This window comes from Verminephrobacter aporrectodeae subsp. tuberculatae, assembly GCF_026127385.1.
Classification (GTDB): domain Bacteria; phylum Pseudomonadota; class Gammaproteobacteria; order Burkholderiales; family Burkholderiaceae_C; genus Acidovorax; species Acidovorax aporrectodeae.
This window is the reverse complement of the sequence record NZ_QZCX01000001.1, coordinates 169383-227053: the sequence shown is the minus strand read 5'-3', so window position 1 is coordinate 227053 and position 57671 is coordinate 169383. Positions and strand designations below refer to the sequence as shown.

Here is a 57671-nt window from a genome sequence, read left to right as displayed (position 1 = left end):
GGTCCAAGCCGGTGACGGGCTCGCTGAAGCGGAAGCTGACTGTCGTGGTCTTGCCCGCGGTGAGCGCGCTGTCGGCCAGCGTGATGGTCGCCGTGGGGCGCGTGGTATCGACGGAGTAGTTGTTGCTGGATGCCGTGTCGGTCCCGGCGTTGCCTGCGTCGTCGCTCACATGGGCGAGGTTTATGCGGATGGTATTGGTCAGGACGCTGACGTTGGCCGTGGGCGTGAAGGTCGCCGTCCAGAGCGTGCGGTCCGTGTTCGCCGTGGGCGTTGTCAGCGTGCCGTTGGCGTCCGTGAGCACGATGTCGCTGGGGTCCAAGCCGGTGACGGGCTCGCTGAAGCGGAAGCTGACGGTCGTGCTCTCGCCCGCGGTGAGCGTGCTGTCGGCCAGCGTGATGGTGGCAGTGGGTCGCACGGTATCGACGGAGTAGTTGGTGCTGCTGGCGCTGCCGGTCCCGGCGTTGCCCGCGTCGTCGGTCACGCCGCTGAGGTTTACGCGGATGGTATTCGTCAGGACGCTGACGTTGGCCGTGGGCGTGAAGGTCGCCGTCCAGACCGTGCGCTCGGTGTTCGCCGTGGGGGGGCTCAGCGTGCCGTTGGCTTCGGTGAGCACGATGTCGCTGGTGTCCAAGCCGGTAACGGGCTCGTTGAAGCGGAAGCTGACGGTCGTGCTCTCGCCCACGGTGAGCGTGCTGTCGGCCAGCGCAATGGTGGCAGTGGGCCGCACGGTATCGACGGAGTAGTTGGTGCTGCTGGCGCTGCCGGTCCCGGCGTTGCCCGCGTCGTCGGACACGCCGCTGAGGTTTACGCTGATGGTATTCGCCTCGGCGCTGATGTTGGCCGTGGGCGTGAAGGTGGCTGTCCAGACCGTGCGCTCGGCGTTGGCCGTGGGGGGGCTCAGCGTGCCGTTGGCGTCCGTGAGCACGATGTCGTTGGCGTCAAATCCGGTGACGGGCTCGCTGAAGCGGAAGCTGACGGCGGTGCTCTCGCCCACGGTGAGCGCGTTGTCGGCCAGCGCAATGGTGGCAGTGGGCCGCACGGTATCGACGGAGTAGTTGGTGCTGCTGGCGCTGCCGGTCCCGGCGTTGCCCGCGTCATTGGTCACGCCGGCAAGGTCCACGCGGATGGTATTTGTCGCAGCATTGGCGCCCGCGTTGGGCGTGAGGGTCGCCGTCCAGAGCGTGCGCTCGGCGTTCGCCGTGGGCGGGCTCAGCCTGCCGTTGGGGCACACGATGTCGCTGGTGTCCAAGCCGTTGACGGGCTCGTTGAAGATGAAGCGGACGGTCGTGCTCTCGCCCGCGGTGAGCGTGCTGTCGGCCAGCGCAATGGTGGCCGTGGGGCGCGTGGTGTACACGCTGTAGTTGGTGCTGCTGGCCCTGCCGGTCCCGGCGTTGCCCGCGTCGTCGGTCACGCCGGTGAGGTCCACGCGGATGGCGTTCGTCCGGGCGTTGGCGTGGGCGTTGGGCGTGAGGGTCGCTGTCCAGAGCGTGCGCTCGGCGTTCGCCACGGGCGTGCTCAGCCTGCCGTTGGGGCACACGATGTCGCTGGTGTCCAAGCCGTTGACGGGCTCGTTGAAGCGGAAGCTGACGGTGGTGGTTTCGCCCGCGGTGAGCGCGCTGTCGGCCAGCGTGATGCTCGTCGCGGTGGGGCGCGTGTTGTCCACGGAGTAGTTGGCGCTGATGGCGCTGCCGGTCCCGGTGTTGCCCGCGTCGTCGGTCACGCCGGCGAGGTTCACGCGGATGGTGTTCACCCGGGCGCTGATGTCCTCCGCAGGCGTATAGGTGGCCGTCCAGACCGTGCGCGCGGCGTTGGCCGTGGGCGTTGTCAGCGTGCCGTTGGTGTACACGATGTCGTCGGTGTCAAAGCCGTTCACGGGCTTGTTGAAGCGGAAGCTGACCGTCGTGGTTTCGTCCACGGTGAGCGCGCTGTCGGCCAGCGTGATGGTCGCCGTGGGGCGCACGGTGTCCACGGAGTAGTTGGCGCTGCTGGCGCTGCCGGTGCCGGCGTTGCCCGCGTCGTCGCGCACGCCGGCGAGGTTCACGCTGATCGTATTCACCGCGTCATTGGCGTTGGCGTTGGGCGTGAAGGTCGCCGTCCAGAGCGTGCGCTCGGCGTTCGGCGTGAGTGCGCCCAGCGTGCCGTTGGCGTCGGTGAGCACGATGTCGCTGGCGTCGAAGCCGGTGACGGGCTCGTTGAAGCGGAAGCTGACTGTCGTGGTCTGGCCCGCGATGAGCGCGGTGTTGGCCAGCGTGATGGTGGCCGTGGGGGCGCTGGTGTCGCGCGTGTCCACGCTGTAGTTGGCGCTGCTGGTCGTGCCCACCCCGGCGTTGCCCGCGGCGTCGGCGACGCCGGCGAGGTTCACGCTGATCGTATTCGTCGCATCGCCCACCTTGTCCGTGGGCGTGAAGGTCGCCGTCCAGAGCGTGCGCTCGGCGTTCGGCGTGAGGGGGCCCAGCGTGCCGTTGGCGTCGGTGAGCACGACGTCGCTGGCGTCGAAGCCGGTGACGGGTTCGTTGAAGCGGATGCTGACGGTCGTGGTCTGGCCCCTGGTGAGCACGCTGTCGGCCAGCGTGATGGTCGCCGTGGGGCGCACGGTATCGACGGAGTAGTTGGTGCTGATGGCGTTTCCGGTGCCGGCGTTGCCCGCGTCGTCGCGTACCCCGGCGAGGTTTACCCGGATGGTGTTCGCCCGGACGTTGGTGTCGGCCGTGGGCGTGAAGGTCGCCGTCCAGAGCGTGCGCTCGGCGTTCGGCGTGAGCGCGCCCAGCGTGCCGTTGGCGTCGGTGAGCACGACGTCGCTGGCGTCGAAGCCGGTGACGGGCTCGTTGAAGCGGATGCTGACGGTTGTGGTTTCGCCCGCGGTGAGTGCGGTGTCGGCCAGCGTGATGGTCGCCGTGGGGCGCACGGTATCGACGGAGTAGTTGGTGCTGCTGGCGCTGCCCACCCCGGCGTTGCCCGCGTCGTCGCGCACCCCGGCGAGGTTTACCCGGATGGTATTCACCAGGGCGCTGACCTTGTCCGTGGGCGTGAAGGTCGCCGTCCAGAGCGTGCGCTCGGCGTTCGGCGTGAGAGCGCCCAGCGTGCCGTTGGCGGCGGTGAGCACGACGTCGCTGGCGTCCAAGCCGGTGACGGGCTCGTTGAAGCGGATGCTGACGGTGGTGGTTTCGCCCGCGGTGAGCGCGTTGTCGGCCAGCGTGATGGTCGCAGTGGGGGCGCTGGTGTCGCGCGTGTCCACGCTGTAGTTGGCGCTGCTGGCCGTGCCCACCCCGGCGTTGCCTGCGTCGTCGCGCACCCCGGCGAGGTTTACGCTGATCGTATTCGTCGCATCGCCCACCTTGTCCGTGGGCGTGAAGGTGGCCGTCCAGAGCGTGCGCTCGGCGTTCGGCGTGAGCGCGCCCAGCGTGCCGTTGGCGTCGGTGAGCACGACGTCGCTGGCGTCAAAGCCGGTGACGGGTTCGTTGAAGCGGATGCTGACGGTGGTGGTTTCGCCCGCGGTGAGCGCGGTGTCGGCCAGCGTGATGGTCGCCGTGGGGGCGCTGGTGTCGCGCGTGTCCACGCTGTAGTTGGCGCTGCGGGAGTGGCCCACTCCGGCCCGGCCTGCGGCGTTGGTCACGCCGGCCAGGTTCACGCTGATGGTGTTGCTGCTGTCGTTGACGTTGGGCGCGGGCGTGAAGACGGCGCTCCAGGTTCTGCCGCCATCTGTGCTGTTCAACGCGCCCAGCGTGCCGTTGGCGTCGGTGAGCACGATGTCGTCGCTCGCGAAGCCGGTGACGGATTCGCTGAAGTGAAAGGTGACGGTGGTGGTTTCGCCCGCGGTGAGGACGCTGTCGGTCAGCGTGATGGTGGCGTAGGGGCGCGTGGGGTCGATGGTGTCTACCGCGTAGCTGGCGCTGGTGGCCTGGCCCTCGCCGGTGTTGCCTGCGATGTCGCGCACGCCGCCGAGGTTCACGCGGAGGGTGTTCGTCGCGTCGTTCACGTTGGCCGTGGGCGTGAAGAGGGCGGTCCAGGTTTTGCCGTCGGTGTCGGCGGTGAATGCGCTCAGCGTGCCGTTGGCGTCGCTGAGCACGATGTCATCCATCGTGAAGTCGGTGACGGGCTCGCTGAAGCGGAAGGTGACGCGGGTGCTCTCGCCCACGGTGAGGCTGGAGTCGGCCAGCGCAATGGTCGCGCTCGGGCGCACGAGGTCGATGCTGTAGAGGACTTCGCTGAAATTCCTCGAATCCCGCGGGCCCGTGTTGCCCGCGACGTCGGTGAATCTTTGGCGAAGGCTGATGAGGTTGTCCGCCGATGAGCTGCCGGAAGTCGGGGCCGTGAGGGTGATCTGCCAGCTGATGCCGTCGCTGGTGCGCAGGTTGGACAATGCGCCGCGGTTGTTCTCCGAGGACCACTGACCATAGAGGTTCGACAGGGAGAGGTCCGCCAGGGCGAGGCTGCTTTGATTCAGCGCTTCGGAGAAGGTGAGGGTGACGGTGGTCGATTCGCCGATGCCAAGCTGGGCGTCCGCGATGGCGAGGGAGCGCACCGTGGGCTGCCGGGTGTCTATCAGGTAGCCGAAGCTGGTGGACTGGCCCACGCCGGCCCGGCCTGCGGCGTTGGTCACGCCGGCCAGGTTCACGCCGATGGTATTGCTGCTGTTCTCGGTGTTGGCTGCGGGGGTGAACGTGGCGGTCCAGGTTTTGCCGTCCGGATCGGCCGTGAGGGGGCCCAGCGTGCCATTCGCGTCCGTGAGCACGACGTCGTCCGCCGTGAAGCCGTTGACGCGCTCACTGAAGCGGAAGGTGACGAGGGTGGTGTCGCCTATCGCGAGGCTGCTGTCGGCCAGCGTGATGCGGGCGGTGGGGCGCACGGTGGTGGTGTCGATGGCGTAGTCGGCGCTGGCGGCACGGCCGCTGCCGGCCAGGCCCGTTGCGGCGTCGATCACACCGGAGAGGTTCACGATGATGCGGTTGCGGACGTTTGCCAGGTTGGCCGTGGGCGTGAAGATCGCGGTCCAGGTCTTGCCGTCTGCGAAGGGCATGAGCTCGCCGAGCGTGCCGTTGGCCTCGATGAGGTCGATGTCGTCTGCCGTGAAGCCGATGGTGAGCGTGTTGAAGAGGAAGATGGCGGTGGTGGTTTGGCCCACCGTGAGGCTGGTGTCGGCGAGCGTGATGGTGGCGACGGGTCCCCGGGTGGCGATCGTGTAGTTGGGGCTGGAAACGCTGCCAATACCGGCGTTGCCTGTGGTGTCGGTGACCCCCCCGAGGTTCACGCGGATGGTGTTGCTCGCGTCCTCCACGTTGGCCGTGGGCGTGAAGGGGGCGCTCCAGGTTCTGCCGTCGGCGTCGGCGCTGAGCGGACCGAGCGTGCCGTTGGCGTCCGAGAGGTCTACGTCGCTCGCGTCAAAGCCGGTGACGGGCTCGTTGAAGACGAAGCGGACGGTCGTCGTTTCGCCCACCGTGAGGCGGCTGTCGGCCAAGTGGATGGTGGCGCTGGGGGGCAGGGTGTCCACGGTGTAGTTGGCGCTGCTGGCATAACCTACGCCGGCCTTGCCGGCAGTGCTGCGCACACCGGCAAGGTTCACGCCGATGCTGCCGGTCGTGGCGTTGGTGATGGCCTGGGGCGTAAAGATCGCCGTCCAGGTTTTGCCGTCGGAGCCCAGCGCAGTGAGTGCGCCCAGCGTGCCGGTGGCATGCGTGAGCACGACGTCGTCGCTCGTGAAGTCGGTGACGGCTTGGTTGAAGCGGAAGGTGACGGTGGTGGTTTCGCCGAATTTGAGCGTGTTCTGGGCCAGCGTGATGGTGGCGATGGGTCCCGTGGTGTCCAACTGAAAGTTGGAACTGGTGAAACGGTCTTCGCCGATATTGCCCGCCAGGTCGCGCAGGCCGCTCATGTTCACGCTGATGGTGTTGCTCGTGTCGTTGGTATTCGCCGGGACGGTGAGGGTGGCGGTCCAGAATCTTCCATCTGAGCCGCGCGTGAGCGCGCTCAGCGTGCCGTGGGTGTCGCTCAGGTCGACGTCGTCGGTGCCGAAGTCGGTGATCTCCTCGGCGAAGCTGAAGGTGACGGCGAGGGTGGCTCTTCCCTCTGCGTCAAAGCGGAGTCCGGCGACCGTGATGCTGTCGAGCCGGGGCCGCATGGTGTCGACGACAAAATTCCGGGACCATCCGACGCCGGAGCCCTGATGGCCATCCGCGTCGGTCACGTGGGCAAGGTCCAGAAGGATGCGGTTGACGAATTCCTCCACGGGGTCACTCGCCCCCAGCGTGGCGTAGAAATGCTTGGCATTGTTGGGGTCCCTGCTCAGGCTGCCAACCCAACTCGGACCCCGTGGCAGCACCACGTCGCTGAGGGTGAAACTCGACTCCAACGGCCATCCGTTGAACTCGAAATGCACCACGATGTTCACGCCGTTGCGCACAACATGGCCGTCGAGCCAAATGTTCACGGCAGTGACGGTCGTGGTCTGCATGCTGCTGGCGGATTCGGTGGTGCGCACCTGGAAGTTGGCGCTGGTGATACGGCCTTGGCCGGCGTTGCCTGCGAGGTCGCGCACGGTGCCCATGTCCACGCTGATGGTGTTGGTGGTGTCGCTGACGTTGGCCGTGGGCGTGAGGGTCGCGGTCCAGGTTTTGCCGTCTTGGCTGCGCGTGGGCGCGCTCAGCGTGCCATGGGCGTTGCTCAAGTCGATTTGGTCGACGGTGAAGTTGGCGAGGGCTTCGTCGAAGATGAACGTGACGGTGGCGGTTTCGCCCGCGCCCAGGTAGCTGTCGGAGACCGTGATGATTTCGAGATGGGGCCGCAAGCTGTCGAAAGCAAACTCTGCGGAGTGGAAGACCCCGGAGCCCTGATGGCCGCCCGCATCGGTCACCCTGGCAAGGTCCAGGCTGACGCGGGCGTTGAAATGGCCGCTCATGGTCGGCACCATCGTGGCGGAGAAGTGCTTGGCATCGCCCGGGTCCGGGCGCAGTTCGCCACTCCAGCCAATGCCCCGCGGCAGCACCACGTCGCTGAGGGTGAAACTCGACGCCAACGGCGCTTGGTTGAATTCGAAATGCACGACGACGCTCGCATCCCTGCGCAGCGTATGGCTTTCGAGCCGAATGTTGACGGACGTGATGGCGTTCAGCGCGGGGTTCCAGGTGTTGACGGTGTAGTTGCCGCTGTAGACGGGGTTGCTTCCTCCGGAGGAGTCCTGTCCCGCGTTGCCATGCAGGTCGCGCACCTGGCTGACGTTCAGGCCGATCTTGCAATCTGCGGTGTTTGCCGTGTGGGCTGTGGGGGTGAAGATGGCGATCCAGGTGTCGCCGCCGGTGATGCTGTAGAGGTCGCCCAGCGTGCCATGGGCATTGGAGAGGTCGATGGCTGCCCTGACGCTTGCGACGCTGACTATCTCGTTGAAAACGAACCTGACCCTGGTGGTTTTGCCGATTTGGAGGTTGGTGTCGTCGAGCGTGATGCGCTCAAGCCGGGGGTTGACGGTATCGACGGAAATCCAATCGGATTGGGAGACCCCTGAGCCCGCATCGCCGGTCTCATCTGCTATCAGATTGATATGTTCTATGGTGATGCGGCCGCCACAGTCTTCCCTGTTGTCATCCGCACTCAGTGTGGCCCAGTAGTGACGGCTATCGTCGGGGTCCCTGGTCAACCCGCTGGTCCAGCGGGTACCGGACGGCATGGTCGTACAGTCGTCGTCGAGGTTGAAAGCCACGTGCCGCGGCGTTTCGTTGAACCTGAAATGCACGGTGGTCGATTCACCCTTGCCCAGCTTGTATTTGTCGGCCCGAATGCTGACGGAAGTGATAGCCATGGTGTTTCCTTGAGCGGGTGGTGTGCGGTGGCGGACTCGGGGCGCAGCCCCTGCGACGGGCTGGAATCCCACCGAAACGGCAACGGGAACGTAACAAAAGTGATGCACATTTGAACATAGGCCGGCGTTTTATTCGGCAATTCCTCAGGCCGACCCGGCGTACCCTCGCGCGCCACCGTTCGACCCTTGTGCGGAACACATGGCGCAGGCGGTGATCTCGTCCACCCCTTTGGCGTGGCCAACGGCCTGCTGTTGCTGCGAATCGCCGGGCCCTGCGCGCGTTCAGGCGCCCGCGCGCTGCGGGCCGGACCCTTTGGCTTGTGCGAGTGAAATAAACGCGGATTTTTCAGTCCGTGCAAACCCTGGTTTGCGCGGAGGGTGTTCGGCGGGGCGTTGGCGCTGGCCGTGGGCGCGCTCAGCCAAGCGCCCTGTGCACGAAGGCATCATTTCGTGCTGCCATTAACGCCCCCCGTGACCCCTCTTGAGGGAGATGGGCCCGGGGGGCTGGCCTCAGAACCAGAACCCGTCATGCACCACTGACGCCTGCCCGGTGACGGACAGCGGCATCTTCGCTGCGGCACCGGAGGCGGTGACGGCACCGTCGGCCGTGCTATCGGCGTCGAACGGCCCGCCATCCTTGATCTGGAAGTCCAGCCGCAGCCGCCCGCCTTCGTTCACCATCTTGCCGCCGTAAGGGCTGCTCGCCAGGTTCACCCAGGTGCCGGTGGTGCCGTCCTGCACCCAGTAACCGTTGGCGCCGATCTTCGGGTCCACGTACAGGCTGAAGGTCTCGCTGCTGCCGGCGGCATCCAGCGTGGCCTTGAAACTCGTCAGCGCGATCGGTGTCTCCAGCGCCCGGGGCATCTGGGTCGGGGTCGCCTTTTGCACCAGGCTGGTAATGCGGGCGGTGCTGCTGGCGGTGACCTTGCCATCCTGGCTATCGACCACCAAGGTGACCGAGGTGCTGGAACTGCTGCTTGTCGTGGCGCTGTACGAGGCGACTGCGGCCTGTGTCCTGTCCTGGACGTTGTCTCCGTTGCCGTCGCCGACGGCGGCACCAGCGGGGCCGATGGCCAGGTTTTCCTGGGCGTCGGGCACCCCGTCGCTGTCCGTATCCGGCTCCTTGTGGGGGGTTGGGGCGGGCGCGGGGGATCCGCCACCGCCAGAGGATCCACCGGATGGAGGGGGTGCCCGCGGGCGGCGCAGGTGCGGCAGGTGGAGGCGCGACGGGCGCCGGCGTGTTGTTCGTCACCTCGGTGGCAGCAAAGCTGGGCGCGTCGTTGCCTGCGGCGTCCTGTATCACGTTGTCGCCCGTGGGCTTGGTGTAGCTCACGGTCACGGTGGTCTCCGCGTTGGTTACGACGCGGCTCAGCGTCAGCGTCACGGTCTTGCCCGATACCGCCACGCTGTTCACGCTGATGGCCGCATTGCCTGCGCTGCTGACCGCAAAGGCCGAGGCGGCTGCGGTGTTCGCGGCATCCAGGTTGCTCGCGTCGGTGTAGGTCAGCGTCAGTTGGTTGCCGGTGACCTTGGGGCGATGGTCGCCGGTGGTGATCAGCACCGGGGGCGTGGTGTCGGCTGCCGACGTGCCATGGGTCACGGCCTGGTTGCTGAAGCTCACTGCGTCGTTGCCGGCTGCGTCCTGCACCACGTTGTCGCCCGTGGGCTTGGTGTAGCTCACGGTCACGGTCTCCGCAGTGGCCACGGTGCGGCTCAGCGTCAGCGTCACGGTCTTGCCCGATACCGCCACGCTGTTCACGCTGATGGCCGCATTGCCTGCGCTGCTCACCGCAAAGGCCGAGGCGGCTGCGGTGTTCACGGCGTCCAGGTTGCTCGCGTCGGTGTAGGTCAGCGTCAGTTGGTTGCCGGTGACCTTGGGACCCGAGTCGCCGGTGGTGATCAGCACCGGGGGCGTGGTGTCGGCTGCCGTGGTGCCATGGGTCACGGCCTGGTTGCTGAAGCTCACTGCGTCGTTGCCGGCAGTGTCCTGCACCACGTTGTCGCCCGTGGGCTTGGTGTAGCTCACGGTCACGGTCTCCGCAGTGGCCACGGTGCGGCTCAGCGTCAGCGTCACGGTCTTGCCCGATACCGCCACGCTGTTCACGCTGATGGCCGCCGCGTTGCCCGCGCTGCTGACCGCAAAGGCCGAGGCGGCTGCGGTGTTCACGGCGTCCAGGTTGCTCTCGTCGGTGTAGGTCAGCGTCAGTTGGTTGCCGGTGACCTTGGGGCGATGGTCGCCGGTGGTGATCAGCACCGGGGGCGTGGTGTCGGCTGCCGACGTGCCATGGGTCACGGCCTGGTTGCTGAAGCTCACTGCGTCGTTGCCGGCTGCGTCCTGCACCACGTTGTCGCCCGTGGGCTTGGTGTAGCTCACGGTCACGGTCTCCGCAGTGGCCACGGTGCGGCTCAGCGTCAGCGTCACGGTCTTGCCCGATACCGCCACGCTGTTCACGCTGATGGCCGCATTGCCCGCGCTGCTGACCGCAAAGGCCGAGGCGGCTGCGGTGTTCACGGCGTCCAGGTTGCTCGCGTCGGTGTAGGTCAGCGTCAGTTGGTTGCCGGTGACCTTGGGGCGATGGTCGCCGGTGGTGATCAGCACCGGGGGCGTGGTGTCTGCTGCCGACGTGCCATGGGTCACGGCCTGGTTGCTGAAGCTCACTGCGTCGTTGCCGGAAGCGTCCTGTATCACGTTGTTGCCCGTGGGCTTGGTGTAGCTCACGGTCACGGTCTCCGCAGTGGTCACGGTGCGGCTCAGCGTCAGCGTCACGGTCTTGCCCGATACCGCCACGCTGTTCACGCTGATGGCCGCATTGCCTGCGCTGCTGACCGCAAAGGCCGAGGCGGCTGCGGTGTTGGCGGCATCCAGGTTGCTCTCGTCGGTGTAGGTCAGCGTCAGTTGGTTGCCAGTGACCTTGGGACCCAAGTCGCCGGTGGTGATCAGCGGGCCCGTGGGTCTGTGGTGTGTGCTGCCGGCGTGTTGTGGGTCACGGCCTGGTTGCTGAAGCTCACTGCGTCGTTGCCTGCTGCGTCCTGCACCACGTTGTCGCCCGTGGGCTTGGTGTAGCTCACGGTCACGGTGGTCTCCGCGCTGGTCACGGTGCGGCTCAGCGTCAGCGTCACGGTCTTGCCCGATACGGCCACGCTGTTCACGCTGATGGCCGCATTGCCTGCGCTGCTGACCGCAAAGGCCGAGGCGGCTGCGGTGTTGGTGGCATCCAGGTTGCCCTCGTCGGTGTAGGTCAGCACCAGTTGGTTGCCGGTGACCACGGCGGTGTTGATCACCGGGGCCGTGTTGTCTGCTCCGGGTGTGGTGGCCGGCGTGTTGTTCGTCACGGGCTTTGCGCTGAAGCTCACTGCGTCGTTGCTTGCCGCGTCCTGAATGACGTTGTTGCCGCTCGTGGGCTTGGTGTAGCTCACGGTCACGGTGGTCTCCGCGCTGGTCACGGTCGCGGCTCAGCGTCAGCGTCACGGTCTTGCCCGATACCGCCACGCTGTTCACGCTGATGGCCGCATTGCCTGCGCTGCTGACCGCAAAGGCCGAGGCGGCTGCGGTGTTGGCGGCATCCAGGTTGCCCTCGTCGATGTAGGTCAGCACCAGTTGGTTGCCGTTGACCACGGCGGTGTTGATCACCGGGGCCGTGTTGTCTGTTCCGGGTGTGGTGGCCGGCGTGTTGTTCGTCACGGGCTTTGCGCTGAAGCTCACTGCGTCGTTGCTTGCCGCGTCCTGAATGACGTTGTTGCCGCTCGTGGGCTTGGTGTAGCTCACGGTCACGGTGGTCTCCGCGCTGGTCACGGCGCGGCTCAGCGTCAGCGTCACGGTCTTGCCCGATACGGCCACGCTGTTCACGCTGATGGCCGCCGCATTGCCTGCGCTGCTGACCGCAAAGGCCGAGGCGGCTGCGGTGTTGGCGGCGTCCAGGTTGCCCTCGTCGGTGTAGGTCAGCACCAGTTGGTTGCCGGTGACCACGGCGGTGTTGATCACCGGGGGCGTGTGGTCAGTTCGGGGGCGTGGTGTCGGCGTGCCGTGGTGCCATGGGTCACGGCTTTGGTTGCTGAAGCTCACTGCGTCGTTGCCGGCCGCGTCCTGCATGACGTTGTCGCGCCGTGGGCTTGGTGTAGCTCACTCACGGTCACGGTCTCCGCAGTGGCCACGGTGCGGCTCAGCGTCAGCGTCACGGTCTTGCCCGATACCGCCACGCTGTTCACGCTGATGGCCGCATTGCCTGCGCTGCTGACCGCAAAGGCCGAGGCGGCTGCGGTGTTCACGGCGTCCAGGTTGCTCGCGTCGGTGTAGGTCAGCGTCAGTTGGTTGCCGGTGACCTTGGGACCCGAGTCGCCGGTGGTGATCAGCACCGGGGGCGTGGTGTCGGCTGCCGTGGTGCCATGGGTCACGGCCTGGTTGCTGAAGCTCACTGCGTCGTTGCCGGCAGTGTCCTGCACCACGTTGTCGCCCGTGGGCTTGGTGTAGCTCACGGTCACGGTCTCCGCGCTGGTCACGGCGCGGCTCAGCGTCAGCGTCACGGTCTTGCCCGATACCGCCACGCTGTTCACGCTGATGGCCGCATTGCCCGCGCTGCTGACCGCAAAGGCCGAGGCGGCTGCGGTGTTGGCGGCATCCAGGTTGCCCTCGTCGATGTAGGTCAGCACCAGTTGGTTGCCGGTGACCTTGGGACCCGAGTCGCCGGTGGTGATCAGCACCGGGGGCGTGGTGTCGGCTGCCGTGGTGCCATGGGTCACGGCCTGGTTGCTGAAGCTCACTGCGTCGTTGCCGGCAGTGTCCTGCACCACGTTGTCGCCCGTGGGCTTGGTGTAGCTCACGGTCACGGTCTCCGCGCTGGTCACGACGCGGCTCAGCGTCAGCGTCACGGTCTTGCCCGATACCGCCACGCTGTTCACGCTGATGGCCGCATTGCCTGCGCTGCTGACCGCAAAGGCCGAGGCGGCTGCGGTGTTCACGGCGTCCAGGTTGCTCGCGTCGGTGTAGGTCAGCGTCAGTTGGTTGCCGGTGACCTTGGGACCCGAGTCGCCGGTGGTGATCAGCACCGGGGGCGTGGTGTCGGCTGCCGTGGTGCCATGGGTCACGGCCTGGTTGCTGAAGCTCACTGCGTCGTTGCCGGCAGTGTCCTGCACCACGTTGTCGCCCGTGGGCTTGGTGTAGCTCACGGTCACGGTCTCCGCGCTGGTCACGGTGCGGCTCAGCGTCAGCGTCACGGTCTTGCCCGATACCGCCACGCTGTTCACGCTGATGGCCGCGTTGCCCGCGCTGCTGACCGCAAAGGCCGAGGCGGCTGCGGTGTTCACGGCGTCCAGGTTGCTCGCGTCGGTGTAGGTCAGCGTCAGTTGGTTGCCGGTGACCTTGGGACCCGAGTCGCCGGTGGTGATCAGCACCGGGGGCGTGGTGTCGGCTGCCGTGGTGCCATGGGTCACGGCCTGGTTGCTGAAGCTCACTGCGTCGTTGCCGGCAGTGTCCTGCACCACGTTGTCGCCCGTGGGCTTGGTGTAGCTCACGGTCACGGTCTCCGCAGTGGCCACGGTGCGGCTCAGCGTCAGCGTCACGGTCTTGCCCGATACCGCCACGCTGTTCACGCTGATGGCCGCGTTGCCCGCGCTGCTGACCGCAAAGGCCGAGGCGGCTGCGGTGTTCACGGCATCCAGGTTGCCCTCGTCGGTGTAGGTCAGCACCAGTTGGTTGCCGGTGACCACGGCGGTGTTGATCACCGGGGCCGTGGTGTCTGTTCCGGGTGCGTGGTGGCCGGCGTGTTGTTCGTCACGGGCTTTGCGCTGAAGCTCACTGCGTCGTTGCTTGCCGCGTCCTGAATGACGTTGTTGCCGCTCGTGGGCTTGGTGTAGCTCACGGTCACGGTGGTCTCCGCGCTGGTCACGGCGCGGCTCAGCGTCAGCGTCACGGTCTTGCCCGATACGGCCACGCTGTTCACGCTGATGGCCGCATTGCCTGCGCTGCTGACCGCAAAGGCCGAGGCGGCTGCGGTGTTGGTGGCATCCAGGTTGCCCTCGTCGGTGTAGGTCAGCACCAGTTGGTTGCCAGTGACCACGGCGGTGTGGATTACCGGGGGCGTGGTGTCGGCTGCCCGGGTGTCCACGGTGTAGTTGGCGCTGGCGATCGTGCCCGTCGCGCTATTGCCCGCCAGGTCCCGCACACCGCTCATGTTCACGCCGATGGTGTTGCTCGCGTCGTTTATGTTGGCGCTGGGCGTGAAGGTCGCGGTCCAGGTTTTTCCGTCTGCGCTGGCTATCAAAGGACCCAGTGTGCCGTTCGCGTTCGAGAGGTCTATCTTGCTCGCATCGAAACCGTTGACTGCCTCGTTGAAGCTGAAGCTGACGGTCGTGGTTTCGCCAACGGTCAGGCTGCTGTCGGCCAGCGTGATGGTCACGCTGGGGAGCACGGTGTCGATGTCGTAGCGGACCGTGGAGTCCGCCGTGCCCACCCCGGCGTTGCCCGCAAGGTCGGTGATTCCTGCCAGGTTCACGCTGATCTTGTTGCCCGTCGTACTGCTGACGGAGGGGGACTCCGGGGCCTTCAGCGTGACTTCCCAGGTGGTGCCGCCGTCGGTCCTGCGCAGGTTGGACAGGGTCGCGCCTCCCTCCACGGTCAGGTCGGCGATGCTGAAGCTGTCGGGGGCTATGTCTTCGGAGAAGCGGATCGTGACGGTGGTGCTTTCGCCCAGGTGCAGTTTGTCGTCACGGAGCGTGATCGGGTTGGTCGCCGCCAGCGTGGGGCGCTTGGTGTCGATGCTGTAGTTGGCGCTGTTGGTGATGCCTACCCCGGCCCTTTCGGCTGCGTTCCTGACCCCGGTCATGTTCACGCCGATGCTGTTGCTCGCGTCCTCCGTGGTGGCCGTGGGCGTGAACGTGGCGGTCCAGATTTTTCTGTCCGTGCCCACCGCGGTGAGCGGACCCAGCGTGCCGTTGGCGTCCGTCAGAACGATGTCCTCGGAACTGAACCCGGTGACGGTCTCGCTGAAGCGGAAGGTGACGGTCGTCGTTTCCCCCGCCTTGAGCGTGGTATCGGTCAGCGTGATCGTGGCGGTCGGCACGACGACGCCGCCGGCAGGCCGGGTGTCCACGGTGTAGTGGGCGCTGCTGACCGGGCTCAGCGTGCCATTGCCCGCCAAGTCCCGCACGCCGCTCATGTTCACGCGGATGGTGTTGTTCGTCACGTTGTTCACGTTCTCCGTGGGCGTGAAGGTCGCGGTCCAGGTCTTTCCTGCTTCGCTGGCCGTCAGCGGACCCAGTGTGCCGTTCGCGTTCGAGAGGTCTATCTTGCTTGCGTCAAAGCCGCGGACGACCTCCGTGAAGCTGAAGGTGACCAGCGCGGTTTCGCCACTCGTCAGGTGGTTGTCGGCCAGCGTGATGGTCACGCGGGGGGGGTCAACGTCGATGTCGTAGCTGACCGTGGAGACCGCTGTGCCCGCCCCGGCGTTGCCCGCGAGGTCGGTGATTTGGGCCAGGTTCACGCGAATCTTGTTGCCCGTCGAACTGTTGACGGAGGCAGGATTCAAGGCCTGCTCAATGGGCCCCGGGGCCGTCAGCGTGATCTCCCAGGTGGTGGTGCCGCCGCCGGTGCTGCGCAGGTTGGACAGCGTTGCGCCTCCGCCCACCGTCAGGTCGTCGATGCTGAAGCTGCTGGCGTCGATGTCTTCGGAGAAGCGGATGACGACGGTGGTGCTCTCGCCCAGGTGCAGTTTGTCGTCGGTGATCGTGATCGGGTTGGTCGCCGCCAGCGTGGGGCCCGTGGTGTCTGCTGGCGTGTCGTTGCGCACCGCGGTGGCCGCGAAGCTGGCCACGTCGTTGCCGGCAGCGTCCTGTATCGCGCGGACATCGTCGTTGGCCGTGGGGTCGCTGTAGGCAACGGTCACGCTCTGACCATGCGCCACGGGGGTGCTCAGCGTCAGCGTGACGGTCTTGGCCTGCGCGTCCACGGCGACCGCGGTGACGGCGTTCGCCACGCTGCCGACGCGCACCGTAAAGGTCTCGTTGGTCGGCTTGTGCTCCAGGGTCGCGTCCAGTGGGTTTGCGTCGTTGAAGCGCAGCACCAGTTGGTTGCCGCGGACCGTGGCCGTGTCGAGTACCGGGGCCGTCGTGTCCTGCGCTCCGGTGTTCACGGTGTAGTTGGCGCTGCTGGCGCTGCCCACACCGGCGTAGCCCCCCGTGTTGGTCACGCCCGTGAGGTTCACGCGGATGGTGTTCGTCGTGTCATTGACGTTGGCCGTGGGCGTGAAGGTCGCCGTCCAGGTTCTGCCGTCTGCCGCGGCCGTGAGCGGGCCCAGCGTGCCGTTGGCGTCGGTGAGCACGACGTCGTCGGCCGCAAAGCCGCTGATGGCCTCGCTGAAGCGGAAGGTGACGGTCGTCGTTTCTCCCGCAGTGAGCGCGGTGTCGGCCAGCGTGATCGTGGCCGTAGGGCCTGTGGCGTCGCCAGAACGCGTGTCCACGCTGTACTTGGCGCTGGTGAATATGCGCGCATCGCTATTGCCCGCCACGTCCGTCACGCCGCCCTTCACGCCGATGGTGTTGTCCGCTCCGCCGTTGGTGTTGGCCGTGGGCGTGAAGGTCGCGGTCCAGGTTTTGCCGTCTGCACCGGCCGTCAGCGTGCCCAGCGTGCCGTTCGCGTTCGAGAGCTCTATCTTGCTCGCATCAAAGTTGGTGACGACCTCGTTGAAGCGGAAGGTGACGGTGGTGGTTTCGCCAACGGTCAGGGTGCTGTCGGCCAGCGTGATGGTGGCGACGGGGGGCCGAAGGTCGATGTCGTAGCGGACCGTGGAGTCCGCTGTGCCCACCCCGGTGTTGCCCGCGAGGTCGGTGATTCCGGCCAGGTTCACGCGGATCTTGTTGTTCGTCGAGTTGGGGATGTCAGGGGATGCCTGTATGTAATCCTCGAGACTCGGGGCCGCCAGCGTGACCGTCCAGGTCGTGCCGCCGTCGGTGGTTTGCAGGTTGGACAGCCTCGCGCCGGCCCCCTCCGCGGTCAGGTCATCGAGGCTGAAACTGCTGGCAGCGATGGCTTCGGAGAAGCGGATGGTGACGGTGGTGCTTTCGTCAAGGGCCAGTTTGTTGTCGCCGATCGTGATCGGGTTGGTCGCCGCCAGCGTGGGGGGCTGGGTGTCCGGTGGCGCCGACGTGCTGTTGGTCACCGCCCGGTCGCTGAAGTTCGCTGCGTCGTTGCCCGCAGCGTCCTGCACCACGGCGCCGGATGCGGGCTTGGTGTAGCTGACGGTCACCGTCTCCGTTGCGGCCACGGCGCGGCTCAGTGTCAGCGTCACGGTCTTGGCTGTGGCGTTTACCAAGGCGCTGCTGACGGTGATGGCCGCCGTGCCTGCGGCGGTGTTCACCGTAAAGCCTGCGTTGCCCGCGAGGGCTGCCGCGTCCAGGGTGCCCGCTTCCGTGTACGTGAGCACCAGCTGGGCGCCGGTGACCGTGGCGCTGTGGAACTCCGGGGGCGTGGTGTCTGCTGGCGCTGGCGTGGTTGACGTGTTGTTGGTGACAGCCCGGTCGCTGAAGTTCGCTGCGTCATTGCCCGCAGCGTCCTGCACCACGGCGCCGGATGCGGGCTTGGTGTAGCTGACGGTCACGGTCTCCGTTGCGGCCACGGCGCGGCTCAGCGTCAGCGTCACGGTCTTGGCTGTGGCGTTTACCACGGCGCTGCTGACGGTGATGGCCGTCGCGCCTGCGGCGGTGTTCACCGTAAAGCCTGCGTTGCCCGTGAGCGCTGCCCCGTCCAGGGTGCCCGCTTCCGTGTACGTGAGCACCAGCTGGGCGCCGGTGACCGTGGCGCTGTGGAACTCCGGGGGCGTGGTGTCTGCTGGCGCTGGCGTGGTTGACGTGTTGTTGGTGACAGCCCGGTCGCTGAAGTTCGCTGCGTCGTTGCCCGCAGCGTCCTGCACCACGGCGCCGGATGCGGGCTTGGTGTAGCTGACGGTCACGGTCTCCGTTGCGGTCACGGCGCGGCTCAGTGTCAGCGTGACGGTCTTGGCCGTCGCGTTCACCACGGCGCTGCTCACGGTGATGGCCGTCGCGCCAGCGGCGGTGTTCACCGTAAAGCCTGCGTTGCCCGTGAGCGCTGCCGCGTCCAGGGTGCCCGCTTCCGTGTACGTGAGCACCAGCTGGGCGCCGGTGACCGCGGCGCTGTGGAACTCCGGGGGCGTGGTGTCTGCTGGCGCTGGCGTGGTTGACGTGTTGTTGGTGACAGCCCGGTCGCTGAAGTTCGCTGCGTCGTTGCCCGCAGCGTCCTGCACCACGGCGCCGGATGCGGGCTTGGTGTAGCTGATGGTCACGGTCTCCGTTGCGGCCACGGCGCGGCTCAGCGTGAGCGTCACGGTCTTGGCCGTGGCGCTTACCACGGCGCTGCTCACGATGATGGCCGCTGCGCCAGCGGCGGTGTTCACCGTAAAGCCGGCGTTGCCCGTAAGGGCTGCCGCGTCCAGGGTGCCCGCTTCGGTGTACGTGAGCACCAACTGGTTGCCGGTGACCGTGGCGCTGCTGAATACCGGGGCCACGGTATCTGCTGCGGGCCGGGTGGTGTCCACACTGTAGTTGGGGCTGGCGACGTCACCCTCGCCGGCGTTGCCAGCGGCGCCGGTTACCCCGGCGGTGTCTACCTCGATGACATTCGTCGGGGCGTTGACGTTGGCCGTGGCCGTGACCGTGAAGGTGGCCGTCCAGACCGTGCGCTCGGCGTTGGCCACGGGCGCGCTCAGCGTGCCGTTGGTGCACACGATGTCGCTGATGTCAAAGCCGTTGACGGGCTGGTTGAAGGTGAAGGTGACGGTGGTGGTCTCGCCCGTGGTGAGCGCGTTGTCGGCCAGCGTGATCTCCAGATTGAGAGCGGGTGGGGCTGGCGTGTTGTTCGTCACGGCCTGGTCGCTGAAGTTCGCTGCGTCGTTGCCCGCAGCGTCCTGGACCACGGCGCCGGATTCGGGTTTGGTGTAGCTGACGGTCACCGTCTCCGTGCTGGCCACGGCGCGGCTCAGTGTCAGCGTCACGGTCTTGGTCGTGGCGTTCACCAAGGCGCTGCTGACGGTGATGGCCGCCGCGCCAGCGGCGGTGTTCACCGTAAAGCCGGCGTTGCCCACGAGCGCTGCCGCGTCCAGGGTGCCCGCTTCCGTGTACGTGAGCACCAACTGGTTGCCGGTGACCGCGGCGCTGTGGAACTCCGGGGGCGTGGTGTCTGCTGGCGTGTTGTTCGTCACGGCCTGGTCGCTGAAGTTCGCTGCGTCGTTGCCCGCAGCGTCCTGCACCACGGCGCCGGTCGCGGGCTTGGTGTAGCTGACGCTCACCGTCTCCGCGTTGACCACGGCGCGGCTCAGTGTCAGCGTTACGGTCTTGGCCGTGGCGTCTACCACGGCGCTGTTTACGGTGATGGCCGTTGCGCCAGCGGCGGTGTTCACCGTAAAGCCGGCGTTGCCCGCGAGCGCTGCCGCGTCCAGGGTGCCCGCTTCCGTGTACGTGAGCACCAACTGGTTGCCGGTGACCGCGGCGCTGTGGAACTCCGGGGGCGTGGTGTCTGCTGGCGTGTTGTTCGTCACCGCCTGGCTGCTGAAGTTCGCTGCGGCGTTGCCCGCAGCGTCCTGCACCACGGCGCCGGTCGCGGGCTTGGTGTAGCTGACGCTCACCGTCTCCGCGTTGACCACGGCGCGGCTCAGTGTCAGCGTCACGGTCTTGGCCGTGGCGTTTACCACGGCGCTGCTCACGGTGATGGCCGCCGTGCCTGCGGCGGTGTTCACCGCATAGCCTGCATTGCCCGCGAGCGTCACCGCGTTCAGGCTGTTGGCGTCGGTGTAGCTGATCACCAGTTGGTTGCCGGTGACCGCGGCGCTGCTGAACACCGGGGGCGTGGTGTCTCCCGGCGTGGGCGTGATGTTGGTCACGGTCATGACATTGAAGTTGGCCGCGTGGTTGCCCGCCACGTCCTGCACCACATTGCCGGATCCGGGCTTGGAGTAGCTGACGCTCACCCACTGACCGTAGGACACGGGAACGTGTTCGAGTGTCAGCGTCACGGTATTGGCCGCCCCGTTCACCACGACGCTCTTGATGTGGAAGCTTTCTACCGGGAGGCCGCCGTTGTTGTTGTGGCGGTATACCGTAAAGCCTCCAGTGCCCGACAGCGCTACGTCGGCCAAGTTGTTCTGTTCGGTGTAACTGATCACCACCTTGTCGCCGTTGGCCGTGGCGCTGTGGAACTCCGGGGGCGTGGTGTCTGCTCCCGCGGGTGTGTTGTTGGTGACGGCCCGGTCGCTGAAGTTCGTTGCGTCGTTGCCCGCAGCGTCCTGCACCACGGCGCCGGATGCGGGTTTGGTGTAGTTGACGGTCACCGTCTCCGTGCTGGCCACGATGCGGCTCAGTGTCAGCGTCACGGTCTTGGCCGTCGCGTTCACCACGGCGCTGCTCACGGTGATGGCCGCCGTGCCTGCGGCGTTGTTCACCGTAAAGCCTGCATTGCCCGCGAGCGCTGCCCCGTCCAGGGTGCCCGCTTCCGTGTACGTGAGCACCAGTTTGCTGCCATTGACCGCGGCGCTGTGGAACTCCGGGGGCGTGGTATCTGCTGGCGTGTTGTTCGTCACGGCCTGGTCGCTGAAGTTTGCTGCGTCGTTGCGGGCAGCGTCCTGGACCACGGCGCCGGTCGCGGGCTTGGTGTAGCTGACGCTCACCGTCTCCGTGCTGGCCACGATGCGGCTCAGTGTCAGCGTCACGGTCTTGGCCGTGGCGTTTACCACGGCGCTGCTCACGGTGATGGCCGCCGTGCCTGCGGCGGTGTTCACCGCAAAGCCGGCGTTGCCCGCGAGCGCTACCACGTCCAGGCTGTTGGCGTCGGTGTAGCTGATCACCAACTGGTCGCCGGTGACCGCGGCGCTGCTGAACACCGGGGGCGTGGTGTCTCCCGGCGCGGGCGTGATGTTGGTCACGGTCGTGATATCGAAGTTGGCCGCGTGGTTGCCCGCCACGTCCTGCACCACATTGCCGGATGCGAGCCTGGAGTAGCTGACGGTCACCCGCGCACCGTGGTACACGGGACGTTCTGTGAGTGCCAGCGTCACGGTCTTGGCCGCCCCATTCACCACGACGCTCTGGACGGTGAACTCTCCTGCAACTCTCACTAGCCCGCCGTTGCCGTAGTACTCGCGGTATACCGTAAAGCCTCCCCCGCCCGACATCGTTACGTCGGCCAAGCTGTTCTGTTCGGTGTAACTGATCACCAGCTTGTCGCCGTTGACCGTGGCGCTGCTGAATACCGGGGGCGTGGTGTCTGCTCCCGCGGGCGTGTTGTTGGTCACCGCCCTTTCGCTGAAGTTTGCTGCGTCGTTGCCCGCAGCGTCCTGCACCACGGCGCCGGATTCGGGTTTGGTGTAGCTGACGCTGACCGTCTCCGCGCGGGCCACGACGCGGTCCAGTGTCAGCGTCACGGTCTTGGCCGTGGCGTTCACCACGGCGCTGCACACGCGGATGGCCGCCGTGCCTGCGGCGGTGTTCACCGTAAAGCCGGCGTTCTGCTCGAGTGCTGCCGCGTCCAAGGTGCCCGCTTCGGTGTATGTGAGCACCAGCTGGTTGCCGGTGACCACGGCGGTGTTGATCTCCGGGGGCGTGGTGTCTGCTCCGGGTGTGGTGGCTGGCGTGTTGTTGGTCACCGCGGTGGCCGCGAAGCTGGCCGCGTCGTTGCCGGCAGTGTCCTGGATGGCGTTGGTGTCGTTGCCGGTCGTGGGGTCGGTGTAGGCGACGGTGACCGTCTGGCCATGGGTGACCGCCGTGCTCAGCGTGAGCGTGACGGTCTTGGCTTGGGCCTGGACGGTGACGTTGGTGACGGCGTTTGCGACGCCGTTGACAAGCACCGTAAAGGCCCCGTTCGCCGGCTTGTGGACCGGGTCCGCTTCCAGGTTGCTCGTGTCGCTAAAGCTGAGTACCAACTGGTCGCCGGTGACCGCGGCGCTGCTGAACACCGGGGGCGTGGTGTCTGCTGTTGGCGCAGGCGTGTTGTTGGTCACCTCGGTAGCAGCAAAGCTGGCCACGTCGTTGCCGGCAATGTCCTGGATTGCGTTGGTGTCGTTGCCGGTCGTGGGGTCGGTGTAGGCGACGGTGACCGTCTGGCCATGGGTGACCGCCGTGCTCAGCGTGAGCGTGACGGTCTTGGCCCTGGCCTGGACGGTGACGGTGGTGACGGCGTTCGCGACGCCGTTGACCAGCACCGTAAAGGCCCCGCTCGCCGGCTTGTGGATCGGGTCCCCGTCCAGGATGCCCGTGTCGCTAAAGCTGAGTACCAACTGGTCGCCGGTGACCGCGGCGCTGCTGAACACCGGGGGCGTGGTGTCTGCTGTTGGCGCTGGCGTGTTGTTGGTCACCGCGGTGGCCGCAAAGCTGGCCGCGTCGTTGCCGGCAGTGTCCTGGATGGCGTTGGTGTCGTTGCCGGTCGTGGGGTCGGCGTAGGCGACGGTGACCGACTGGCCATGGGTGACCGCCGTGCTCAGCGTGAGCGTGACGGTCTTGGCTTGGGCCTGGACGGTGACGTTGGTGACGGCGTTTGCGACGCCGTTGACAAGCACCGTAAAGGCCCCGTTCGCCGGCTTGTGGACCGGGTCCGCTTCCAGGTTGCTCGTGTCGCTAAAGCTGAGTACCAACTGGTCGCCGGTGACCGCGGCGCTGCTGAACACCGGGGGCGTGGTGTCTGCTGTTGGCGCAGGCGTGTTGTTGGTCACCTCGGTAGCAGCAAAGCTGGCCACGTCGTTGCCGGCAATGTCCTGGATTGCGTTGGTGTCGTTGCCGGTCGTGGGGTCGGTGTAGGCGACGGTGACCGTCTGGCCATGGGTGACCGCCGTGCTCAGCGTGAGCGTGACGGTCTTGGCCCTGGCCTGGACGGTGACGGTGGTGACGGCGTTCGCGACGCCGTTGACCAGCACCGTAAAGGCCCCGCTCGCCGGCTTGTGGATCGGGTCCCCGTCCAGGATGCCCGTGTCGCTAAAGCTGAGTACCAGTTGGTCGCCGTTGACCTTGGGGCGCGTCGTGTCGCCGGTGGTGATCAGCTGCGGGGGCGTGGTGTCTTCTGGCGCGGGCGAGCGGAAACCATCAGAGCCCAGAATGTTGTTGATGACGGCCCGGTCGCTGAAGTTTGCTGCGTCGTTGCCCGCAGCGTCCTGCACCACGGCGCCGGATTCGGGCTTGGTGTAGCTGACGGTCACCATCTCCGCTGCGGCCACGGCGCGGCTCAGCGTCAGCGTGACGGTCTTGTCCGTTGCATTCACTACGGCGCTGCTCACGGTGATGGCCGCCGTGCCTGCGGCGGTGTTCACCGTAAAGCCTGCGTTGCCCGTCAGTGCTGCCGCGTCCAGGGTGCCCGCTTCCGTGTACGTGAGCACCAGCTTGTTGCCGGTGACCACGGCGGTGTTGATTACCGGGGCCGTGGTGTCTGTCGGCCGGGTGTTCACGGTGTAGTTGGAACTGGCGGCGGTGCCTGCGCCCGTGCGCTGTGCGTTATTGGTCACGCCGGCCAGGTTTACGCGGATGGTGTTGGTCGCGTCCTCGACGCCCGCCGTGGGCGTGAAGGGGGCCGTCCAGGTGATGTTGTCGGTGGTGCGCAGCGTGCCGAGCGTGCCGTTGGCATTCATGAGGTCTACGTCGGTGGCGTCAAAGTCGTGGACGCGCTCGCTGAAGGCGATGGTGACGGTGGTGGTCTCGCCGGTGGTGAGCGCGCTGTCGGCCAGCGTGATGGTCGCGGTGGGGCGCGTGCCGAAGGCGCTCGTGGTGTTGACGTGGTAATCGATGGCGGAGAGCATTCTTGAGTCTGGGCCTGGGCTTATGTTTGGGGTGCCTGGCAGGTTGCCCGCAGCGTCGGTTATTCCGCGCAGCAGCACAGCTATATGGACTACGTTGTTGTTGAGTGTGCTGGTCGTCGGGGCGGTGAGTGTGGCGGTCCAGGTGGTGCCGCCGTCGGTGGAGACCACGTTCGACACCGTGCCGCCGTCGGCGACCGTGTTGGCTGTATCGGTGTAGGGGATGATGGAATCGGCGTTGAACCCCGTCACCGCTTCGCTGAAGACAAAGGTGAGGGTGGCTGTTTCGCCGGCGCTGAGGGTGGTGCCCGTCTTTCCGGGTACGAAGGTGATGCTGGATGCCGTCAGCGTGGGCCCGAAGTAGTCCACGGTGTAGGTGGGGCCGTAGTGGTCCTCCGCCGGACCCCAGTTACCCGCGAGGTCCGTCAGGTGGCCCCTGTGCAAAATGATCTTGTTGCCGCCCTTTGGGCGCCCGTTGGAGTCGTTGACGTAGTTGTTCTGACTCAGTGTGGCGGTCCAGGTCTGACCTTCATCGTTGGTGCTCCAGGCGCTCAGAGTGCCCCGGACCGGCGAGCTGCTGTGCACCTCGACGTCGTCGTGGGTGAATTCGCGGACTTTTTCGGAAAAGCGGATGGTGACGATGGCGTCTCTGGAGTTCAGTCCCAGCGTCGTCTTGTCCATCGTGATCGTGGCGGTGGGCCGCTGGGTGTCGATGGCGTAGGTGTTGCTCGATTCCACCGTGCGTGTTCCGTTGGCCTGGAGGCCATCGCGATCGGTCACGCCGGTAAGGTCCACGCTGACTTTGTGGTCCTTCGAGGTATGGGTCCCCGGCGGGGCCGTCAGTGTGGCGGTCCAGGTGTTGCTATGGCCGTTGGCGTCGGGGTTGCTGGGGCGCGGAGCGGACAGCGTGCCCTTTCCTGCGGGCACCTGCAGGTTTCCGCTTCCCAAACCCTTGACCGGTTCGGAGAAGAGGAAGGTGACGGTGGTCGTGCTCTTGTCAATCGACAGCGTGCTGTCGCTGAACGTGATGGAACTGACGGGCAGCCGCGGGGGCGTGGTGTTGTCTGGTGGGGTCAACAGGCCTTGGGCATGGGTCACGGGTTGTGCGTTGAAGCTTGCTGCCTGGTTGCCGGCAGCGTCCCGCACCCCACCGGATGCGGGCTTGGTGTAGCTGACGGTCACGGTCCCCTCCGTTGCGGCCACGGGGCGGCTCAGCGACAGCATCACGGTATTGTCCATTGCGCTCACCGAGGTGGCGAGGACGTTGACGGAGCCAGCGGCGGTGGTGACCGTAAAGAGGCTGGAGCTGAGTATTGTCCGGTCCAGGGTGTCGGCTTCCGTGTACGCAAGCTCCAGCAGGTTGCCGAAGCCGATGAGCCTGGCGGTGTTGATCACCGGGGGCGTGGTGTCTGGTCCCGCAGGCGTGTTGTTGGTGACGGCCCATTCGCTGAAGTCCGGTGAGTCGTTGCCGGCAGCGTCCTGCACCACGGCGCCGGTTGCGGGCTTGGCGTAGCGGACGTGGAGCGTCTCCGTGCTGGTCACGGCGCGGTCGAGCGTGAGCGTGATGGTCTTGGCCGCCCCGTTCACCACGGCGCTGGTCACGGTGGTGGCGATGCTGCTCAGCACCCTGAAGCCTGCGTTGCCCGTGAGTGCTGTCTCGTCCAGGGTGTTGGATTCGAGGTACGTGAGCACCAGCTGGTTGCCGTTGACCGTGGCGTAGAAGATGCGCGGGGGCGTGGTGTCTGGCGCGAACGTCCGGGTGTTCACGGTGTAGTTGAGACTGGTGGCGTTGCCTGCGCCCGTGCGATGTGCGTTATTGGTCACGCCGGCCAGGTTCACGCTGATGGTGTTGGTCGCGTCCTCGACGCCCGCCGTGGGCGTGAAGGTGGCGACCCAGGTGATGTTGTCGTTGGTGCGCAGCGTGCCGAGCGTGCCGTTGGCATTCGTGAGGTCTATGTCGGTGGCGTCAAAGTCGTGGACGCGCTCGCTGAAGGCGATGATGACGGTGGTGGTCTCGCCCCTGGAGAGCGCGTCGTCGACCAGCGTGATGGCCGCGGTGGGGCGCGTGCCGGAGGTGCGCGTGGTGTCGACGTTGTACGTGATGGTGCTGGCGAGATTTCTTGTGCCTGGGCCACCTCCCGGGTTGCCCGCAACGTCGATCACTGGGGCCTGAAGCAGGGCGATCTTGACGTTGTTGAGTGTGACGGTGTTGGCCGTCGGGGCGGTGAGTGTGGCGGTCCAGGTGGTGCCGCCGTCGGTGGAGACCACGTTCGACACCGTGCCGCCTTTGGCGTCCTCCACGTCAGTGCGCGTGGCATCTGCTTCGGTGTAGGGGATGATGCAACTGGCGTTGAACCCCGTCACCGCTTCGTTGAAGACAAAGGTGAGGGTGGCTGTTTCGCCGGGGCTGAGGATGGTGTCCGTCTCTCCGGGTGCGAAGGTGATGCTGGATGCCAGCAGCCTGGGCCCGACGTAGTCCACGGTGTAGGTGGGGCCGTATTGGTCCTCCTCCGGACCCGAGTTGCCAAACGTGTCAATCACGCTGTGCTTGCGCAAAACGATCCTGTTGCCGCCCTGTGGGCGCCCGTTGTTGTTGCTGTCGTTGTTCGGAGTCAGTTTGGCGGTCCAGATTTGACCCGAGACGTAGGTGCGGCCATCCGAGCTCTGGTCGCCATGGACGGGGCGCAAGTCGCTCAGAACGCCCTGGACCGGTGAGTCGCTGTGCACCGCGATGTCGTCGGTGGTGAAGCTATTGACGGGTTCGGAGAAGGTGAAGGTGACGGTGGTTTCTCTGGCGTTCAGTCCCAGCATCGTGGCCATCGTGATCGTGGCGGTGGGCCGTTCGGTGTCGACTTTGTAGGAGTTACTCGATTCCACAATGCGTGTCGTGGCCTGGAGGCCATCGCGATCGGTCACGCCGGCGAGGTCCACGCTGATTTTGTGGCTCACCGAGCGGGCCCCCGATGGGGGGGCCGTCAATGTGGCGGTCCAGACGGTGCTATGGCCGTTGGCGTCGGGGTCGCTGGGGCGCGGAGCGGACAGCGTGCCCGGTCCCCCACGCGACTGCCAGTGGGGACTCGTGAACTGCAGGTTTCCGCTTCCCAAACCCTTGACCGGCTCGGAGAAGGTGAAGGTGACGGTGATCGTTCTCTCGTTAAGCGTCAATTTGTCGCCGCTGAACGTGATGTCACGCGCGGCCAGCGAGGGGCGCTCGGTGCCGACGGTGTAGCTGTCGCTGTAGACGGAGTTGCTTCCTCCGGAGGAGTCCTGCAGGGTGTTGACGGAGTAGTTGTCGCTGTAGACGGGGTTGCTTCCTCCTGAGGAGTCCTGTCCCGCGTTGCCATGCAGGTCGCGCACTTGGCTGACGTTCAGGCCGATCTTGCAAGCTTCGGCGTTTGCCGTGTTGGCTGTGGGCGTGAAGGTGGCGGTCCAGGTGATGCCGTCGTCGGTGCTGGAGGGGTCGCTCAGCGTGCCGTGGGCATTGGAGAGGTCGAAGGCTGCCTTGACGCTTGCGCCGGTGACTTTCTCGTTGAAAACGAACTGGACCCTGGCGGTTTCGCCGGCTGCAAGGCTGGTGTCGTCGAGCGTGATGCTTGTGACCCGGGGGTTGACGGTATCGACGGAGAACCAATCGGATTGGGAGGTCCCTGAGCCCCCACGGCCGGCCCGATCCAGCAGATTGGCAAGGTCCATGCTGATGCGGCCGCCGGCGCTTTCCGTGTCGTCATTCGCACTCAGTGTGGCCCAGTAGTGACTTCCATCGATGGGGTCCCTGCTCAACCTGCTGGTCCAGCGGGTACCGGACGGCATGCTCGTGCAGTCGTCGGCGAGGACGAAACTCGACTGCAGCGGCTCCTCGTTGAACCTGAAATGCACGGTGGTCGATTCACCCTTGCCCAGCTTGTATTTGTCGGCCTGAATGCTGACGGAAGTGATGGTCATGGCGTTCTCCTGAAAGGTTGGTGTGCGGTTGCGGACTGGGGTTGCAGTTCCGGCTACGGGTTGGGGTTCCGCCGCGGAACGGCAGTGGATACGTAACAGAGGTGACGCGCATTTAATCACAGTTTTTTTCAGCTGCCCAGGTCCAGCCGCTCAATCCCTGTGCAGAGCAGGGCGCAGGCGGTGATCTCGTCCACTCCCTTGGGTATGGGCCAAGGGCCTGTGGCGCTCCCTCGCCATGCCCTTTGCGCGCGCTCATCCATTGCGTGCAGGGCCCTTTTGTTACACCGTGCCCGCTGTTTTTTTGCGTGAAATAGACGCGAATTTCTCCTTCCGTGCAGACCCGGGCCCACGGCCCAGCCGATCACCCAAAGCAAGGTTGAACCGGGGCGGCTTCGAGCAAAGCTACAACGCGCAGGCCGGCGTGGACACCGAGACCATGATGGTGATCACCCGGCATGTGAGCCAGGCACCCAACGACAAGCGCGAAGTCGTGCCCACGCTGGCGCAGATCCTGGCGTTGTCCGCAGTGCTGGGTAAGGTGCAGTCGCTGATCACGGACAATGGCTTTTGCAGCCAGGCCAACGTGATCGCGTGCATTGAGGCGAAGATCGAGCCACTGCTGGCGCTCAAGAGGCTTTTCCGTTTTCTGAAGCGACCCAAGAAAGGAAATCGCATATGACCACCGCAACCACCCCCCTGGACCCCCGCGTCTCCGAGTTCGAGACGCAGCAGCAAGCTGACAGCTACGACCGCTGGTTCCGCGTCAAGGTGCAAGAAGCCATCGAGAGCGAGCGCCCGAGCCTGCCCCACGATGCCGCTATTGCGCGCGTGGACGCCCTGCTGGACGAGATGAGGGCCAAGCGTGCTGCCCATTGAGTGGTCGGACGAGGCCCAACTCGACTTGGCCGAAATCCAGTTCTACATCGAACAGTTCAACCCCGCAGCCGCCCAAGACCTGCGGCAGACCATCGAGCAGGGCGTGGAGCGGTTTCTCCCCCTCGTGCCGTTTGGCTTGCGTCCTGGCCGTGTGCGGGGGACGCGGGAATACGTGGTTCACCCGAACTACATCGTTGTCTATCGGGTAGAGCAGGCCCGCATCCATGTGCTGCGCGTGTTGCACGCCCGCCAAGAGTACCCATGAGCCTGGAACACGGCCGGTACGTTCAGGCGGCCATGTCCGCAGCATGCAGGGGGATGCGGTGCGGCCTGCCAGTTCTTTCGGGTTCAAGCCGCCCGCGGGGGGGCGGGCAGGCTTGGGCACAGCAAGGCCGCTTGTCCAGGCCCTGTGTGCTGCGGCGTCAGAACCAGAGGCCGCCTGCCGCATCTGGCGTTTGCCCCATGAGGGACAAGGGCATGCGCGCTGCGGCTCCCGGGGCGGTGATGACGCCGTTGGCCAGGCCGTCGGCGTCGAACGGCCCGCCATCGGCGATCTCGAAGTCCAGCCGCAGCCGCCCGCCCTCGTGCGCCACCTTGCCGCCGTAGGGCGCGCTGCTCAGGTTGACCCAGTGGCCGGCGCTGTCCCGGGCCCAGTAGCCGTTCACGCCCAGCGCCGGGTCTACGTACAGGCTGAAGGTCTGGCTGCTGCGGCCCGTGGCCAGCGTCGCCTCCAGGCTGAGCAGTCCGAGGGGCATTTCCATCCCCTGGGGCAACTCGGCGGGGGCGTCCTCTTGCTCCAGGCGGGTGATGCGGGCGCCGCTGCTGTCCGGGTCCTGGCTGCCGTCCTGGCTGCCGGCTACCAGGGTCACGGGGGTGCTGCTGGCTGTGTCTGCGGGCTGGCTTGCTCCGGGGGGGCTGCTGAGCACGACGCTGGTTGAACGCACTGCCGTTTGCGTGCTGTTCGGGGTGTCGTCGTCATCGTTGCCGGTCGCGGGGGCTGCGTCAGCGGGGCTGGGGGTGCCGGGGGGCTGGTCTTCGCTGCTGCCGGGAACGCCGTCGCTGTCCCTGTCGTCCTGGGTGTTTTGGTTCGGCGGGCCTTCCGGGGCCGGGGAGGGGACTGGCGAATTCGAGGGGGTCAGCGGAGCCGACCGGGCTGACGAGGCCGAATCCTGTTCCTGTTGCGCGGGTGTGTCGTTCCTCACCGGTCTGGCCGAGAAACTGGCCGCGTCGTTGCCGGCCACGTCCTGTATGGCGTTGGCATCGTTGCCGGTCGTGGGGTCGGTGTAGGCGACGGTGACCACCTGGCCATTGGCGACCGGGGTGGCCAGTTTCAAGTAGACGGACTTGTCCTGCGCGGACACCGTGACGGTGGTGATGGCGGTGAGCACGTCATCGACGCGCACCGCAAAGGCCGTTGCGGGCGGGATATGGGTTGCGTCCAAGTAGGTTTCTTCGGCGTAGCCGAGAGACAGCCAGTTGTCGCGCACCGTGGTCCAGTACACCACCGTGGTCCAGTACACCACCGGGGCCCGGGTATCGATCTGGTAGTTGGCGCTATTTGCAAGGCCGGTGCCGGCGTGGCCTGCGGCGTTGGTCACGCCGGCAAGGTTTACGCCAATGGTGTTGCGGTTGTTCTCGACGTTGGCCGTGGGCGTGAAGGTGGCGGTCCAGGTTCTGCCATGGTCATGGGTCGCGGGTTCGCCGAGTGTGCCATTGGCATGGGTGAGCACGACGTCATCGCGCGTGAAGCCGGTGACGGGCTCGCCAAAGGCAAAGGTGACGGGGGTGCTTTCCCCTCCGGCCAGGCTGGGGTTGGCCAGCGTGATCGTGGCGGTCGGGCCTGCGGCGTTGGCAGGCCGGGTGTCCATGGAGTAGTTGGCGCTGGTGGCGGTTCCGGTACCGGCGTTGTAGATGTCGTCTTTCACATCGGTGAGGTTCGCGCGGATGGCATTTGTCGGGGCGTAGACATTGGCCGTGGGCGTCAAGCTGGCTGTCCAGACCGTGCGGCCGGTGTTCTCCATGGGCGTGAGCGGGCTTAGCGTGCCATTGCTGCACACGATGTCGTTGGCATAAAACCAGGAGACGGGCTCGCTGAAACGGAAGGTGACGGTGGTGCTCTCGCCCGCGGTGAGCGCGCTGTCGGCCAGTGTGATGGTGGCCGTGGGGCGCACGGTGTCCACGGAGTAGTTGGCGCTGGAGGCGGTGTAGGTACCGGCGTGGCCCGCGTCGTTGGTAACCCCGGCGAGGTTTACGCGGATGGTATTCGCCGGGGCGCTGGTGTTGGCCGTGGGCGTCAAGGTGGCTGTCCAGACCGTGCGGTCGGCGTTGGCCATGGGCGTGCTCAGCGTGCCGTTGGTGTACACGATGTCACTGAGGTCAAAGCCGTTGATGGGCTCGCTGAATATGAAGATGACGGTGCTGTCGGGCCAGCTCGGGTTGGACATAGAAATGGTGACCGTGGGGCGGGTGGTGTCAACGGTGTAGTTGGCGCTGATGGCGCTGCCGGTACCGATGTTGCCCGCGGCGTCGCTCACACCGGCGAGGTTGACGCGGATGGTATTTGTCACTTCGCGGACGTTGTCCCTGGGCGTCAAGGTGGCCGTCCAGACCATGCGGTTGGCGTCGGGCGTGAGCGGGCCCAAGGTGTCGTTGTACGGGAGGTCGATGTCGCTGGCATCAAAGCCGGTGACGGGCTCGCTGAAGCGGAAGGTGACGGTGGTGGTTTTATCCGCGGTGAGCGCGGTGTCGGCCAGCGTGATGGTGGCCGTAGGGCGCTGCATGACGGGGACGTTCACGTAGTAGTAGCCGCTGGCGAAGTCGGTACCGGCGTTGCCCGCGTCGTCGGTCACGCCGGCGAGGAATACGTGGATGACATTTAGCCTGGAGTGGTCGTTGGCCGTGGTCGTCAAGGTGGCCGTCCAGGCCGTGCGGTTGGCGTTGGGCGTGAGCGGACCCAACGTGTCGTAGGCAGACAGGAGATCGATGTCGCTGGCATCAAAGCCGTTGACGGGCTCGTTGAAGGAGAAGGTGACGGTGGTGGTCTCGCCCGCAGTGAGCCAGTCGTTGGCCAGCGTGATCGTGACCGTGGGGCGCATGGTGTCCACGGAGTAGTTGGCGCTGATGGCGTTGCCGGTACCGGCGTTGCCCGCAGCGTTGCGCACACCGGCAAGGTTGACGCGGATGGTATTCGTCCCGGTGTTGACGTCGGCCGTGGGCGTGAAGGTGGCCGTCCAGGCCGTGCGGTTGGCGTTGGGCGTGAGGGGGCCCAAGCTGCCGTTGGCATTCGAGAGGTTGATGTTGCTGGCATCAAAGCCGGTGACGGGCTCGCTGAAGCGGAAGCTGACTGTTGTGGTTTCACCCACGGTGAGCAGGCTGTCGGCCAGCGTGATGGTGGTCGTGGGGTCGCTGGTGTCGCGGGTGTCCATGGTGTAGTTGGCGCTGGTGGCAGCACCGGTACCGGCGTTGCCCGCAACGTCGCGCACACCGGCGAGGTTGACGCGGATGGTATTTGCCCCGGCGCTGACGTTGGCCGTGGGCGTGAAGGTGGCCGTCCAGGCCGTGCGGTTGGCGTTGGGTGTGAGCGGGCCCAGCGTGCCATTGGCATCCGAGAGGTCGATGTCGCTGGCATCAAAGCCGGTGACGGGCTCGTTGAAGCGGAAGGTGACTGTTGTGGTTTCACCCGCAGCGAGCGCGGTGTTGGCCAGCGTGATGGTGGCCGTGGGGCGCACGGTGTCCACGGAGTAGTAGGTGATGTAGGTGCCGTAGGTACCGGCGTTGCCCGCGTCGTCGCGCACGCCGGTGAGGTTTGCGTAGATGGCACTCGCCCCGGCGCTGACGTTGGCCGTGGGCGTGAAGGTGGCCGTCCAGACCGTGCGGTTGGCGTTGGGCGTGAGCGGGCCCAGCGTGCCGTTGGCATACGAGAGGCCGATGTCACTGGCATCAAAGTCGGTGACGGGCTCGTTGAAGCGGAAGGTGACTGTTGTGGTCTCGCCCGCAGTGAGCGTGGTGTCGGCCCGCGTGATGGTGGCCATGGGGCGCATGGTGTCCACGGAGTAGTTGCCGCTGGAGGCGATGTCGGCACCGGCGTTGCCCGCGTCGTCGGTCACGCCGGCGAGGTTGACGCGGATGGTATTCGCCCCGGCGCTGGCGCCGGCCGTGGGCGCATAGGTGGCAGTCCAGACCGTGCGGTTGGCGTTGGGCGTGAGCGGGCCCAAGCTGCCGTTGGCATTCGAGAGGTCGATGTCACGGGCATCCAAGCCGTTGACGGGCTCGTTGAAGCGGAAGGTGACTGTTGTGGTTTCATCCACGGTGAGCAGGCTGTCGGCCAGCGTGATGGTGGCCGTGGGGCGCACGGTGTCCACGGAGTAGGTGGCGCTGGATGCTGTGTAGGTACCGGCGTTGCCCGCGTCGTCGCGCACGCCGGCGAGGTTGACGTAGATGGCACTCGCCCAGGAGTTGTCGTTGACCCTGGGCGTGAAGGTGGCCGTCCAGACCGTGCGGTTGGCGTTTGGTGTGAGCGGACCCAACGCGCCGTGGGCATCCGAGAGGTCGATGTCGCTGGTATCCAAGCCGTTGACGGGCTCGTTGAAACGGAAGGTGACTGTTGTGGTTTCCCCCGCGGTGAGCGCGGTGTCGGCCAGCGTGATGGTGGCCGTGGGGCGCACGGTGTCCACGGAGTAGTAGGCGCAGGAGACGATGCCGGTACCGGCGTTGCCCGCGTCGTTGCTCACGTCGGCGAGGTATATGTAGATGAAATTCGTCAGGGAGTTGGCGTTGTCCCTGGGCGTCAGGGTAGCCGTCCAGACTGTGCGGTTGGCGGTGGGCGTGAGCGGGCCCAATGTGCCGCAGGCAAACCCGAGCCAGATGTCGCTGGCATCAAAGCCGGTGACGGGCTCGTTGAAGCGGAAGGTGACGGTTGTGGTTTCACCCGCAGCGAGCGCGGTGTCGGCCAGCGTGATGGTGGCCGTGGGGCGCACGGTGTCTACGGAGTAGTAGGCGCTGATGGCGCTGCCGGTACCGGCGTTGCCCGCGTCGTCGCGCACACCGGCGAGGTTTACGCGGAGGGTATTCGTCGTGTCGTTGGCGTTGGCCGTGGGCGTATAGGTGGCCGTCCAGATCATGCGGTTGGCGTCGGGCGTGAGCGGACCCAAGCTGCCGTTGGCATCCGAGAGGTCGATGTCGCTGGTATCAAAGCCGGTGACGGGCTCGTTGAAGCGGAAGCTGACTGTTGTGGTTTCGCCCGCGGTGAGCGCGGTGTCGGCCAGCGTGATGGTGGCCCAGGGGCGCACGGTGTCCACGGAGTAGTAGGCGCTGGAGGCGATGTAGGTACCGGCGTTGCCCGCGTCGTCGCGCACGCCGGCGAGGTTTACGTAGATGGCACTCGCCCAGGAGTTGTCGTTGACCCTGGGCGTAAAGGTAGCAGTCCAGACCGTGCGGTTGGTGTTGGGCGTGAGCGGGCCCAAGGTACCGTTGGCACTCGAGAGGTTGATGTCGCTGGCATCAAAGCCGTTGACGGGCTCGTTGAAGCGGAAGGTGACGGGGGTGGTTTCCCCCGCGGTGAGCGCGCTGTCGGCCAGCGTGATGGTGGCCCAGGGGTGCACGGTGTCCACGGTGTAGTAGGCGCTGGAGGCGGTGTAGGTACCGGCGTTGCCCGCGTCGTTGCGCACGCCGGCGAGGTTTACGTAGATGGCACTCGCCCAGGAGTTGTCGTTGACCCTGGGCGTCAAGGTGGCCGTCCAGACCGTGCGGTTGGCGTTGGGCGTGAGCGGGCCCAAGGTACCGTTGGCACTCGAGAGGTTGATGTCGCTGGCATCAAAGCCGGTGACGGGCTCGCTGAAGCGGAAGGTGACGGTTGTGGTTTCACCCGCAGCGAGCGCGGTGTCGGCCAGCGTGATGGTGGCCGTGGGGCGCATGGTGTCCACGGAGTAGTAGGCGCTGATGGCGCTGCCGGTACCGGTGTTGCCCGCATCGTCGCGTACACCGGCGAGGTTTACGTAGATGGCACTCGCCAGGGAGTTGACGTAGGCCGTGGGCGTCAAGGTGGCCGTCCAGACCGTGCGGTTGGCGTCGGGCGTGAGCGGGCCCAGCGTGCCGTTGGCATTCGAGAGGTCGATGTCGTTGGCATCAAAGCCGCTGACGGGCTCGTTGAAGCGGAAGCTGACTGTTGTGGTTTCGCCCGCGGTGAGCGCGGTGTCGGCCAGCGTGATGGTGGCCGTGGGGCGCACGGTGTCCACGGAGTAGTTGGCGCTGGATGCCGTGTAGGTACCGACGTTGCCCGCGTCGTCGCGCACACCGGCGAGGTTTACGAGGATGGTATTCGCCCCGGCGCTGACGTCGGCCGTGGGCGTGAAGCTGGCCGTCCAGACCGTGCGGTTGGCGTCGGACGTGAGCGGGCCCAAGCTGCCGTTGGCATTCGAGAGGTTGATGTCGTTGGCATCAAAGCCGCTGACGGGCTCGCTGAAGCGGAAGGTGACTGTTGTGGTCTCGCCCGCGGTGAGCGCGGTGTCGGCCAGCGTGATGGTGGCCGTGGGGGCGGTGGTGTCGCGGGTGTCCACGGAGTAGTTGGCGCTGTTGGCAGCACCGGCACCGGCGTTGCCCGCAATGTCGCGCACACCGGCGAGGTTGACGCGGATGGTGTTCGCCTCGCCGCTGACGTTGGCCGTGGGCGTGAAGGTAGCAGTCCAGACTGTGCGGTTGGTGTCGGGTGTGAGCGGCCCCAGCGTGCCGTTGGCATTCGAGAGGTCGATGTCGTTGGCATCAAAGCCGTTGACGGGTTCGTTGAAAGTGAAGGTGACGGTGGTGCTTTCCCCTACGGTGAGCGCGGTGTCGGCCAGCGTGATGGTGGCCGTGGGGCGCACGGTGTTCACGGAGTAGTTGGCGCTGATGGCATCGATGTTGCCCACATAGCCGCTTACACCGGCGAGGTTTACGCGGATGGTATTCGTCGTGTCGTTGACGTTGGCCGTGGGCGTGAAGGTGGCCGTCCAGACCGTGTGGTTGGCGTTGGACGTGAGCGGGCCCAGTGTGCCGTTGGCATTCGAGAGGTTGATGTTGCTGGCATCAAAGCCGGTGACGGACGTGCTGAAACGGAAGGTGACGGTGGTGGTTTCCCCCGCGGTGAGCGCGGTGTCGGCCAGCGTGATGGTGGCCGTGGGCCGCATGGTGTCCACGAAGTAGTTGTCGCTGGAGGCGATGCCGGTGGCGGCGTTGCCCGCGTCGTCGGTCACGCCGGCGAGGTTGACGCGGATGGTATTCGTCACGTCGCTGGCGTTGGCCCTGGGCGTAAAGGTCGCCGTCCAGGTCATGCGGTTGGCGTCGGGCGTGAGCGGGCCCAAGCTGCCGTTGGCATCCGAGAGGTCGATGTCGCTGGCATCAAAGCCGGTGACGGGCTCGCTGAAGCGGAAGGTGACTGTTGTGGTTTCCCCTGCGGTGAGCAGGCTGTCGGCCAGCGTGATGGTGGCCGTGGGGGCGGTGGTGTCGCGCGTATCCACGGTGTAGTTGGCGCTGGTGATGGTGCGTGTTCCGGCGTTGCCCGCGAGGCCCGACACACCCGACAGGTTCACGCGGATGGTATTCGTCGTGTCGGAGGCGTTGGCCGTGGGCGTGAAGGTGGCCGTCCAGACCGTGCGGTTGGCGTTGGACGTGAGCGGGCCCAAGGTGCCGTTGGCATTCGAGAGGTCGATGTCGCTGGCATCAAAGCCGCTGACGGGTTCGCTGAAAGTGAAGGTGACGGGGGTGGTCTCACCCGCGGTGAGCGCGCTGTCGGCCAGCGTGATGGTGGCCGTGGGGCCGGTGGTGTCGCGCGTGTCCACGGTGTAGTTGGCGCTGGTGGTGGTGCGCGTTCCGATGTTGCCCGCGAGGTCCGATACGCCGCGCAGGTTCACGCTGATGGTATTCGTCGTGTCGGCGACGTTGGCCGTGGGCGTGAAGGTGGCCGTCCAGGTTCTGCCGTCTGCTGCGGCCGTGAGCGGGCCCAGCGTGCCGTTGGCATTCGAGAGGTTGACGTCGCTGGCATCAAAGCCGGTGACGGGCTCGTTGAAAGTGAAGGTGACGGTGGTGGTTTCCCCCGCGGTGAGCGCGCTGTCGGCCAGCGTGATGGTGGCCGAGGGGCGCCGGGCGTCGATGTCGTAGGTGACCGTGGAGACGGCCTCGCCCACGCCCGCCTTGCCGGCGAGGTTGGTCACGCCGGCGAGGTTGACACGGATCTGATTGCCCGTCGAACTGCGCACTGTGCCGGGGTTGGTGATGGCGGGATTGGCGGGATCCGGATTCCCCGGGGCTGTCAGCGTGACCTCCCAGGTGCTGTCGCCGTCGGTGCTGCGCAGGTTGGACAGTCGCACGCCACCGCCCACGGTCAGGTCGGCGGTGGTGAAACTGCTGGCATCGATGGCTTCGGAGAAGCGGATGGTGGCGGTGGCCGTTTTGCCAATGCCCAGTTTGTTGCTGCTGATCGTGATCGCGGCAGTGAGGTTTGTGGTGTGTGTCATCGAATTCCTTTTTCAGCAGCAACGAGAACGTAACAAAAGTGGCGCATATTTAAACACAATCGAGTGTTCTATTACGAAATTTTTCTTGGATGCCTTGGCGTGCCCTGCGCGCTACCGTTCGACGCCCATGCAGAACATGGCGCAGACGCTGGTCTCGTCCACCCCCTTGGGCGTGGCCAATCGCCGTGCCCTGCGCGCTCAGCCCAGGTCACCCGCTGCGTGCCGGATGCCCGCGCCCGCGGCCCTTTTCGCGGGAAATAAACGCGAATTTTTCAGGCCGTGCACCCCCACGTTTGTGCGTGCGCGCCAGGCTGGTTGAGCGGGACCGTGCGCGGGGGCGCAGAGGGATTGGCGCTGCCCGAAGCGCTGCGCGTTGCGTATTGCGCCGGCTCCGGGCAACTGCTGCTGTGGCTTGTCGCCTGCGCGATCGGGATCGTTCGGCGCGCGCAGGCGCGCCCTGTCCGCACCATGCAGGCGAATGCGGCGCCAGCCCCGTCAACTCCTCGGGTTCAAGCCGTCCCCGTCGGGGCGCGGGGACAGGCTTGGGCAGCCGCTGTGCCAGGCCCTGCGTGCTGTAGCGTCAGAACCAGAGGTCGCCCGCCGCATCCGGCGTCTGCCCCACGAGGGACAAGGGCATGCGCGCTGCGGCGCCGGGCGCGGTGATGACGCCGTTGGCCTGGCCGTCGGCGTCGAACGGCCCGCCGTCGGCGATCTCGAAGTCCAGCCGCAGCCGCCCGCCCTCGTGCGCCACCTTGCCGCCGTAGGGCGCGCTGCTCAGGTTGACCCAGTGGCCGGCGCTGTCCCGGGCCCAGTAGCCGTTCACGCCCAGCGCCGGGTCTACGTACAGGCTGAACGCCTCGCTGCTGTGGCTCGGGGCCAGCGTTGCCTCGAAGCGGAGCAGCCCGAGGGGCGTCTCCATCCCCTGGGGCAATTCGGCGGGGGCGTCTTCTTGCTCCAGGCGGGTGATGCGGGCGCCGCTGCTGTCCGGGTCCAGCTTGCCGTCCAGGCTGCCGGCCACCAGGGTCACGGGGGTGCGGACCGCGTCTGCGGGCTGGCTTGCTCCGGTGGGGCTGCTGAGCACGAGGCGGGTCGAATGCACCGCGGCCTGCGTGCTGTCCGGGATGCCGTCTCCGTTGCCGTCGCCGGCCACGGGGGCTGCGCCAGCGGGGCCGGGAATGCCGTCGTTGTCCGCGTTCTTGTGCGTCGGGTCCGAGGGGGTCAACGGAGCCGACCGGGCCGAGCCCTGTGGCGCGGAGGTGCGGTTGTCCACCGGCCTGGCGGAGAAACTGGCCGCGTCGTTGCCGGCCATGTCCTGCATGGCGTGGGCGTCGTTGCCGGTCGTGGGGTCGGTGTAGGCGACGGTCACCGCCTGGCCGCTGGTGACAGGGGTGGCCAGCATCAAGCTGACGGTGTTGTGCGCGTTCACCCGGACGGTGACGACAGCGGTGCGCACGGTATCGACGTGCACCGCAAAAGCCGTGGTGGGCGGGATATGGGTCATGTCCAGGCCGACTCCTTCGCCGTAGAGGAGCATCAACCGGGCGCTGTTCACCAAGGCCCTGTAGCACACCGGGGCCCGGGTGTCGACCTGGTAGTTGGGGCTATCCGCGCGGCCGGTGCCGGCGCGGCCTGCGGTGTTGGCCACGCCGGCATGGTTTACGCGGATGGTGTTGGTCCAGCTCTCGGCATTCGCCTTGGGCGTGAAGGTGGCCGTCCAGGTTCTGCCGTCGTCATGCGTCGTGAGGTCGCCCAATGTGCCGTTGGCCTCGTAGAGCTCGACGTCGTCGCGCGTGAAGCCGGTGACGACTTCGTTAAAGGCAAAGGTGACGGTGGTGCTTTCCCCCACGGCCAAGCGGACGTCGGCCAGCGTGATGGTGACGGTTGGACCGGTGGTGTCTGCCGGCCAGGTGTCCACGGAGTAGTTGGCGCTGGTGGCGCTGCCGATCCCGGGGGTGCCTGCGGCGTTGCGCACGCCAGTCAGGTCCACGCGGATGGTGCTGCTCGCGTTCTCGGTGTTGGCTGCGGGCGTGAAGGGGGCGGTCCAGGTTTTACCGTTTGCGCCGGCGGTGAGGACGCCCAGCGTGCCGTTGGCGTGGGTGAGCACGATGTCGTCGGCGTCAAAACCGGTGACGACCTGGTTGAAGTCGAAGGTGACGAGGGTGGTCTCGCCCACGGTGAGCAAGGTGTCGGCCAGCGTGATGCGCAGGGTGGGGCGCTCGCCGAAGGTGTCGATGTCGTAGCGGACGCCGGCGAGAACCACTCCCTCGCCCGCGTTGCCCGCAAGATCGTGCACGTCGGACAGGTTCACGCGCATGGCGTTGTTCGACGATGTGACGCCGGGAGCCGGGGCGCTCAAGGTCGCGATCCAGACGCTGCCGTCGCCGGTGGATACCGGCTGCGACAGCGTGCCACTGCGCGGGCCCTTGGTCATGCGCAGATCGTCGAGGTCAAAGTTCGTCACCGCTTCGGAGAAGGTGAAGATGACCAGGGCGGTTTCGCCGAGTTTGAGAATGTTGTCGGTCTCGCCTGCGCCGTAGCTGATGCGGGTGCTGAGCAGCGTGGGCCGGGTGAGGTCTACGCCGTAGCGCAGGCCCGTGGCCACGGTGCCCTGGCCCGCGTTGCCCGCGCGGGTGCTGACGCCCGCGAGGTTCACGCTGATCGGGTTGTTCGTCGATGCAGCGCCGTCGGCGCCGGGGGCATCGAGCACCACCTCCCAGGTGTCGCTGCTGCCGTCGGCCGCGGGTTGCGAGGCGAGCACTTGGCGCACGCTGCCGCTGCCCGGGGCGAGGATCACGTCGGAGGCGTCAAAGCCCTTCACCGCCACGCTGAATTTGATTCTGACGTGGGCGGTCTGGCCCATGCCGAGCTGGTTGTCGTCGATGGTGTGGCCGGCAGTGGCCAAGCTGGGCCGCGTGGTGTTGACGGCGTAGCCGTTGCTGTTGACGGGGGTATTCCCTCCATCGAGGTCCGTCCCCGGGTTGCCGTACAGGTCCCGTACCTCGTTCATCCGCACGGAGATCACGCATTTTTCGGCGTCCGTGTTGGCCGTGGGTGTGAAGGGGGCGGTCCAGGTGATGCCGCCGTCCACGGTGGTCAGACTGCCCAGCGTGCCATGGGCTTTGGAGAGGTCGATGGCGGACTGGAAGTTGGCGACTTTCTCGCTAAAAACAAAGGTGACGGTGGCGGTTTCGTCGACTTGGAGGTGTTCGTCGTCGATCGTGATGCTGCGAGGCTTGGGCCTGACGGTGTCGGTGGGCAACATATCGAAAAACATGTCCCCCATGTTTCTCCAGCCCCCATCGGGGGCGATCATCCTGCCAAGGTCCACGGAGTCGCTGTGCCATTGCGTCGCGCCGTCCCCCACACTCAGTGAGAGCCAGAGGTGCTCGTTGTGGGGGGCCCGCTCGAGCTGCGCGTAACCCCGGAGCTTATCGGAACTGTCATAAAGCCAGCAGATGGGTTCCAGGGGCGTGTTGTAGCCGAAGCTGTGGTCGTCGGGGAGCATGTAGATCGACCACTCCGGCCAGTCGTCGAGCTGGAGATGCAAGACGGTCCTTTCCTCCCCGTCGGACTCGAAGGTGTAGGTGTCGGCCCAAACTCTGACTTTGATGGGGGCGATGGTCATGGTTTTTCTTCAGCGGTTGATGGTTGATGGTTGATGCGCAGTTGCGGATTCGGAGCAGCCCCGGTGACCTCACATTGCCGGGGCGGACAGGCTTGGGCAGCTGCTGTGCCAGACCCTGCTGCGCGGCACCGTCAGAACCAGAGGCCGCCCGCCGCATCCGGCGTCTGCCCCATGAGGGACAAGGGCATGCGCGCTGCGGCGCCGGGCGCGGTGATGGCGCCGTTGGCCTGGCCGTCGGCGTCGAACGGCCCGCCGTCGGCGATCTCGAAGTCCAGCCGCAGCTGCCCGCCCTCGTGCACCACCTGGCCGCCGTAGGGTGCGCTGCTCAGGTTGACCCAGGTGCCGGTGCCGTCCCGGGCCCAGTAGCCGCCCACGCCCAGCGCCGGGTCTACGTACAGGCTGAACGCCTCGCTGCTGTGGCCCGGGGCCAGCGTTGCCTCGAAGCGGAGCAGCCCGAGGGGCGTCTCCATCCCCTGGGGCAATTCGGCGGGGGCGTCTTCTTGCTCCAGGCGGGTGATGCGTGCGCCGCTGCTGTCCGGGTCCAGCTTGCCGTCCAGGCTGCCGGCCACCAGGGTCACGGGGGTGCTGTTGGCCGCGTCTGCGGGCTGGCTTGCTCCGGTGGGGCTGCTGAGCACGAGGCGGGTCGATGCCACCGCGGCCTGCGTGCCGTCCGGGGTGCCGTCTCCGTTGCCGTCGCCGGCCACGGGGGCTGCGCCAGCGCTGCCGGGAAGGCCATCGCTGTCCGCGTTCTTGTGCGTCGGGTCCGAGGGGGTCAACGGAGCCGACCGGGCCGACGAGGCCGGACCCTGTGGCGCGGGGGTGCGGTTGTACGCCGGCATGGCGGAGAAACTGGCCGCGTCGTTGCCGGCCGTGTCCTGTATGGCGTTGGCATCGTCGTCGGTCGTGGGGGCGGTGTAGGCGACGGTCACCGCCTGGCCGTTGGTGACAGCGGTGGCCAGCGTCAAGCTGACGATATTGTCCTGCGCTTGCACCCGGACGGCGGTGACGGCGGTGGGCACGCCATCGACGTGCACCGCAAAAGCCGTGGCGGGCGGGATATGGGTCGCGTCCAGACCGATTCCTTCGGCGCAGCCGAGCGTCAACCGGGCGCTGTTCACCATGGCCCGGTAGAACACCGGGGCCCGGGTGTCGACCCGGTAGTTGGGGCTATCCGCGTGGACGGTGCTGGCGCGGCCTGCGGGGTTGGTCACGCCGGCCAGGTTGACGCTGATGGTGTTGGTTTCGTTCTCGACATTGGCCGTGGGCGTGAAGGTGGCCGTCCAGGTTCTGCCGTTGTCGTTCGTCGTGGGGTCGCCCAATGTGCCGTTGGCGTCGTAGAGATCGACGTCGTTGCGCGTGAATTCGGGGACGGCTTTGCTAAAGGCAAAGGTGACGGTCGTGGTCTCGCCAATGGCCAGGCTGGTATCGGCCAGCGTGATGGTCGCGGTGGGCCGTTCGATGGTACTGATGGCGTAGTTGGGACTGGCGGCGGTGCCTGCGCCCGTGCGGCCCGTGTCATTCGTCACGCCGGTCAGGTTCAGGCGGATGGTGTTGGTCACGCCCTCGAAGCCAGCCGTGGGCGTGAAGGGGGCGGTCCAGGTGATGTCGTCGGTGGTGCTCAGCGTGCCGAGCGTGCCGTTGGCATTCGTGAGGTCCACGTCGGTGGCGTCAAAGCCGTTGACGCGCTCGCTGAAGGCGATGGTGACGGTGGTGGTCTCGCCGGCGGTGAGCGCGCTGTCGGCGAGCGCAATGGTGGCGCTGGGGCGTGTGCCGGAGACGGTGGTGTCGACGGTGTAGCGGAAGTCGCTGGATGCCGTTCCCTCGCCCTTGTTCTCCGAGGCGTCGGTGACGCAGCCCATGTCCACGTCCAGCCCGACGTCGGTGATCGTGGTGCTGGCCGTCGGGGCCGTGAGTGTGGCGGTCCAGGTGATGCCGCCGTCGGTGGAGACCGGGTTCGACAGCATGCCGCCGGCAGCGTCCGGGTGGATCATCGTGGCGCTGCCCGCGTCGTCGGTGTAGGCCGTCACGCAGTGGGTGTCGAAGCCCGTCACCGCTTCGGAGAAGACGAAGGTGACGGTGGCGGTTTCGCCGGCGTCGAGGGTGCTGTCGGTTTCTTCGGACGCGTAGGCGATGCGCGACGAAGCCAGGACAGGCCGGGAGTGGTCAACGGTGTAGTCGGGAATGTATTCGTCGTCCACCGGACCCGAGTTGCCCGCCGCGTCCGCCACGCTGCCCCGGGGCAGGAAGATCGAGCGGGAGATGTTCACCGGGCTCCCGCGGTCGCTGAGGTCCGCCGGGGTCAGTTTGAAGGTCCAGGTCTGGCCGCCATCGCTGCTGACCAAGTCGCTCAGAGTGGGGGGGACCTGGTCGTACTGGCCGTTCGCGAAGTCGTCGAGGGTGAGGCCGGTGACTTTTTCGGAGAAGCGCAGGGTGATCGTAGCGACTTCCCCGATGCCCAGATTCGTGTCGCTCATCGTGGTCACGATGGTGGGCCATTTGACGTCGATGGCGTAGATGTTGCTCGATTCCACCGTGCCTGCGGCCTGGTAGCCATCGCGATCGGTCACGCCGTCGAGGCTCACGGTGATTTTGTTGTTCTCCGAGTTATTCGCGTTCTTGTCCCGCGGGGCCGTCAATATGGCGGTCCAGACGGCGCTGTAGCCGTCGGCGTCGGGGGTGCTGGCGACCAGGGGGGACAGCGTGCCCTTTTCCCCGATGTTCCCCCCCACGGGCTCCCGCAGGCTTGTGATTCCCAAGCCCGTGACGGGATCGGAGAAGGTGACGGTGACGGTCATGGACATCGTGTCACGCGTCAATATGCTCTCGCTGTACGTGATGGCATCCGCGGCCAGCAAGGGGTGCAGAGTGTTCACGGCGTAGCTGTTGCTGTAGACGGGACCGCCGCCGCTTGCGTCGGTCTGTCCCGTGTTGCCCTGCAGGTCTTGCACCTGGGAGATGTCCAGGCCGATCTTGCAATCTTTGGTGTTTTCCGTGTCCGCTGTGGGGGTGAAGAAGGCGACCCAGACGCCGTTGCCGTAGAGGCTGCGGGGGTCGCTCAGCGTGCCATGGGCTTGGGAGAGGTCGAGGGCTGCCTTGACGCTTGCTTCGGTGACGTTTTCGCTGAAATAGAACCAGACCTGGGTGCCTTCCCCGACTCTGATGCAGGGGCTGTCGATCGTGATGCGCGCAAGTTTGGGGGGGACGGTGTCGACGGTGAAAAATTCGTCGGAAATGAAGTAACTCTCCGAGTTCGATTCCACCGCATTGCCGTCGTGATCCGTGACGTCGGCAAGGTCCAGGGTGAGGCGACCGCCGCCATACTCCACACCTTCCAGCGCCTCCAGCTCGACCCAGTAGTGCCTGGCATCGTTGGGGTCTCTGGTCAATTCGGTGGTCCAGCGGGTGTCGTTCGGGATCGTGCAGTCGGAGAGGCTGAAACTCGACTCCAGCGGCCCTTCGTTGAAATAGAAATGCACCTTGGTCGATGGGGACCCCGTGAACAGTGTGTATGAGCCGTCCTGGGAACGGAGTGCCTCGGCCCAAATTCTGACGGAGGTAACGGCGGAAGTAGTCATGGTGTTTTCTTTCAAGTGGTTGTTGTGTGGTTGTGGACCCGGTGCGGCCTCTGTGCTCGGGGCTCGATCGGGAGCGTTCGGCGGTCGGGGGGCTGTGGGTTTGGGCAGCCGCTGTGCCAAGTCCTGTGGCGCTGCCTCGTCAGAACCAGAGGCCGCCCGCCGCGTCCGGCGTCTGCCCCATGAGGGACAAGGGCATGCGCGCTGCGGCGCCGGGCGCGGTGATGGCGCCGTTGGCCTGGCCGTCGGCGTCGAATGGCCCGCCGTCGGCGATCTTGTAGTTGTCGGCCCAAACTCTGACTTTGATGGGGGCGATGCTCATGGTTTCCCTTAAGTGGTTGATGGTTGATGCGCAGTTGCGGATTCGGAGCAGCCGCTGTGACGGGTCCGGCGCCAACCGGAGTGGCAACGGGTATGTAACAAAACGGAAGCATATTTAAACATGTTTAAACACATGCTGACGATTTATCCGTTCATTTTTTTGTCTGTCCCGTCGCGCTTCCCGTGCGCTACTGTTCGATGCCTGCGCAGAACAGGGCGCAAACGGTGCTCTTGCCCACCCCCTTTGGCGCGGCCAGCAGCCTGCTGCGGCCAATCGCCGGGCCCTTCGCGGTGGCCGCGCCTACGTGTCGGGTAGCTTGCTTGCCTCGTGCCGGCCGCCCTTTTCACGTGAAATAAACGCGAATTTTTCAGACCGTGCAAACCCTGGTTTGTGCGGGCGCGTCAGGCTGACTGAGCGTGAGCGGGGGGCGCGCAGGGATTGGCGTTGCCCGAAGCCATTCCCCGTATCGCGCGGGTTCTCTGAGCAACTGCTGTTGGCTTGTCGCCGGCTCGAGCGGGATCGTTTGGCGCCGGGGGGCTGGTCTGCATGCCGGAACGCGGCCGGCTTGGCAAGCCGCTGCCCAAGCCCTGCTGCGCTGCCCCGTCAGAACCAGAGGCCGCCCGCCGCGTCCGGCGCCTGCCCCACGAGGGACAAGGGCATCTGCGCTGCGGCGCCGGGCGCGGTGAGGGCGCCGTTGGCCCGGCCGTCGGCGTCGAACGGCCCGCCATCGCTGATCTCGAAGTCCAGCCGCAACCGCCCGCCTTCGTTCGCCATCTTGCCGCCGTAGGGCGCGCTGCTCAGATTGACCCAGTTGCCGGCGCTGTCCCTGGTCCAGTAGCCGTTCACGCCCAGCGCCGGGTCCAGATACAGGCTGAAGGTCTGGCTGCTGCGGCCCGTGGCCAGCGTTGCCTCGAAGCTGAGGAGTCCAAGGGGTGTCTCCATTCCCTGGGGCAACTCGGCGGGTGCGTCCTCTTGCGCCAGGCGGGTGATGCGTGCGCCGCTGCTGTCCGGGTCCAGCTTGCCGTCCTGGCTGCCGGCTACCAGGGTCACGGGGGTGCTGGTCGTGTCTGCGGGCTGGCTTGCTCCGGTGGGGTTGCTGAGCACGAGGCGGGTCGAATGCACTGCTGCTTGCGTGTTGTCCTGGATGCCGTCTCCGTTGCCGTCGCCGGCCACGGGGGCTGTGCCAGCGGGGCTGGAGATGCCGGGGGTCTGGTCCTTGGCGCTGCCGGGAATGCCGTTGCTGTCCTGGGTGCTCCTGTCCGTCGGGCCTGCCGGGGCCGAGAGGGTTGAGAGGGTCGAGGGGGCTGACGAGGCCGACGGAGTTTGACCCTGTGGCGCGGGTGTGCGGTTGTCCACCGCCATGGCTGCGAAAGTGGCCGCGTCGTTGCCTGCGGTGTCCTGTATGGCGTTGGTGTCGTCGTCGGTCGTGGGGTCGGCGTAGGCGACGGTGACCGACTGGCCATGGCTGACCGCCGTGCTCAGCGTGAGCGTGACGGTCTTGGCCCGGGCATCGACGGTGACGTTGGTGACGGCGTTTGCGACGCCGTTGACAAGCACCGCAAAGGCTTCGCTCTCCGGCTGGTAGATCGGGTCCGCGTCCAGGTTGTCCGTGTTGCCAAAGCTGAGTACCAGTTGGTCGCCGTTGACCCTGGGGCGTGTCGTGTCGCCGCTGGTGATCAGCTGCGGGGCCGTGGTGTCTGCTGGCGCGGGCGTGTCGTTGACCACCTCGGTAGCAGCAAAGTTGGCCGCGTCATTGCCGGCAGCGTCCTGTATGGCGTTGGCGTCGTCGTCGGTCGTGGGGTCGGCGTAGGCGACGGTGACCGACTGGCCATGGCTGACCGCCGTGCTCAGCGTGAGCGTGACGGTCTTGGCCCGGGCCCCGACGGTGACGTTGATGACGGCGTTTGCGACGCCGTTGACAAGCACCGCAAAGGCTTCGCTCTCCGGCTGGTAGATCGGGTCCGCGTCCAGGTTGTCCGTGTTGCCAAAGCTGAGTACCAGTTGGTCGCCGTTGACCCTGGGGCGTGTCGTGTCGCCGCTGGTGATCAGCTGCGGGGCCGTGGTGTCTGCTGGCGCTGGCGTGTCGTTGTGCACCGCGGTGGCCGCAAAGCTGGTCGCGTCGTTGCCTGCGGTGTCTTGTATGGCGTTGGCGTCGTCGTCGGTCGTGGGGTCGGCGTAGGCAACGGTGACCGACTGGCCGTGGGTGAGCGCCGTGCTCAGCGTGAGCGTGACGGTTTTGGTCTGACCATCGACGGTGACGTTGGTGACGGCGTTCTCGGCGCCATCGACAAGCACCGCAAAGGCCTCGTTGGCCGGCTTGTGGTCCGGGTCCGCGTCCACGTCGCTGCTGTCGTCGAAGCTGAGTACCAGTTGGTCGCCGTTGACCCTGGGGCGCGTCGTGTCGCCGCTGGTGATCAGCTGCGGGGGCGTGGTGTCTGCTGGCGCGGGCGTGTCGTTGACCACCTCGGTAGCAGCAAAGTTGGCCGCGTCATTGCCGGCAGCGTCCTGTATGGCGTTGGCGTCGTCGTCGGTCGTGGGGTCGGCGTAGGCGACGGTGACCGACTGGCCATGGCTGACCGCCGTGCTCAGCGTGAGCGTGACGGTCTTGGCCCGGGCCCCGACGGTGACGTTGATGACGGCGTTTGCGACGCCGTTGACAAGCACCGCAAAGGCTTCGCTCTCCGGCTGGTAGATCGGGTCCGCGTCCAGGTTGTCCGTGTTGCCAAAGCTGAGTACCAGTTGGTCGCCGTTGACCCTGGGGCGTGTCGTGTCGCCGCTGGTGATCAGCTGCGGGGCCGTGGTGTCTGCTGGCGCTGGCGTGTCGTTGTGCACCGCGGTGGCCGCAAAGCTGGTCGCGTCGTTGCCTGCGGTGTCTTGTATGGCGTTGGCGTCGTCGTCGGTCGTGGGGTCGGCGTAGGCGACGGTGACCGACTGGCCATGGCTGACCGCCGTGCTCAGCGTGAGCGTGACGGTCTTGGTGTGGCCATCGACGGTGACGTTGGTGACGGCGTTTGCGACGCCATTGACGAGCACCGCAAAGGCCCTGGTGTCCGGCTTGTGGTCCGCGTCCGCGTCCAGGTCGCTGCTGTCGTCGAAGCTGAGTACCAGTTGGTCGCCGTTGACCCTGGGGCGCGTCGTGTCGCTGCTGGTGATCAGCTGCGGGGCCGTGGTGTCTGCCGGCGCTGGCGTGTTGTTGACCACCTCGGTAGCAGCAAAGCTGGTCGCGTCGTTGCCGGCGGCGTCCTGTATGGCGTTGGCGTCGTCGTCGGTCGTGGGGTCGGCGTAGGCAACGGTGACCGACTGGCCGTGGGTGAGCGCCGTGCTCAGCGTGAGCGTGACGGTTTTGGTCTGACCATCGACGGTGACGTTGGTGACGGCGTTCTCGGCGCCATCGACAAGCACCGCAAAGGCCTCGTTGGCCGGCTTGTGGTCCGGGTCCGCGTCCACGTCGCTGCTGTCGTCGAAGCTGAGTACCAGTTGGTCGCCGTTGACCCTGGGGCGCGTCGTGTCGCCGCTGGTGATCAGCTGCGGGGGCGTGGTGTCTGCTGGCGCGGGCGTGTCGTTGACCACCTCGGTAGCAGCAAAGTTGGCCGCGTCATTGCCGGCAGCGTCCTGTATGGCGTTGGCGTCGTCGTCGGTCGTGGGGTCGGCGTAGGCGACGGTGACCGACTGGCCATGGCTGACCGCCGTGCTCAGCGTGAGCGTGACGGTCTTGGCCCGGGCCCCGACGGTGACGTTGGTGACGGCGTTTGCGACGCCGTTGACAAGCACCGCAAAGGCTTCGCTCTCCGGCTGGTAGATCGGGTCCGCGTCCAGGTTGTCCGTGTTGCCAAAGCTGAGTACCAGTTGGTCGCCGTTGACCCTGGGGCGTGTCGTGTCGCCGCTGGTGATCAGCTGCGGGGCCGTGGTGTCTGCTGGCGCTGGCGTGTCGTTGTGCACCGCGGTGGCCGCAAAGCTGGTCGCGTCGTTGCCTGCGGTGTCTTGTATGGCGTTGGCGTCGTCGTCGGTCGTGGGGTCGGCGTAGGCAACGGTGACCGACTGGCCGTGGGTGAGCGCCGTGCTCAGCGTGAGCGTGACGGTTTTGGTCTGACCATCGACGGTGACGTTGGTGACGGCGTTCTCGGCGCCATCGACAAGCACCGCAAAGGCCTCGTTGGCCGGCTTGTGGTCCGGGTCCGCGTCCACGTCGCTGCTGTCGTCGAAGCTGAGTACCAGTTGGTCGCCGTTGACCCTGGGGCGCGTCGTGTCGCCGCTGGTGATCAGCTGCGGGGGCGTGGTGTCTGCTGGCGCGGGCGTGTCGTTGACCACCTCGGTAGCAGCAAAGTTGGCCGCGTCATTGCCGGCAGCGTCCTGTATGGCGTTGGCGTCGTCGTCGGTCGTGGGGTCGGCGTAGGCGACGGTGACCGACTGGCCATGGCTGACCGCCGTGCTCAGCGTGAGCGTGACGGTCTTGGCCCGGGCCCCGACGGTGACGTTGGTGACGGCGTTTGCGACGCCGTTGACAAGCACCGCAAAGGCTTCGCTCTCCGGCTGGTAGATCGGGTCCGCGTCCAGGTTGTCCGTGTTGCCAAAGCTGAGTACCAGTTGGTCGCCGTTGACCCTGGGGCGTGTCGTGTCGCCGCTGGTGATCAGCTGCGGGGCCGTGGTGTCTGCTGGCGCTGGCGTGTCGTTGTGCACCGCGGTGGCCGCAAAGCTGGTCGCGTCGTTGCCTGCGGTGTCTTGTATGGCGTTGGCGTCGTCGTCGGTCGTGGGGTCGGCGTAGGCGACGGTGACCGACTGGCCATGGCTGACCGCCGTGCTCAGCGTGAGCGTGACGGTCTTGGTGTGGCCATCGACGGTGACGTTGGTGACGGCGTTTGCGACGCCATTGACGAGCACCGCAAAGGCCCTGGTGTCCGGCTTGTGGTCCGCGTCCGCGTCCAGGTCGCTGCTGTCGTCGAAGCTGAGTACCAGTTGGTCGCCGTTGACCCTGGGGCGCGTCGTGTCGCCGCTGGTGATCAGCTGAGGGGCCGTGGTGTCTGCTGGCGCTGGCGTGTTGTTGACCACCTCGGTGGCCGCAAAGTGGGTCGCGTCGTTGCCTGCGGCGTCCTGTATGGCGTGGGTGTCGTCGTTGGTCGTGGGGTCGTCGTAGGCGACGGTGACCGACTGGCCCTGGGTGACCGCAGTGGCCAGTGTCAGCGTCACGGTCTTGGCCTCGGCATTTACGGCGACGTCGTGGACGACCTGGGCGGTGCCATCGACGAGCACCGCAAAAGCCTCCTTGGCCGGCTTGTTGGTCGCGTCCAGGTTGCTGGTGTCCTGGAAGCTGAGCACCAGCTGGTCGCCGCTGACCCTGGGGCGCTGCGCCTCGTCGGTGGTGATCAGCACCGGGGCCGCGATGTCCGTGCGCACCGCCGTGGTCGGAAAGCTGAGCAGGTGGTTGTCGGCCATGTCCCGTATGGCGCTCTCGTCGCTGGGCGTGCTGTCCTGGTAGGCGATGCTCACGGTCTGACCCAGCTGCACGGAGGTGTTCAGTTCCAGAGCAAGGGTTTTTCCGGATGCATACCGTGTGGCCGTGGCGGTGACGGCTTGGCCATCGACGAGCACCGTGAAGTCGCTGCCGTTCGGTCGGGCCGTATCGTCCTGGTTCAGGTCGCTCGTGTCGTGGAAGTCGAGGAACACCGTGCTGGCGTTGACCCGGGGCCCCTTGGCACCGGTGGTGATCAACTCCGGGGCCGTGGCGTCCAGCGTGATGTTGCTCACCTGCGTGGTCGGGATGCTGGTCAGGCAGTTGCCGGCCGTGTCCTGTATGCCCTGGTTGTCGGCGGGCGTGCCGTCGTCGTAGGCAACGGTCACGCCGCGCTGACCATGCGCTATGGGGGTGCTCAGCGTCAGGATCATGTTCCTGGAGATTTCATTGATGCGGACGTTCGTGACGGTATTCGCCACGCCATCGACGCGCACGGTGAAATCCCCGTTGGCCGGCAGGCGGTCCAAGGCTGCGACCATGTTGCTCTGGTCGCTGAAGTTGAGCGCCAACAAATTGCCCGAGGCCCTGGGACGATCGATGCCGGTGCCGATCAGCTGCGGGGCCGTGGTGTCTGCGGACCGGGTGTCCACGGTGTAGTTGTCGCTGCTGGCGCTGCCGGTGGCGGCGTTGCCTGCGGCGTCGGTCACGCCCGTGAGGTTGACGCGGATGGTGTTGCTGCTGTCTTCGACGTTGGCCGTTGGCGTGAACGTGGCGGTCCAGGTTCTGCCGTCTGCATTTGCCGTGAGGGGGCCCAGCGTGCCGTTGGCTTCCGTGAGGTCCACGTCGGTGGCGTCAAAGCCGTTGACGCGCTCGCTGAAGGCGATGGTGACGGTGGTGCTCTCGCCGGCGGTGAGCGCGCTGTCGGCCAGCGCAATGGTGGCGCTGGGGCGCGTGCCGGAGACGGTGGTGTTGATGGTGTAGCGGAAGTCGCTGGCTGCCGTTCCCTCGCCGCTGTTGCCCGAGGCGTCGGTGACGCGGCCCATGTCCACGCGCAGCCCGACGTCGGTGAGCGTGGTGCTGGCCGTCGGGGCCGTGAGTGTGGCGGTCCAGGTGATGCCGCCGTCGGTGGAGACCGGGTTCGACAGCGTGCCGCCGGCAGCGTCCGGGTGGATCATCGCGGTGCTGCCAGCGTCGTTGGTGTGGGCCATCACGCAGCTGCTGTCGAAGCCCGTCACCGCTTCGGAGAAGACGAAGGTGACGGTGGCGGTTTCGCCGGCGTCGAGGGTGCTGTCGGTCTCTGCGGACGCGTAGGCGATGCGCGACGAAGCCAGGACAGGCCGGGAGTGGTCAGCGGTGTAGTGGGGGCTGTATGTGTCGTCCTTCGGACCCGGGTTACCCGCCGCGTCCGTCACGCTGCCCTGGCGCAGGAAGATCGAGCGCGGGTCCGCCTGGCTCCTGCTGTGGCTGAGGTCCGCCGGGGTCAGTTTGAAGGTCCAGGTCTGGCCGCCATCGCTGCTGAGCAAGTCGCTCAGAGTGGGGCCGACCAGGGAGTGCCGCTGGTCGTGCGCGATGTCGTCGAGGGTGAGGCCGGTGACTTTTTCGGAGAAGCGCAGGGTGACCGTAGCGACTTCCCCGATTCCCGGATTCGTGTCGCTCATCGTGATCACGGCGGTGGGCCGTTTGACGTCGATGGCGTAGGTGTTGCTCGATTCCACACTGCCTGTGGCCTGGTTGCCACCGCGATCGGTCACGCCGGCGAGGTTCACGGTGATTTTGTTGTTCTCCGAGTTATTCGTGGACTCGTTCCACGGGGCCGTCAATATGACGGTCCAGACGGTGCCATAGCCGTTGGCGTCGGGGTCGCTGGCGACCGGGCCGGACAGCGTGCTCCTTTCCCCGATCTCCCGCCCCTCGGACTCGCGCAGGCTTGCGAGTCCCAAACCCTTGACGGGTTCGGAGAAGCGGAGGGTGACGGTCATATTCATCTTGCTACGCGTCAAGATGCTCTCGCTGAACGTGATGGCATCCGCGGTCAGCGAGGGGCCCCGGGTGTCCACGGAGTAGCTGTGGCTGTAGACGGCTGCGCCGGCCTGTCCCGTGTTGCCCAGCAGGTCTTTCACCCGGGAGACGTTCAGGCCGATCTTGCAGGCTTCGGCGGTTTCCGTGTTCGCTGCGGGTGTGAAGATGGCCGTCCAGGTGTCGCCGCCGTCGGTGCTGTAGGGGTCGCTCAGCGTGCCATAGGCTTGGGCTTGGGAGAGGTCGATGGCTGCCTTGACGCTTGCGCCGGTGACTTTCTCGCTGAAAAAGAATTGGACCCTGGCGGTCTCCCCGACTTTGATGCGGGTTTTGTCGAGCGTGATGCGCTCCAGTTTTGGGCGGGTGGTGTCGACGGTAAAAACCCCCTCGGAAGAGTAGGTCCTTGAGGTGTTTGAGATGTCATTGCCGCGTACGTCCCGGCCGTCATTGCCGTTTTGATCCAAGACGTTGACAAGGTTCAGGGTGATGCGGCCGCAGCCATTCTCCACACCTTCCAGCGCCTCCAGCCGGGCCCAGTAGTGCTTGGGATCGTTGGGGTCCCTGGTCAATTTCTCGTAGCGACCGGTGGACCAGCGGGTACCGCTCGGGATCGTGCAGTCGGAGAGCTGGAAACTCGGCTCCCATATCCTTTCGTTGAAACGGAAATGCACCTTGGTCGATGAGGATGCCGTGAACAGTTCGTATGGCTTGTCCTGGGGCCTGTATGCCTCGGCCCAAATTCTGACGGAGCTAACAGCGGAAGGACCGAACATGGTGTTTCCTTTCAAGTGGTCGATGTGCGATTGCGGACTCGGCGCAGCCCCTGCTCGGGATTTGTTTCGGCAACAACGAGAACGTAACAATATGGCTAATATTTAAACACAATATGGTGTTTTATTACGATATTTTTCTTGGGTGCCTCGGCGTGCCCCGTGCGCTACCGTTCGACGCCCATGCAGAACATGGCGCAGACGGTGCTCTCGTCCACCTCCTTGGGCGCGGCCAACCGCCGTGCCCTGCGCGCTCAGCCCAGGTCACCCGCTGCGTGCCGGATGCCTGCGCCCGTGGCCCTTTTCGCGGGAAATAAACGCGAATTTTTCAGGCCGTGCAAACCCTTGTTTGTGCGTGTGTGCCAAGCTTGGCCGAGCGTGGACCGTGCGCGCAGAGGGATTGGCGCTGCCCGAAGCGCTGCGCCGGCTCCGAGCAATTGCTGCTGCTTGCCGCCTGCGCGATCGGGATCGTTCGGCGCCGGGGGTCTGGTCTGTATGTCGGCGCGCGCAGGCGGCCCTGTCCGCACCATGCAGGCGAATGCAGCGCCAACCCCTTCGGGTTCAGGCCGTCCCCGTCGGGGCGCGGGGACAGGCTTGGGCACAGCAAGCCGCTGTTGCCAGACCCTGCTGCGCAGCCCCGTCAGAACCAGATGCCGCCTGCCGCATCCGGCGTTTGCCCCATGAGGGACAAGGGCATGCGCGCTGCGGCGCCGGGCGCGGTGATGGCGCCGTTGGCCTGGCCGTCGGCGTCGAACGGTCCGCCATCGGCGATCTCGAAGTCCAGCCGCAGTTGCCCGCCCTCGTGCGCCACCTGGCCGCCGTAGGGTGCGCTGCTCAGGTTGACCCAGGTGCCGGTGCGGTCCTGGGCCCAGTAGCCGCTCACGCCCAGCGCCGGGTCTGCATACAGGCTGAACGCCTCGCTGCTGTGGCTCGGGGCCAGCGTTGCCTCGAAGCGGAGCAGCCCGAGGGGCGTCTCCATCCCCTGGGGCAATTCGGCGGGGGCGTCTTCTTGCTCCAGGCGGGTGATGCGTGCGCCGCTGCTGTCCGGGTCCAGCTTGCCGTCCAGGCTGCCGGCCACCAGGGTCACGGGGGTGCTGTTGGCCGCGTCTGCGGGCTGGCTTGCTCCGGTGGGGCTGCTGAGCACGAGGCGGGTCGATGCCACCGCGGCCTGCGTGCCGTCCGGGATGCCGTCTCCGTTGCCGTCGCCGGCCATGGGGGCTGCGCCAGCGGGGCCGGCGACGCCGGGGGTCTGGTCCTTGGCGCTGCCGGGAATGCCCTCGTTGTCCGCGTTCTTGTGCGTCGGGTCCGAGGGGATCAACGGAGCCGACCGGGCCGACGAGGCCGGACCCTGTGGCGCGGGGGTGCGGTTGTGCGCCGGCATGGTGAAGAAATTGGCCGCGACGTTGCCGGCCGTGTCCTGTATGGCGCCGGCATCGTTGCCGGGCGGGGGGGCGGCGTAGGCGACGGTCACCGTCTGCTGGTCGCTGGTGACAGGGGTGGCCAGCATCAAGCTGACGATATCGTGCGCGTGCACCCGGACGGCGACGACGGCGGTGTGCACGTCATCGACGTGCACCGCAAAAGCTATGGCGGGCGGGATATGGGCCATGTTCAGGCCGATTCCTTCGGCGTAGCTGAGCATCAACTGGGCGCCGTTCACCTCGGCCCTGGAGAACATCGGGGCCCAGGTGTCGACCAGGTAGTTGGTGCTATCCGCGCGGCCGGTGCCGGCGCGGCCTGCGGTGTTGGTCACGCCGGCATGGTTTACGCGGATGGTGTTGGTCCCGCTCTCGGTATGCGTCGTGGGCGTGAAGGTGGCCGTCCAGGTTCTGCCGTCGTCATGCGTCGTGGGGTTGCCCAATGTGCCGTTGGCGTCGGTGAGATCGACGTCGTCGCGCGTGAAGCCGGTGACGGCTTCGTTAAAGGCAAAGGTGACGGTGGTGCTTTCCCCCACGGTCAAGCTGACGTCGGCCAGTGTGATGGTGGCGGTCGGACCGGTGGTGCCGGCAGGCCAGGTGTCCACGGAGTAGTTGGCGCTGGAGGCGCTGCCGGCACCGGCGTTGCCCGCGTCGTCGCGCACCCCGGTGAGGTCCAGGCGGATGGTGTTCGCCTGGGCGCTGGCGTTGGCCGTGGGCGTGAAGGTGGCCGTCCAGACCGTGCCGTCGTCGTCGCTCGTGGGCGTGTCCAGCGTGCCGTTCGCGCACACGATGTTGCTGGCGTCCAGGCCGGTGACGGGCTCGCTGAAGGTGATGGTGACGGGGGTGCTCTCGCCCGCGGTGAGCGCGCTGTCGGCCAGCGTGATGGTGGCCGTGGGGCGCTCGGTGTCCACGGTGTAGTTGGCGCTGGCGGTGCTGCCGATCCCGGGGGTGCCTGCGGCGTTGCGCACGCCAGTCAGGTCCACGCGGATGGTGCTGCTCGCGGTCTCGGTGTTGGCTGCGGGCGTGAAGGGGGCGGTCCAGGTCTTACCTTCTGCGCTGACGGCGAGAGCGCCCAGCGTGCCGCTGGCGTTGCTGAGCACGATGTCGTCGGCGTCAAAACCGGTGACGACCTGGTTGAAGTCGAAGGTGACGGTGGTGCTCTCGCCCGCGATGAGCAAGGTGTCGGCCAGCGTGATGCGCAGGGTGGGGCGCTCGCCGACGGTGTCGATGTCGTAGCGGACGCCGGCGGGAACCACCCTCTCGCCCGCGTTGCCCGCAAGATCGTTCACGCCGGACAGGTTCACGCGCATGGTGTTGTTCGACGACGTGACGCCGGGAGTCGGGGCGCTCAAGGTCGCGACCCAGACGCTGCCGTCGCCGGTGGACGTCGGCTGCGACAGCGTGCCATTGCGCGTGCCCTTGGCCATGCGCAGATCGTCGAGGCCAAAGTTCGTCACCGCTTCGGAGAAGGTGAAGATGACCAGGGCGGTTTCGCCGAGTTTGAGAATGTTGTCGGTCTCGCCTGCGCCGTAGCTGATGCGGGTGCTGAGCAGCGTGGGCCGGGTGAGGTCTACGCCGTAGCTCAGGTTCGTGGCCACGGTGCCCTGGCCCGGGCTGCCCGCGCGGGTGCTGACGCCCGCGAGGTTCACGCTGATCGGGTTGTTCGTCGATGCAGCGCCGTCGGCGCCGGGGGCATCGAGCACCACCTCCCAGGTGTCGCTGCTGCCGTCGGCCGCGGGTTGCGAGGCGAGCACTTGGCGCACGCTGCCGCTGCCCGGGGCGAGGATCACGTCGGAGGCGTCAAAGCCCTTCACCGCCCCGCTGAATTTGATTCTGACGTGGGCGGTCTGGCCCATGCCGAGTTGGTTGTCGTCGATGGTGTGGCCGGTAGTGGCCAAGCTGGGCCGCGTGGTGCTGACGGCGTAGCCGTTGCTGTTGGCGGGGGTAATCCCTCTATAGGGGTCCCCTCCCGGGTTGCCGGACAGGTCCCGCACCTCGTTCATCCGCACGGAGATCACGCAATTTTCGGCGTCCGTGTTGGCCATGGGTGTGAAGGGGGCGGTCCAGGTGATGCCGCCGTCCACGGTGGTCAGACTGCCCAGCGTGCCATGGGCGTTGGAGAGGTCGATGGCGGGCTGGAAGTTGGCGACTTTCTCGCTAAAAACAAAGGTGACGGTGGCGGTTTCGTCGACTTGGAGGTGTTCGTCGTCGATCGTGATGCTGTGAGGCTTGGGCCTGACGGTGTCGATGGAAAACATATCGAAAAACATGTCCCCCATGTACCTCCGGCCCCCATCGGGGGCGATCACCCTGCCGAGGTCCACGGGGTTGCTGTGCCATTGCGTTTCGCCGTTCTCCACACGCAGTGAGAGCCAGAGGCGCTCGCTGCGGGGGTCCCGTTCGATCCGCGCGTAACCCCGGAAGTTATCGGTACCGCCATCAATCCGGTAGTCGGGCTCCAGGGGCAAGTGGCGGTAGCCGGAGCTGCGGTCCTCGGGGCGCATGTAGATCGACCACCCCGGCCGGTCGTCGAACTGGAAATGCAAGACGGTCGTTTTCTCCTGGGCGGACCTGTAGGTGTAGTAGGTGTCGGCCCAAACTCTGACTTTCATGGGGGCGAGGGTCATGGTTTTCCTTAAGCGGTTGATGGTTGATGCGCAGTTGCGGATTCGAAGCAGCCGCTGTCACGGGTTTGGCGCCAACCGGAGTGGCAACGAACGCGTAACAAACGGAATTATATTTAAACATATATTGACGATTTATCCGTTAATTTTTTTCGACTGTCCCGGTGCGCCTCCCGTGCGCTACCGTTCGATGCCTGCGTAGAACAGGGCGCAGACGGTGCTCTCGCCGACTCCCCATGCTCACATCGCCGGGGCGGATGGGCTTGGGCAGCCGCTGTGCCAGACGCTGCCGCTGCCCCGTCAGAACCAGAGGCCGCCTGCCGCGTCCGGCGTCTGCCCCATGAGGGACAAGGGGCATGCGCGCTGCGGCGCCGGGCGCGGTGATGACGCCGTTGGCTTGGCCGTCGGCGTCGAACGGCCCGCCATCGGCGATCTCGAAGTCCAGCCGCAGCCGCCCGCCCTTGCTGGCCACCTGGCCGCCGCAGGGCGCGCTGCTCAGGTTGACCCAGGTGCCGGTGCCGTCCCGGGCCCAGTAGCCGCCCACGCCCAGCGCCGGGTCTACGGACAGGCTGAACGCCTCGCTGCTGTGGCCCGGGGCCAGCGTCGCCTCGAAGCGGAGCAGCCCGAGGGGCATCTCCATCCCCTGGGGCAACTGGGCGGGGGCGTCTTCTTGCTCCAGGCCGGTGATGCGTGCACTTCAGGGTGCAAGCCGCCCGCGGGGGTGGATAGGCGGTTGGGCACGGCAAGCCGCTGCCCAAGCCCTGCGCTGCCTCGTCAGAACCAGAGGCCAGCCACCGCGTCCGGCGCCTGCCCCACGAGGGACAAGGGCATGCGCGCTGCGACTCCCGGGGCGGTGATGACGCCGTTGGCCTGGCCGTCGGCGTCGAACGGCCCGCCATCGGCGATCTCGAAGTCCAGCCGCAACCGCCCGCCTTCGCTCGCCACCTTGCCGCCGTAAGGTGCGCTGCTCAGATTGACCCAGTTGCCCGCGCTGTCCCTGGCCCAGTAG

At 66.5% G+C, this 57671-nt stretch carries 15 protein-coding genes and 4 pseudogenes (2 of these 19 cut by a window edge); 3 read left to right on the top strand and 16 right to left on the bottom strand.

The genetic code is table 11. The features are described from left to right. The 8 genes and pseudogenes from D5041_RS00715 to D5041_RS00685 form a co-directional block, all read right to left on the bottom strand. A protein-coding gene (locus D5041_RS00715) for an Ig-like domain-containing protein (protein ID WP_265283609.1) crosses the window boundary here: on the bottom strand, positions 1–7789 show its 5' portion. 2831 nt of this gene lie to the left of the window's left edge; the window shows 7789 of its 10620 coding nt (coding positions 1–7789); its start codon is at positions 7787–7789; the stop codon falls past the left edge of the window. 510 nt (positions 7790–8299) lie between these two features. Beyond that, positions 8300–8737: a choice-of-anchor U domain-containing protein gene (locus D5041_RS00710; protein ID WP_321162579.1), complete on the bottom strand. Its 438-nt coding sequence runs from the start codon at positions 8735–8737 to the stop codon at positions 8300–8302. Continuing rightward, a pseudogene (locus D5041_RS00705) lies at positions 8727–10697 on the bottom strand (SwmB domain-containing protein); the annotation flags it as partial. The pseudogene D5041_RS00705 and the gene D5041_RS00710, both read right to left, overlap by 11 nt. 29 nt (positions 10698–10726) lie before the next feature. Further along, complete coding sequence (locus D5041_RS00700) at positions 10727–11233, bottom strand: SwmB domain-containing protein (protein WP_265283606.1); 507 nt, start codon at positions 11231–11233, stop codon at positions 10727–10729. Positions 11234–11297: 64 nt separating this feature from the next. Continuing rightward, positions 11298–11420: pseudogene (locus D5041_RS22060) on the bottom strand (SwmB domain-containing protein); the annotation flags it as partial. Between the two features lie 168 nt (positions 11421–11588). Beyond that, positions 11589–11879, bottom strand: a pseudogene (locus tag D5041_RS22055) (SwmB domain-containing protein); the annotation flags it as partial. Then, complete coding sequence (locus D5041_RS00690) at positions 11849–13507, bottom strand: SwmB domain-containing protein (RefSeq protein ID WP_265283604.1); 1659 nt, start codon at positions 13505–13507, stop codon at positions 11849–11851. The pseudogene D5041_RS22055 and the gene D5041_RS00690, both read right to left, overlap by 31 nt. Next, positions 13504–27504, bottom strand: coding sequence for a SwmB domain-containing protein (locus D5041_RS00685; RefSeq protein WP_265283603.1), 14001 nt, complete (start codon positions 27502–27504; stop codon positions 13504–13506). The genes D5041_RS00690 and D5041_RS00685 overlap by 4 nt, the downstream gene beginning before the upstream one ends. A gap of 385 nt (positions 27505–27889) precedes the next feature. On the opposite strand from D5041_RS00685, the pseudogene D5041_RS00680 reads away from it, so the two are divergent. The 3 genes and pseudogenes from D5041_RS00680 to D5041_RS00670 form a co-directional block, all read left to right on the top strand. Then, a pseudogene (locus D5041_RS00680) lies at positions 27890–28183 on the top strand (transposase); the annotation flags it as partial. Further along, positions 28180–28380: a type II toxin-antitoxin system RelB family antitoxin gene (relB, locus tag D5041_RS00675; protein WP_010100874.1), complete on the top strand. Its 201-nt coding sequence runs from the start codon at positions 28180–28182 to the stop codon at positions 28378–28380. The pseudogene D5041_RS00680 and the gene relB, both read left to right, overlap by 4 nt. Then, on the top strand, positions 28367–28645 hold the full coding sequence (locus tag D5041_RS00670; protein ID WP_010100876.1) for a type II toxin-antitoxin system RelE/ParE family toxin: 279 nt from the start codon (positions 28367–28369) through the stop codon (positions 28643–28645). Before relB ends, D5041_RS00670 begins: the two co-directional genes overlap by 14 nt. Before the next feature lie 157 nt (positions 28646–28802). Here the strand turns inward: D5041_RS00670 and D5041_RS00665 are convergent, their stop codons facing one another. The 8 genes from D5041_RS00665 to D5041_RS00630 form a co-directional block, all read right to left on the bottom strand. Continuing rightward, the gene (locus tag D5041_RS00665; RefSeq protein ID WP_265283602.1) at positions 28803–36866 is read right to left on the bottom strand and encodes an Ig-like domain-containing protein; all 8064 of its coding nucleotides are present in this window, start codon (positions 36864–36866) and stop codon (positions 28803–28805) included. A 580-nt stretch (positions 36867–37446) separates the two neighbouring features. After that, positions 37447–40491: an Ig-like domain-containing protein gene (locus tag D5041_RS00660; protein WP_265283601.1), complete on the bottom strand. Its 3045-nt coding sequence runs from the start codon at positions 40489–40491 to the stop codon at positions 37447–37449. A gap of 131 nt (positions 40492–40622) precedes the next feature. Beyond that, positions 40623–44066, bottom strand: a complete 3444-nt coding sequence (locus tag D5041_RS00655) for an Ig-like domain-containing protein (RefSeq protein WP_265283600.1) — start codon at positions 44064–44066, stop codon at positions 40623–40625. A gap of 139 nt (positions 44067–44205) precedes the next feature. Continuing rightward, positions 44206–44385 carry a hypothetical protein gene (locus tag D5041_RS00650; protein WP_265283599.1) on the bottom strand — a complete coding sequence of 60 codons (180 nt, stop codon included), beginning with the start codon at positions 44383–44385 and terminating at the stop codon, positions 44206–44208. 603 nt (positions 44386–44988) lie between these two features. Next, positions 44989–52623 (bottom strand): SwmB domain-containing protein, encoded by a 7635-nt coding sequence (locus D5041_RS00645; RefSeq protein WP_265283598.1) that lies wholly within the window; start codon positions 52621–52623, stop codon positions 44989–44991. Between the two features lie 637 nt (positions 52624–53260). Then, positions 53261–56650: an Ig-like domain-containing protein gene (locus D5041_RS00640; RefSeq protein WP_265283597.1), complete on the bottom strand. Its 3390-nt coding sequence runs from the start codon at positions 56648–56650 to the stop codon at positions 53261–53263. A 154-nt stretch (positions 56651–56804) separates the two neighbouring features. Then, entirely contained in the window at positions 56805–57302 is a 498-nt protein-coding gene (locus tag D5041_RS00635; RefSeq protein ID WP_321162578.1) for a choice-of-anchor U domain-containing protein, read from the bottom strand. A 134-nt stretch (positions 57303–57436) separates the two neighbouring features. Beyond that, positions 57437–57671 carry the final stretch of a SwmB domain-containing protein gene (locus tag D5041_RS00630; protein WP_265283596.1) on the bottom strand. Its footprint extends 8447 nt past the window's final position, so only the last 235 of its 8682 coding nucleotides appear in the window; the start codon falls outside the window, past its right edge — the gene reads right to left on this strand; the stop codon is at positions 57437–57439.

Bases quoted from the DNA above. Each gene is read 5' to 3' on its own strand.
- D5041_RS00685 (WP_265283603.1), bottom strand. From the start codon at position 27,504: ATGACCATCACTTCCGTCAGCATTCAGGCCGACAAATACAAGCTGGGC.
- relB (WP_010100874.1), top strand. From the start codon at position 28,180: ATGACCACCGCAACCACCCCCCTGGACCCCCGCGTCTCCGAGTTCGAG.
- D5041_RS00665 (WP_265283602.1), bottom strand. From the start codon at position 36,866: ATGACACACACCACAAACCTCACTGCCGCGATCACGATCAGCAGCAAC.
- D5041_RS00660 (WP_265283601.1), bottom strand. From the start codon at position 40,491: ATGACCATCGCCCCCATCAAAGTCAGAGTTTGGGCCGACACCTACACC.
- D5041_RS00655 (WP_265283600.1), bottom strand. From the start codon at position 44,066: ATGACTACTTCCGCCGTTACCTCCGTCAGAATTTGGGCCGAGGCACTC.
- D5041_RS00650 (WP_265283599.1), bottom strand. From the start codon at position 44,385: ATGAGCATCGCCCCCATCAAAGTCAGAGTTTGGGCCGACAACTACAAG.
- D5041_RS00645 (WP_265283598.1), bottom strand. From the start codon at position 52,623: ATGTTCGGTCCTTCCGCTGTTAGCTCCGTCAGAATTTGGGCCGAGGCA.
- D5041_RS00640 (WP_265283597.1), bottom strand. From the start codon at position 56,650: ATGAAAGTCAGAGTTTGGGCCGACACCTACTACACCTACAGGTCCGCC.
- D5041_RS00635 (WP_321162578.1), bottom strand. From the start codon at position 57,302: ATGGAGATGCCCCTCGGGCTGCTCCGCTTCGAGGCGACGCTGGCCCCG.